Here is a 49413-nt window from a genome sequence, read left to right as displayed (position 1 = left end):
GGCGGCGGCCGCGCGGCGGGTGGCGGGATGTCCGGCGAGGCGGGTGGCGCCCGCCCGCGCCCGGGCGAACCCCGTGCGCGCGGCCGGCCCGATCCGGGCCCCGATTCCGGCGGCGGCGCGGGAGAACCCCGCGAACCGACCCATGGCGGGAGCTCCCTGGGTGGTGGCTCCCTCGGGAGCTCCCCCGGTGGATTCCCGGGACGCGCCCTCGGGGGCGCCCGACGGGTCGGCCGCCGGCCGGGCCGGGCCGCCGAGATCGAGCCAGTCGCGGGGGCGTCCCTTGGGACCGGGTTCGGGCGGCCGCTCGCTCAAGGCTCAGCGTCCGTCGCGGCGGGGTTCGATCCAGCGCATCGGGCGGGCGGCCGGGCGGCTGAAATGCAGCCGGCCGACATGCCGGCGCGAGACGTGCCGATGGCGGCGGTAATGGGCCCGGGCGTAATGGCGGCGATGGTGCCAGTGGCGCCGGTGATGCCAGTGACGGCGGTAGTGGCGGCGGTGATGCCAATGGCGGCGATGCCAGTGCCGACGGTGCCAGTGCCGGTGGCGCCGCCAGCGCACGGTCTCGACCGTGGAGGGCTGGTCGAGGGCGGTGGTCACGGCGGCGCTCGGCATCAGCGGCGAGGCGCCGGCGAGACCGCCGAAACCGGCGAGCAGGACGAGGGCCAGCAACAGGGAACGTAGGCGCATCGGGGCTCCGGGGCGGGAGGGCCAGGGGGCGGGCGGCTCGACAGGCGGGACGGCAGCGTACGGGCCGCTGCCACATCAGGACCGGAACTCAACGCCAAGCTCTGCCGTTCCGTTCCGCGGCAGGGTCCATTCCGGGGGTACGGTCCTCCCCGGGGCAGGGCCTGCCCGGTTCCCGGCGTCCGGCGGGCTCCTGCCCGGCAAGCCTGGCCGGAGCCGGGCGGCGCGTTAGGTGTTGTTCAGGTGGTGTCCCGTCGCGCGGGCGGTGCGCGGGACGGGTTCGAGGAGAGGTCAGCCATGCGGCCGGGCGTGAAGCGGCTCTATCTGTGGTCGGCGGCGGCGGCGTTGCTCGCCGGCGGCATCAGCGCGGCGGAGGCCGGCTGCCTCCGGCGCGTCGTCAACCGTTCGCCCTACTTCGCGGTGGCGAGCCGCAACGGCGGCCCGAGCGTCGGCATCCCGCCGCACTCCTCGCGGGCGATCCGCATGCTCGCCCCGGGCCGGGTCGACATCGCGGCCCATTGCGCCGCACGCGGCCCGCGCGGGCGCCTCGTCCCGGTCGGCCCCCCGGTGGCGCAGGACAGCTACACGTTCACGGCCGTCCTCGACCGCTGCTACTACGATCTCGGCCTGATGGGCTTCGGCCAGGGCGGCACCGAGCCGTTCGTGCTCAATACCCCCCAGCAGGGCGACCTGACGGTCGGTCCGTTCGCCTCGGCCTGCCCGCCGCGCTGACGCGCGAGATCGGGGTTGCGCGGCCCGAGTGAACTGGCTAAGAAGCCCCCGTCGGCGCCGAACGCGAGCGCCGGCCGGCATTCCCCGATAGCTCAGTTGGTAGAGCAGGCGACTGTTAATCGCCTTGTCGTAGGTTCGAGTCCTACTCGGGGAGCCACCTTTTCTTCCCAAAAATTCGGCGGTTTCCTGCGGTGACGCTTCTGCGCCCCCGATGCCGTCACGTATCCGCGCCCCGGCTCTCCCGCCGGAACGCCGCCGGGCTCACGCCCGCCCGCGCCGCGAAGAACCGCGAGAAATACGCCGGATCGTTGAAGCCGAGGTCGAAGGCGATCTTCGAGACCGGCAGCGTCGTGTAGATCAGGCTGCGCTTGGCCTCGAGCATCAGCCGGTCGTGCAGGATGCCCTGCGGTGCGCGGCGCACCGCCTCGGTGCAGGCGGCGTGGAGCCGGTCGGGGCTCACCCCGAGCGCGGCGGCGAACCGGGCGATCGGCCAGTTCTCGCGCAGGTGCGCCTCGACGAGGCGCCGGAAGCGGCGGTGCAGGTCGGCCCGCGCCAGCGCCGCCGGTTCGGTGATCGCCCGGGTGGCGCGGGTGCGCAGGACCCCGACGACGAGGAGCTTGACCAGGGCCGCCACCGCGCTCGCCGCCCCCGGCAGGGCGCCGGCGGCCTCGCGGGCGAGCGTCTGCACGAGGCCCGCGAGGTCGAGGTCGATCTCTTCCGGCGAGCCGGGCCGGCCGCTGAACGTCGCCTCGGCCGTGGCGCGCAGGCGGGCCGCGTCCGGATCGGGATCGAGCACGGCGGCGAGGAAGTCGTCGGCGAGCGACAGCACCACCCCGTCGGTGCCGGGCCGGAACGAGAAGGCGTGGACGACGCCGGACGGCACCCAGACCAGCCAGGGCGCGCAGAAGTCCTCGCGGCTCGCATCCAACGACACCGCGCCGTGGCCCTTCGTGATCACCAGTCCCTGCGCCAGGGCGCCGTGGCGGTGGGGCGCGATCTCCCAATCGTGCAGGGCCGCGCTGGTACCGATCCGCTCGGCATGGACGAAGCCCGGCACCGTGGCCCCGGCAACCTCGCCGTAGAGTCGAAAGACCGGGATCGGCCGTTCCAGCCGCCTCTGCATCGCCGTCTCCTCCCACCCATGGCAGAGCCGCATCGGAAAAGGAAAGTCACGGGCATCTCCTCTCCCCGCGGGGCGGGGAGAAGGCTGTGTCCTCCTTCAGGGGACGCAGCGAGGCGATAGCCGAGGGTGAGGGGGTGGTGCCGGCGGAGTCTCATCCGGAGATACCCCCTCACCCTCGCTCCGGCCGCGCCTCCGCTTGCCGTGTCTCCCGAACGTCGACACGCCCCTCTCCCCGCCCGCGGGGAGAGGGGAAAGCCCGCGTCCGTTCTTCGCCCGAAAGCCCTCTGACGCTATGGGCTCGCGCCAGATCCGTCCAAGAAATTCCGGCGCCCGTCCATGGCCGAGCCCCGCCCGGGCGGCTAGCGTCCGAGCATCGAACCGGATCAGTTCCAAGTTGCTGATCTAACACGCGAAACTTGTGTGCGGTGCAGCATCGGCCGGTTCGCTGGCGCGAGACGGGAACGACTCCGCCCGGCGACCCGATACGGCCAAGCCGGCCGCCGCACGACCAGACCTTCAGCGCGGCGACAGACCCGCGGGGCCGGCACGACGAGGGAGAGAGCGATGACGGATCCCAAGGGCTTCCCCCTGAACGCCTGGTACGCCGCGGCCTGGGACCACGAGATCGGCCGGGCGCTCACGCCGCGTCGGATCTGCGACAAGGACGTGGTGCTCTACCGCCGCACCGACGGCGGCGTGGCGGCGCTCGAGGATGCGTGCTGGCACCGGCTGATGCCGCTGTCGCTCGGCCACCTCAAGGGCGACCAGGTGATGTGCGGCTATCACGGCCTCGTCTTCGATGCCGCCGGCCGCTGCACCCACATGCCGGCGCAGGAGACCATCAACCCGTCCGCGTGCGTGCGCGCCTTCCCGGCGGTGGAGCGCTACCGCTTGGTCTGGCTCTGGATGGGCGATCCGGCGCTCGCCGATCCCGACCTCGTGCCGGATTTCCACTGGAACAGCGACGCGCCCTGGGTCGGCGAGGGCGGCACCTTCTACGGGCTGAAGTGCAATTACCGGCTGGTCATCGACAACCTGATGGACCTGACCCACGAGACCTACGTCCATGCCGGCAGCATCGGCGACGACGCGATCACCCGCAGCCCGTTCGAGGTGACGCATACCGAGACCTGCGTCACCGTGGAGCGCTGGATGGAGGGCATCGAGCCGCCGCCGTTCTGGGCGCGCAACCTCGGGCGGCCCGGCCATGTCGACCGCTGGCAGATCATCCGCTTCGAGGCGCCGAGCGTGGTCGCGGGCGATGTCGGCGTGGCCCTCGCCGGCACCGGCGCGCGCCGGGGCGACCGGTCCCAGGGCGTCAACGGCTTCTTCCTCGCGGCGATCACGCCGGAGACCGCGACGAGCTGCCACTATTTCTGGAACTTCGTGCGCAGCTTCCGCACCGACGACGAGGAGCTGACGAAGCGCCTCACGCTCGCCCACGTCAACGACGGCAAGGGCGTCTACGACCAGGACCACGACGTGCTGGAGGCCCAGCAGCGGGCGATCGACCGCCAGCCGCGCCAGCCGTTCTACAACCTCAACATCGACGCCGGTTCCCTGTGGGCGCACCGCCTGATCGACGGGATGATGGCCGCCGAGGGCAGGGGGCCGGTCAAGGATCCTGGCAGGGACACGGCCTCGGTCGGCATGGCGGCGGAGTAGGCCGACATGTCGACGAAGGCCGCTCCGACCGCGGCCGCTCCGACCGACTGGCGCCCCGCGCGCCTGCGCGCCACCCGGGCGCTGACGCCCGACATCCGGCTCCTCGAGATCGAGCCCGCGGGCGCCATCGTGCCGGCCGCGCCCGGCAGCCATCTCGGGGTGGCGGTGATGATCGGCGAGCGGCCGGACACCCGCTCCTACTCGCTGCTCGATTCCGGGGCGGACGGGGTCTACCGCATCGCCGTGAAGCGGCTGCCCGACAGCCGCGGCGGCTCGGCCTACATGCACGGGCTCGCACCCGGCGCCCGGCTCGGCATCTCGGGGCCCCGCAACCACTTCGCCCTCACCCACGGCCGGCCCGGCTACCTGCTCGTCGCCGGGGGCATCGGCATCACGCCGCTCCACGCCATGGCGCTGGCGCTGCACCGGACCGGCGCGCCCTTCCGCCTGCTCTACGCGGCCCGGACCCGGCAGGACCTGGCGCTCGCCGACGACTTGCGCGCCCGGATCGGCGACCGGCTGGAGACCGCCGTCGACGCCGAGGGCGGGCGGATCGACCTCCCCGCCGCCATCGCCGCCCTGGCGCCGGGCGGCGAGGCCTATCTCTGCGGCCCGCTCGGGATGATGGAGGCGGCGCGCGCGGCCTGGACGGTGTCGGGGCGGCCGGCGCAATCCCTGCGCTTCGAGACCTTCGGCACCGGCGGGCGCCACGCCGCCGAGCCGTTCACGGTGCGCATCCCGCGCCTGTCGAAGGAGATCGTGGTCGCCCGCGGCCAGACGATGCTCGAGGCGCTGGAGGCGGCCGGCGTCGGCATGATCTCCGATTGCCGGCGCGGCGAGTGCGGCCTGTGCACGGTGAAAATCCTGGAGGCCGACGGCACGGTGGACCACCGCGACGTCTTCTTCAGCGATGCCCAGAAGGCGACCGACGCCCAGCTCTGCACCTGCGTCTCCCGCGTGGTCGGGGGCGGGATCACCATCGACACGGCGGACCGGGCGGGGTGAGCCGGCCGATCCGCCCGGATCACCGGCTCACAGCACCGGCATCGCCCCCGCCACCGTCACCAGCGCCCCGGAGGTGTAGCTGCTCTCGTCGGAGGCCAGCATGACGTAGGCGGAGGCGAGTTCCGCCGGCTGGCCCGGGCGGCCGAACGGGACCTGGCTGCCGAACGACTTGACGGAATCCTGCTCCATCCCGGACGGGATGAACGGGGTCCAGATCGGGCCCGGCAGCACGCCGTTCACCCGCACGCCCTTCTCGGCCAGGAGCTGGGACAGGCTCAGCACCAGGTTGCTGAGCGCGCCCTTGGTGGCGCTGTAGGCCAGCAGCGAGGGCATCGGGTGCTTGGAGTTCACCGACGAGGTGAAGATCACCGAGGCGCCGGGCTTCAGGTGCGCCATCGCCGCCTTGGTGACCGAGAAGGCCCCGAAGACGTTGGTGCGGAAATGCTCCTCGAACACGTCCTCGTCGATCGAGGCGAGGTCCTGGTTCGGCTGCTGGAAGGCGCCGTTGTTCACCACCACGTCGAGGCGGCCGAAGGTCTCGGCGGTGCGGGCCACGATCTCGCGGGCGTAGGCGCGGTCCTTGAGGTCGCCCGGCAGCAGCAGGGCGCGGCGCCCCGCCTTCTCGACCCACTGCGCCACGGCCTCGGCATCGCCCTGCTCGGAGGGCAGGTAGGAGATCGCCACGTCGGCGCCCTCGCGGGCATACGCGATGGCGACCGCCCGGCCGATGCCGGAATCGCCCCCGGTGATCAGCGCCGCCTTGTCGGTGAGCTTGCCGGCGCCCCGGTAGCTCGTCTCGCCGTGGTCGGGTTCCGGCTTCATCCGCCCGGTCAGGCCGGGAAAGCCCTGCGGCTGGGCCTCGAAGGGGGGGCGGGGATGCTTGGTGAGCGGGTTCGGGAAATCGGAGGACATGGGCGGGAGGGCCTCGCGGGAGGGGGTGACAGGCCGCCGTCAACCGGGGAGGCCCCCGGCCGTTCCCTGCTCTCCCGCAGTATCCCCTCCGCGATATCCCTCACTCCTCGTGCGAGCCGTCGTCCCGGCCGAGGGCGTCGTCCTCGCGGCCCGGGATCGCGTAGTGGCCGCCGAGCCAGCGCTGCAGGTCGACGTCGGCGCAGCGCTTCGAGCAGAACGGCTTGTGGGTCGGCACGACCGGCTTGCCGCAGATCGGGCAGGCCGGTTTCGGCGCGTCGTCGTCGGGCGTCGTCATCGTTGCGCCTCCTGTCCTGCCGCTCGTGCCGGATCTCAGCCCACGTCCCGCCAGGCGCCGCGGACCGGGTAGCCCTCGCCCTCGAGCAGGCCGACCGTCTCGTAGAGCGGGAGGCCGACCACGGCGCTGTAGGAGCCGACGAGCTTGACCACGAAGGAGCCGGCCAGCCCCTGGATCGCGTAGCCGCCGGCCTTGCCGCGCCACTCGCCGCTGGCGAGATAGGCGTCGACCTCGCGGGAGGACAGGCGCTTGAACCGCACCCGGGTCTCGACCAGGCGCTCCCGCGGCCGGTCCTTCGGGCCGACGACGCAGACCGCGGTATAGACCCTGTGGGCGCGGCCCGACAGCATCCGCAGGCACTCCGCGGCCTCGTCGGTCACCTCGGTCTTCGGCAGGATGCGCCGGCCCACCGCCACCACCGTGTCGGCCGCCACCACGTAGCTCTCGCCGAGCTCCCCCGTGGCGCGCGCCGCGGCCGCGGCCACGTCGAGCTTGGACCGGGCGAGCCGCCGCACCAGGTCGCGGGGCTTCTCGCCCTTGAGCGGTGCCTCGTCGAGATCGGCCGGCAGCAGGGCGTCGGGCTCGAGCCCGGCCTGCTGCAGGAGCGCGAGGCGCCGGGGCGAGGCCGAGGCGAGGACGAGCTTGGCGCGCGCGGCCTGCGGGAGCGGGGTGGTCTCGGTCATGGGGCGCCGTGTCACGAAAGGGGGGTTGCTGCGCCCGATGCCCTATCTGGCCGGCGAAATCCAGCGTCGCGGGCCCGCGCGCCGCTGGGCCTCTCCCCCGCCGGATCCCGCCCGGCCGCTGCCGACGGATATGCTGTATGGTGGAGGCAGGTTTAGCCGCAGCCGGAAACCGGCCTAACCCGATGTAGCGCGTTCGGCATGGTATGACGCCATTGTCTACCTGCCGGGCAGATCGGCAATTAACTCGTCTTTATCGCCTTTGATGCATGCCGGGCGGAGATTGCCGTCCAGCGGCCGGGCGCCAGCGCGGCCGGATCCACCCTGCGGGGCCCGATGCGTATCGTCCTCGTCGAACCCGGCCTGACCCTCCGCAAAATCGTCGCCCGACTCGTCGCGGATGCCGGGCACGCGGTCGATCCGTTCTCCGATTCCGCCCAGGCGCTCGCCCATGTCGCGGCCCAGGAGGACGTGGCCTGCGTGATCACCAGCCTCGAGGTCGCGCCCCTCTGCGGGCTCGAACTGTGCTGGTCGCTGCGCGCCCTCGCCGGCACCACGCGTCCGCTCGCGGTGATCGCGATGTCGGCGGACCGGGCCGGACGGCGCCTCGGAGAGGTTCTCGACAGCGGCGCCGACGACTTCATCGCCAAGCCCCCGGAGGCGGCGGAGCTGCACGCGCGCCTGCGGGTGGTCGAGCGCAGCCTGACCCTGCAGCGCCGGCTGATCCGCGACGCCGACATCGATTCGCTGACCCAGCTCCTCGGCCGCGGCGGCTTCATGCGCCGGGCCAAGGCCTGCCTCGCGGTGGGCGGGCCGACCGAGCCCCTCACCGCCCTGATGATCGACATCGACCGCTTCAAGGCGATCAACGACCGGCACGGGCACGACGGCGGCGACCGGGTGATCCGCGCCGTCGCCGACGTGCTCAAGGAGACCGGGGCGCTCGCCGGCCGGATCGGCGGCGAGGAATTCGCCGTCCTGATGCCCGGCCACGGTCTCGGCGGCGCCGGGGTGGTGGCCGAGCGGATCCGGGCGGCCTGCGCCCGCCTGCGGGTGCCGGGGCGGCGCGGCCCGATCCCGGTCACCTGCAGCCTCGGCCTCGCCGCCTGGAACGAGGGCGACACCCTCGAGAGCCTGCTCGCCCGCGCCGACGGGGCGCTCTACGCGGCCAAGGCGGGCGGTCGCAACCAGGTCGTGTCCGCGACCGGGGAGGGGCTCGACCGGGTGAGCTGATGCGACGTCCGGCAGATTGCTTCCGGACTTCGCATCGTCGGCCGGCGCGGCGCTTGAGCGAAGCCGAGATCCGCATTGCGGCGCAATCGGCCGGATTTCGGACGAGGCCGCGCCTCGCCGCTGCAGGGGCGAACGCCCTTTTCTCGGCCAAGCCCGGCAGACCCTCGGGGATGCCGGCTGCCCTTCGTCGCCATCCCTGCAACGCCGCGTCGCCCGTGCCAGGCTGCGCGATGCCGACGAGGCAGGGCTCGCCCTTCGGCGCCAACCCGGAAACGGGACGAGCGGCAGCCCGGTCGCCGGGGGCCGTCTTGCCGGGGCCGTCTTGCCGGCCTCACCACCCGCCCCGCCGCGGCCGCAGGTGGTCCCGCGTGATCGCCTCGAGCGTCGGCGTCCCGAGCAGGGTCATCGCGTTGTCGAGCTCGCCCCGGACGATCTCGATCGCCCGGGAGACGCCCGCGGTGCCGCCGGCCGAGAGGCCCCAGAGGAACGGACGGCCCAGGCTGCACGCGGTGGCGCCGAGCGCCAGCGCCTTGATCACGTCGGTGCCCCGGCGCACGCCGCCGTCGAGGATCACCTCGGCCCGGCCCGCCACCGCCTCGGCGACGCCCGGCAGGGCGTGGATCGCCGCCGGCACGTCGTCGAGCTGGCGGCCGCCGTGGTTGGAGACGATCACCGCCTCGATCCCGAGCGCCACCGCCCGCGCGGCGTCGGCCGGATGCAGCAGGCCCTTGAGCGCCATCGGGCCGCGCCACGCGTCGCGGATGCGCGCGATGTCGTCCCAGCTGGCGGAGGGGTCGAACAGCGAGGCGACGTGCTGGGCGACGCTGGTGAAGCCGTGGCCCGCCGCGGCGCCGCCGGCCTGGAAGCCCCCGGCCTGGAAATTGCCGAAGCCGAGCCGCGAGCGGGCGGCCCCGGCGAGCCAGCCCGGTCTCCGGGCGAGGTCGAGGGCGGTGGAGAGGCGCGGTTTCAGCGGCATGGTGAAGGCGTTGCGCAGGTCGCGCTCGCGCCGGCCCTGCACCGCGAGGTCGACGGTGAGGCACAGCACCCGGTAGCGCGCGGCGGCCGCGCGGCGCAGGAGCGCCTGCATCCACTCCCGGTCGCGCAGGAAGTAGAGCTGGAACCAGCGCTCGCCCTCCGGGGCGCCCTCCGCGACGTGCTCGATCGAGCCGACGGAGTTGGTCGAGAGGCAGTAGGGGATGCCGGCCCGCGCGGCGGCTTGCGCGCCCGCGACCTCGCCGTCGGGCCAGAAGAAGCCGGCGAGCCCCGTCGGCGCCATCATGATCGGCAGGGACGCGCGGTATCCGAGGATCGAGCGCGACAGGTCGCGGGTGGCGACGTCGATCCCGACCCGCGGCATCAGCATCCAGTCGTCGAAGGCCTCGACGTTGTCGCGCAGGGTCCGCTCGTCCTCGGCGCCGCCGTCGATGAAGTCGAACACCGCCTTCGGCAGCCGCCGGGCGGCCTGCCGGCGCAGATCCGCGATCGCGTGGGCCCGTTGCAGGCGCGCGCCTAGCCGGGTCGGGGTGGGGGCAGCCGCGGGTGCCGGCCGGGACGGCTGCACGGTCGGCTCGGTGGAGGGCCGGTGCGCGACGGCCCGCCCCGTCCGGCGCTCGTCTGCCTCCATGTCGGCCTCCCGCTGATCCCGTTTCGACGATCGGTAGCACCCGCGCCGCGCGGCTCGCAACCGACGGGTCGGCCGGTCGCGGAACGCGGGACGAGGTTGTGCGTCGATCCGGCTCCAGCCCTTGTCGGGCAAGGCGGCCCCTCGCGGGCGGGGGGCGACGGCATGACCGGGCGGGACAGTGCGGAGCGAGACTCGCCGGTTCGGGATTCTCCGGATCTTGCCGCGGCCGAGCACGCCGAGATCGAGGAGCGGTCGGCGCCCCGCGCCACGATCGTCCACGAGGTGGTGCGCAAGCAGGGGCAGGAGGAGCTGGCGCGTCCCGCCGGCTCGCTGTTCTGGTCGAGCGTCGCGGCGGGCATCGCCATCACGGCCTCGGTGATCGCGCAAGGGGCGCTGTACCACAAGCTGCCGGCCGGGATGGGGGGCCGCACCCTGGTGGCGCAGCTCGGCTATCCCCTCGGCTTCCTGATCGTGATCCTCGGCCGGATGCAGCTCTTCACCGAACAAACCATCGTGACGGTGCTGCCCCTCGTCACCCGGCCGAGCGGACGGGCGCTCGCCGGCACGGCGCGGCTCTGGGGAATCGTGCTCCTCGGCAACCTCGTCGGCGCCGGCGCGGCGGCGGCGATCGAGACCTGGGGCGGCGTGGTGAGCCCGGACCTGCTCGCCGCCATGCAGGCGGTGTCGCGCGAGAGCCTGCTGCACAAGGCGCCGTCGGATCTCCTGCTCCGGGGCATCCCGGCCGGTTTCCTGATCGCGGCCGTGGCCTGGCTGCGGGCGGCGTCGAGCGGCGGCGAGGCCTGGATCGTCTTCCTCCTCACCTTCGCGATCGTGCTCGGCGACTTCACCCACGTGGTGGCGGGGGCGGCGGAGGCCTTCCTGCTGCTCTGCGCCGGCGAGGCCGGCCCCGGCGAGGTCTTCGGCGGCATGATCCTGCCGGCGCTCGTCGGCAACGTGATCGGCGGCACCGGCCTGTTCGCGCTCCTCGCCCACGCCCAGGTGCGCCAGGAGCTGTGACGCGACGCCGGCGAGGTGTGGCGGCCTGCCGATTTTCTCCCTCCCTCGCGCTTGGTAAGGAGACCGCGTTCCATGCGCGGAAAAGGGAGACCCATGAGCTTCGTCCAGGCGGCCTTCGGCCGGTTCAAGCAGACGGTGACGGCCTATGCGGGCGACGAGCCGCTGATGAAGGCGGCGGTGTCGGCCTGCGCCAACGTGATCGTGGCCGACGGCGAGGTCGCGGGGGCCGAGTTCGAGACGGCGCTCAAGGGCATGCTGGCCGATCCCGTCCTCGAGAAGGGCTACGACAGCCTGATGCTGGAGGAAGAGCTGTACGACGCGATCGGGCGGGCCCGCACCCGGGCCGGCCGGATGCAGAACATGCACTTCATCGAGGCCCTGGCCGAGCGCCCGGCCGAGCAGCGCCAGAGCGTCTTCCTCATCGCCGCCGACGTCGCGGATTTCGAGGGCATCAGCCCCTCCGAGCACCGGGCCCTGACCGAGGTGGCGGCGGCCCTCGGGCTCGACCGGGACGCGCTGCTCGCCTGATCGGTCATACGAAACCCGATCGATTGCTTCGCGATGCGGATTTCGGCTTCGCTCAAGCGCCGCGCCGGCTGGTGATATGGGATCCGGAAGCAATCTTCCGGACCCCATATCACCCGTCCCGGATCGCGCTCGGCGGGCCGTCGTTGACCCGGCTCCAGGCGCGGCGGAGCTGGCGCGGCGAGGCGAAGCCCGCCCGCTCGGCGACGCGCTCCATGTCGAGGCGGGTCCGGGCCAGGAGATCGCGGGCGAGCGCGACCCGCAATCCGTTGACGTAGGCCGGCAGGCTCATCCCGGCATGGCGGTTGAACAGCCGCGAGAGGTGGCGCGGGCTGGTGGCGGCGAGGTCGGCGAGCGTCTCCAGGCTCCAGGCCCGGGCCGGGTCGGCGCTCACCGCATCCTGAACCCGGTGGATCGCCGGGTGGAGGTGGTTGCGGCCCTCGAGCCAGGGCGAGGCCTGCGGGTCGTGCCCGGCGCGGCGCAGGTAGACCACGAGGTAGCGCGCCACCGCCGCGGCGCAGGCCGGATCGACGAGGCGCGCCACGAGGTGGAGCATCAGGTCGATGCCGGCGGTGATGCCGGCACTCGTCAGCCGCTCGCGGTCCTCGACGAACAGCCGGTCCTCCAGCACCCTGGCGGCGGGGGCGAGCGCGGCCAGCTCCGCGCAGGCGGCGTGGTGGGTGGTGCAGTCATGCCCGTCGAGGAGCCCGGCCCGGGCTGCCAGCAGCGCGCCGGAGCAGATCGAGACCAGGCGGTGGCCGGGCCTCACCTCGGCCCGCAGCCAGGCGACGATCGCGTCTTCCGCCGCCCGCTCGTCCTCGCCCGGGGGGTCGGAATCCCCCAGCACCAGCTCCGCCGTGCCGGCGAGCACCACGGTCGCGCCCTCCGGCAGCGGCGCGGGCAGGGGCTCGAGCCCCGAGAGCCCAAGCCCGATCGAGCTCGTGACTGCGGAGCACGGCCCGACATGATCGACCCGGAAGCGGACCCGGTCCTGGATCAGGTTGGCCTTGCGCAGGACCTCGACGGGCCCTGCCACGTCGAGTAGCAGGGTACGCGGCGGGCAGACCACCACGACCGCGATCTCGGCCGGCCCGCTCACGCGGCGAGGCGGGGCGCCGGTCCGGAGAGCGCCTCCTCGACCGTGGCGATGCGGGCGAAGCGCCCGGCCAGCACCAGTTCCGTGCGGGCCCGGATCTCGTCGGCGCTCCAGCGCCGCCCGGCGGCGTCCGTCATCGCGAAGGTGAGCGTCGCCTCCCCGACGTAATCGACGCCGTAGCCGAGGTCGGAGGCGTGGCGGGTCGTCGTCTCGCAGCATTGCTCGGTGCGGATGCCGCTGACGATCAGCCGGCGGATCCCGGTCCGGGTCAGCCAGACGTCGAGCCCGCTGCCGACGAGCGCAGAGTGGCGGCGCTTGTGGAACACCGCGTCGGGGGCGATCCGCAAGGGTTCGAGGGCGCGGACATGGCCGGAGGCGAGGGAGAACGGTCCCTCGTCCTCGACATGGAAGATCTGCACCACGGGGACGTTTCGCGCCACGGCGCCGTCGATCAGGGCCTGCTGGCGGTCGAGGAAGCGGGCGAGGTCCGCCTCGTCCCAGTAGGGACGGTGGCGGAAGGATTCCTGGACGTCGATGACGAGGAGCGCGGTGTCCGGCATGGGGCTCATCCTTATCGGGTGGGACGGCGCCAGGATAGGCGCCGCCGCGGGTCCCGAAAGGCCGCGCCCGGACCGGAAGCGGACGAAAAAGGACAGGGCGTCAGCGCACCGCGACCACCGCCACGCCGGCCCCGACCATCACGCCGCCGGCGGCCCGGTTGGCCCGCCGGACCGCGGCGCGGGTGCGGAGCAGGCGCCGCAGCCGGCCGGCGAGGAGGACGTGGGCGCCGATCACCAGCGCCTCGACCGCGACGATCACCGCCGCCAGGAGCCCGACCTGGGGCGGCGTGAGCACGGTGCCGACGACATTCGGCAGCAGGGCGAGGTAGAACAGCGGCATCTTCGGGCTGCCGAGATTGAGGGCGAGGCCTGTCAGGACGCTCGCCGCGAGGCCGGGCCGCCGTCCGTCCGTGCGCTCCGTCGGCAGCACCGGCTCGGCCGTCCAGAGCCGGATCCCGGTCCAGACCAGATAGGCGGCGCCGGCATAGCGCAGGACCGTCATCGCCGTTCCCATCTCGCGGGCCACGACCGCCAGCCCGGCGGCGGCGAGCACCAGCAAAGCGAGAATGCCCGCCACCATGCCGAGCCCGTAGGCGATGCCGGCGGCGGGCCCATGCGACAGGGTGCGGGCGACGATGGTCATGTTGTCGGGCCCGGGGCTGGCGGCGAAGACCAGGAAGGCGGCAGCAAAAGCCAGAAGGGTCGTCGGGTCCATCGGTGTGCCCCCTGTCCGAGGTCGTGTCCGACGATCAATCAAGATTCGGGCCGGTTTTCGCCAGGTCATATCCGTGGCGAGATGCAGGGAGCGTGCGCCGCGCCGCAGGGCCGGCGCAGGGCGAGGGCGGTTCGGGCCACGGCGTCGCCTCCCAGCGACACCGCCGGGAAGCCGCGCCCCCGCATCGATCACCGCGCGGGCCGTCGCGGGTCTGGCTCGACGCTTCACCCCACGCGTGCGCGCCGCCGGGACGGGCAAGACCGTCGCCGATGATCAGGACGCCGCCAGCCGACCTCGCCGCCTGGATCATTCAGGCTCGAAGCGGCAACGCTCCTGCCATCGCGACGTTTGCCTCGGGATTGGACGCGGACCTCGCGGCTGTCCGGGCAGCACTGACGGAGCCGCGGCCAGATCGGTCGGCTCAAGCGCATCGAATGCCGATGTTGCGCATGGGTCGGCCTCGATCCCTGGAGCGTCGCATGGTGCTGGCCGCCCGATCCACGCAAAACGACCGAGACCATCGATCCGGTGCATTCCCACTGACGGGCGACACGTTCATCGCGGCCGACGCCTATCTCTCCTACCTCGTGCAACAGGGGCAGGCGGAGTCGCTCGAGCCGACCTACCGCACCGACCTCCACTCTGACAGCCTCGCTCATCGCGGGACCTGGTATCGACGGGTGAGAGCGCGGCCGGCGGTTCACCGAGCCCGTGCGGCGGAGGGGCTGGAGTAAGCCGATGCGGGGCGAGACCGGAACCTTCGCCCGGTGCCTCGTGAGTGCAGACAGCGATGGAAGGACCATCGGACACGGTCGCCGTCGCCGATCGCTCGGCCATCGGCATTCTTGAATGTGCTTTTCGCGGTGGGCGGCCCGACGATCACCTCGCCGGGCCGCCCCCGTCCACTTACGCCGACACCAGCGGCGTCCCCGCCTCCGCCGCGCTGTCGCCCTCGGGCGTCAGCACCTCCTGGCCCTGCGCCTCGACCACCGCGGCGGCCGTGATGTTGACGATGCCGCGCGCCGTCACCGAGGGGGTGAGGATGTGGGCGGGCCTGGCCGGGCCGAGGAGCAGCGGGCCCACCGGCAGGGCGTCGGCCAGGGTCTTGGAAAACTGGAAGGCGATGTTCGCCGCATCCAGGTTCGGCATGATCAGCACGTTGGCCTCGCCCTTGAGGCGCGAGCCCGGCAGCACCTTGTCGCGGATCGCCTGCGACAGGGCGGTGTCGGCCGCCATCTCGCCGTCGACCTCGAGGTCGGGGGCGCGCTCGCGCAGGAGCGCCAGGGCCTGGCGCATCTTGCGCGACGAGGCGGTGTCGAACGAGCCGAAATCGGCGTGGCTGACCAGCGCGATCTTCGGCGACAGGCCGAAGCGGCGGGCGGTGTCGCCGCAGGCGATGGCGACGTCGGCAATCTCCTCGGCGCTCGGATCGGGCCGCACGTGGGTGTCGGCCAGGAAATAGGCGCCCTTCGAGGTGACGATGAGGCTGAGCGCCGCGAAGTCCCGGGCACCCGGCGCGAGCCCGATGATGTCGCGGATCACCCGCAGCTTGCTCTCGAAGCGGCCCTCCAAGCCGCAGATCAGCGCGTCGGCCTCGCCGCGGCGGACGGCCAGCGCGCCGATCACCGCGTTGTTGGTGCGCACCAGCGTGCGGGCGCCGTCCGGCGTGATGCCGCGGCGTCCGGCCAGATCGATGTAGGTCTGGACGTAGGTGCGGTAGCGCGGATCGTCGTCGGGGTTGATCAGCTCGAAGTCGCGGCCGGGCTGGATCGCGAGGCCGAAGCGCTTGAGCCGGGTCTCGATCACGTTCGGGCGGCCGATCAGGATGGGCTTGGCCAGCCCCTCCTCGACGATCGCCTGCACGGCGCGCAGCACCCGCTCGTCCTCGCCCTCGGCGTAGACAACCCGGCGGGGATCCTGCTTGGCCGCGGTGAAGACCGGCTTCATGATGAAGCCGGAGCGGTGCACGAACCGGTCGAGGGACTCGGCATAGGCCTGCACGTCCGGCAGCGGCCGCTTGGCGACGCCGGAATCCATCGCCGCCTGCGCGACGGCCGGGGCGATGCGCAGGATCAGGCGCGGGTCGAACGGGCTCGGGATCAGCGAGTGGGGGCCGAAGGGCCGCGCCTCGCCGCCATAGGCGCGGGCGACGACGTCGGACGGGGTCTCGCGGGCGAGCCCGGCGATCGCCTTGACGGCCGCCGCCTTCATCTCCTCGTTGATCGTGGTCGCCCCGACGTCGAGCGCGCCCCGGAAGATGTAGGGGAAGCACAGGACGTTGTTGACCTGGTTCGGGAAGTCGGAGCGCCCGGTGCAGATCATCGCGTCCGGCCGCTTCTCCTCGGCGAGGTTCGGCATGATCTCCGGATAGGGGTTGGCGAGCGCCATGATCAGCGGCTTCTCGGCCATCCGCTCCAGCATCTCGGGCTTGAGCACGCCGCCGGCCGAGAGGCCGAGGAAGACGTCGGCGCCCGGGATCACCTCGGCGAGCGTGCGGGCCTGCGTCTCCTGGGCGTAAACCGACTTCCAGCGGTCCATGAGTTTCTCACGGCCCCGGTAGACCACGCCCTCAATGTCGGTGACGAAGATGTTCTCGCGGCGCGCGCCGAGCGAGACGAGCTGGTTGAGGCAGGCCAGCGCCGCCGCACCCGCGCCCGAGGTGACGATCTTGACGTCCGAGATCGTCTTGCCGGCGAATTCGAGGCCGTTGAGGACGGCCGCCGCCACGATGATCGCGGTGCCGTGCTGGTCATCGTGGAAGACCGGGATGTTCATCCGGGCCCGGCAGCGCTCCTCGACCTCGAAGCACTCCGGCGCCTTGATGTCCTCGAGGTTGATGCCGCCGAAGGTGGGTTCGAGCGCCGCCACCACGTCGACGAGCTTGTCGACGTTCTTCTCGTTGAGCTCGATGTCGAAGACGTCGATGCCGGCGAACTTCTTGAACAGGACCGCCTTGCCCTCCATCACGGGCTTGGAGGCGAGCGGGCCGATATCGCCGAGGCCCAGCACCGCGGTGCCGTTCGAGACCACCGCGACGAGGTTCTGGCGCGCGGTCAGGTTCGCGGCCTCCTCCGGGTCGGCGGCGATCGCCTCGCAGGCGGCGGCGACGCCGGGGGAGTAGGCCAGCGCCAGGTCGCGCTGGTTGCCGAGCGGCTTCGTCGGCTGGATCTCCAGCTTCCCGGGCCGCGGATGACGGTGGTAGAACAGCGCGCCGCTCTTCAGATCGTCCGAAATGTTGCTGCTCACCGCGCTCTCTCCCCGGATCGCCCGAAAAGTCGGGCTTGCCATCCCGCCCGCGACTCGCAAGCGAGCACGCGGGTGAGGGGTTTCCTGCACCGCCTGCGGCAGGGGCGCAACCCTCACAACGAGACGCGATTGCATCTGGCCAAGCTCGCGGCCCGGCACGGCTTCCGGGTGGCGCCGTACTCCTACGGCAGGCCGAAGGTTCGCTTCCCGGAATCCGGCGCGCGACTGACGATCGGCCCCTACTGCTCCATCGCCGACAAGGTCGAGATCCTGTTAGGGGGCAACCACCGCACCGATTGGGTCTCGACCTATCCGTTCGCCGCGATGAAGGGCCTGTGGCCGGACCTCGACGCGCCGGAGGACTACCACGCCTCCCGGGGCGACGTGACGATCGGGGCCGACGTCTGGCTCGGCTCAGGCTGCCTGATCCTGTCGGGGGTCGCGATCGGCCCCGGCGCCGTGGTGGCGGCCCACGCGGTCGTGACCCGGGACGTGCCGCCCTTCGCCGTCGTCGCCGGCAACCCCGCCCGGGTGATCCGCCACCGCTTCCCGCCCGACATCGTGGCGGCGCTCGTCGAGACCGCCTGGTGGGACCTGCCGCCGGAGCGGGTCCGGGCCCTGGTGCCACTGCTCCAGAGCGGCGAGGCCGAGGCCCTGCTGCGGGCCCTGCGGGACGGGCACGGCCGGACGCACGGGGAGGGGCCTTAGCCCCCGATTCCGGCGTAACTGGACGGAGCGGCGCCGCGCCGGTGATCGCCACGGCCGCCGTGCCGGGCCTGCCCGGCGGTCCGACGATCGACGCGTTTGCCGGTGCGTCCGCCGGTATCGGGGGCGCGGCCCCTCCCGAGGCCCCGTCCCCGCCGCCGTCAGGCCCGCCGCTGTCCGGTTTCCTTCGCCGTGAACCCCTCGAGGATCTTGTCGAGCGTCAGCGGGTAGTCCCGGATCCGGATCCCGGTCGCGTTGTAGACCGCGTTCGCCACCGCCGCCCCGGCGCCGCAGATGCCGAGCTCGCCCAGCCCCTTGCTCTTCAGCGGGTTCGTCTTGTCGTCGAGCTCGGGGAGGAAGACCGCGTCGATCTCCGGCAGGTCGGCGTGGACCGGGACGTGGTATTCGGCGAGGTCGTGGTTGACGAAGGTGCCGAAGCGCGGATCGACCTCGACCGCCTCCATCAGGGCCGTGCCGACGCCGAACACCATGCCGCCGATCGCCTGCGAGCGCGCGGTCTTGGGGTTGAGGATGCGCCCGCCGGTGAACACGCCGAGCATCCGCCGCAGCCGGATCTCGCCGGTATCGGCATCGACGCCGACCTCGGCGAAATGCGCGCCGTAGGAGTATTGCGAGAATTTCTTCTCGTTCTCGCCCGGCTTGATCTCGCCCTCGGCCTCGAGCCCCGACCCGATCACGTCGCGCAGGGCCGCCGAGCGGTTGCCCGAGGTGATCCGCCCGCCCGTGAAGACCGCGTTCTGCGGGTTCAGGTCGGTCTTGGCGAGGAGCTGCCCGCGCAGCGCCTCGCAGGCCATGTACAGCGCCGAGCCCGACGAGGCGGCGCCGAACGATCCGCCGGAGCCCGACGACATCGGGTCGGCGGTGTCGCCCAGCACCATCCGCACCTGCGCGACCTCCAGGCCCAGCATCTCGGCGGCGATCTGGCTCAGGATCGTGTAGGTGCCGGTGCCGATGTCGGTCATCGCCATCCGGGCGGTGAGCGTGCCGTCGGGATCGAGGCGCACCCGCGCCTTGGCGGGCTGGAGCGGGTTGAGCCGGGCCGCCGAGGCGACGCCGTGGCCGACCATCCACTGGCCGTCCCGCACCGAGCCGGGCTTCGGGTTGCGCTTGTCCCAGCCGAACAGGCGCGCGCCCTCGCGCAGGCACGGCACGAGCTGGCGGGTCGAGAACGGGACCTTCTTCTCCGGGTCCTCGGCCGGCTCGTTGCGGATGCGCAACTCGATCGGGTCGAGGTTCAGCGCCTCGGCGAGCTCGTCCATGGCGCCTTCGAGCGCCAGCATGCCGACCGCCTCGCCGGGCGCCCGCATCGAGGAGGCGGGCAGCAGGTTCAGCGAGGCGAGCCGGTGCGCCGTCAGGCGGTTGGGCGCGGCGTAGAGCGAGCGGGTGACGTTGGCCGAGGTCTCGAAGAAGCTGTCGCCGGGCGTCGTGTCGGACCAGGATTCGTGCCCGATCGCCGTGAGCTTGCCGTCCCGGTCGGCGCCCAGGCGCACCCGCTGCACGGTGTCCGAGCGGCGCGTCGTCGAGGTGAAGACCTGCTGGCGGGTGAGCGCGACCTTCACCGGCCGGCCGTTCAGGTTCTTCGAGGCGAGCGCCGCCAGGATCGCGTCGGCCTGCGGCTGGAGCTTGCCGCCGAACCCGCCGCCGACGAAGCGGCTGATCAGGCGCACGTTGTCCTTCGGTAGCTTGAAGACCGATGCCAGCGCGTCCTGGCCGCGATTCGGCATCTGGTTGGCGGTGATCAGCGTGACCCGGTCGCCCTCCCAGGCCGCGATGGTCGCATGCGGCTCCATCATGGCGTGGCTCTGCACCGGCGTGGTGTAGCGCGCGTCGATGGTGACGGCCGCCGCCGCGAAGCCGGCCTCGAAGTCGCCGAGACTCGAATCCGGCGGCGTGCGCGCCTTCTCGGGCTTCTTGGCCTCGGCCAGCGCGTCGGCCAGCACGTAGGCGCCCTTGTCCTGGTCGTAGGTGACCCGGATCGCGGCGGCGGCGGCGCGTGCCTCCTCGAAGCTCTCGGCCACCACCAGGGCGACCGGCTGGCCGGCGTGCCGGATCTCGGTACCGGTCAGGAGCGGGCCGACCTGCTCCTTCTTCTCGCCCTGGGGCGGCACGTTGCGGTGGGTGAGCACGTGCACGACGCCCGGCATCCGCTCGGCGGACGCGGTGTCGATGTCGCGGATGCGGCCCTTGGCGACCGTCGCCGTGACGACGAAGCCGTAGCCGGGATTCTTCATCTCCCGGCTCTCGTAGGCGTAGGTGGCGCGGCCCGTGACCTTGAGGGGACCGTCGACCCGGTCGATCGGCCGGCCCACCGGGCCGCCGGTCTGCGTGTCGAGGGGCGTGACGCCGATCGGCTGGCTCATGTCCATGGCTGTTCTCCGATGTCGGCGATCAGGCGCGCAGGGCGTCGGCGACGGTGGCCGCGAGGGTGCGCTTGGCGAGCGGGATCTTGAAGTCGTTGGCGCCGTAGCCGCGGGCGCCCTTGAGCGCCGCCTCGCCGGCAGCCGCGACGCCCTCGCGCACGAGCGCGGCTTCCGCCTCGGCCACCCGCCAGGGCTTGGGGGCGAGCCCGCCGAAGGCAAGGCGGGCCGAGCGGATCGTGTCGCCCTCCGCCTCGATCACCGCCGCCACCGACACGAGGGCGAAGGCGTAGGAGGCCCGGTCGCGCACCTTGCGGTAGACGTGCCGGCCCTTCACCGGCGTGGGCAGCGTCACGGCGGTGACGATCTCGCCGGGCGCGAGCGCGGTCTCGACCTGCGGCGTGTTGCCCGGCAGGCGGTGGAAGTCGGCGATCGGGATCTGCCGCTCGGCCCCGTCGGGCGCCACCGTCTCGACCGTGGCGTCGAGCGCCCGCATGGCGACCGCCATGTCGGAGGGGTGGGTGGCGATGCACTGGTCCGACGTGCCGACCACCGCCAGGATGCGGGTGAACCCCTGAATCGCCGAGCAGCCGGAGCCGGGCTGGCGTTTGTTGCAGGGCATCGCGGTGTCGTAGAAATACGGGCAGCGGGTGCGCTGGAGCAGGTTGCCGGCGGTGGTCGCCTTGTTGCGCAGCTGGCCCGAGGCGCCGGCGAGCAGCGCGCGCGAGAGCACGCCGTAATCGCGCCGCACCCGCTCGTCGGCGGCGAGATCGGAGTTGCGCACCATTGCGCCGATGCGCAGGCCGCCGTCGGACGTCGCCTCGATCCGGTCGAGCGGCAGGCGGTTGACGTCGACGAGGTGGGTCGGCGTCTCGATCTGCAGCTTCATCAGGTCGAGGAGGTTGGTGCCCCCGGCGATGAAGCGGGCATTGGGCTGTCCGGCGACAGCCCTGGCGGCGTCGGCCACGGTGGCGGGCCGCTCGTAGGTGAAAGCTTTCATCGGTCGCTCCCCTCAGAGCCGGGTCGCAGGGCCGCCGGCATCCCGGATCGCCGCGACGATGTTGGGATAGGCGGCGCAGCGGCAGATGTTGCCGCTCATCCGCTCGCGGATCTCCGCGTCGGTGAGCGCGACCGTCTCGGTCAGGTCCTTGGTCACGGTGCTGGGCCAGCCGGCCTTGGCCTCGTCGAGCATGCCGGCGGCCGAGCAGATCTGGCCGGGCGTGCAGTAGCCGCACTGGAACCCGTCATGCTTCACGAACGCGGCCTGGAGCGGGTGCAGGTGGTCGCCGTCGGCCAGCCCCTCGATCGTCTTGATCTCGTCGCCCTCGTGCATCACCGCGAGCGTCAGGCAGGCATTGATCCGACGTCCGTTGACCAGCACCGTGCAGGCCCCGCACTGGCCGTGGTCGCAGCCCTTCTTCGAGCCGGTGAGGCCGATGCGCTCGCGCAGGGCATCGAGGAGCGTGGTGCGCGGGTCGATCTCGAGGGGCCGGGCCTGGCCGTTGACCCGGAGGGTCACCGGCATCCGGGGCGTCGCCGGCTCGGCGGCGAGGGCCGGCGGCGTCGCGGCGGGCGGGGTCGCCGCCTGGGCGCGCCCGGCAAAGCCCAGCACGGCCGCCGCGGCGACGCCGCTCTCCAGAACGCTCCGGCGCGTGAGCCGCGGCGCAGAATCCGAGTTGTCCATGGTACCTCCCGGCCTGGGGCGAGGTGACGGCGCACGGGCGCCGATGCCGCCTCGGCCGTTGGGCCGCGACGTGATTGCTCACCAAACGTTCCGGGGGCTGGACGGGTCCCGACCTGGCCTCGGGTGCGGCATCGCGTGCGGGAGGGGATCGATCACCGATCGCTCGCGATCGGCCCTCCCGCGCAGAGGCAGGGCTGTCCGGGAAAAGAATGGCGCAGGAAATCCCCTCTCCCCGCGGGCGGGGAGAGGCTTTCGCCCCCCTTGCCGGGGGCGAAAGGAGCGCAGGCGCAGCCGGAGCGAGGGTGAGGGGGTGATGCCGGATTTGTCTTCTCCGGAAACACCCCCTCACCCTCGCCCGGTGGGCTCCCCGATGACCCGACAAGGGGTCATCGGGCCTCTCCCCGCCCGCGGGGAGAGGGGAAGTCCGCGCCTTCTCCGCTCACCTGGCAGTCATGCCGCAGGGTGGGGAATAATTGTCACAAACGATCGACAGACATTGAATGTCGACGAATGCATCTAATAAATTATTTGTTATATATTGTTCATGTAGTTTAACAGTGTTATGACCGAAAGATCCGCGTGTACTGCGTCTCGTGCCGGAACGAGCCGAGGTCGAGCCGTAGCGTCGCGGTGCCGGCCTCGTCGAGGGGCAGATCCTCCACGGCGCGCGCGAGGGCCGCCGCCCGCGGCATCAGGGCGGCGACCACCCGCGTGCCGGCGGTCTGGCCGACCGGGGCAAGGCGCAGCGAGGCTGAGACGAGGTTCTGCAGGAAGGCCGCGAGATAGGCCGCCAGCACCGTGCCGCGATCGAGCCCGTGGGCGCCGGCAGCCGCGCCGACCGCGACCGGATAGGCCACTGGTCCGTCGAGCCGGCCTGCGAGGTTGGCGAGGCCCGGCACGTCCCAGGCGGCCCGGGTGGCATCGAGGAACGAGCGGCCCTGCTGGCTGGTCTCGAGGTGCAACTCGCGCGAGGGGCTGAGCGCGAGGGCGAGGTCGTTCACCGCCACCAGCGCATCGGCGTCGCCAACTGCGGCGGCCCGGTGGGCGTGGGCGGCCAGAATCGCGTCGCTGCGGCCGGCGCCGTGGTCCAGCACGTCGGCGAGCCAGTCGCGCAAGGACGCCTCGTCGCGCACGTCGCCGGCCTCCACCGCCCATTCGAGGCCGTGCGAGTAGGCGTAGGCCCCCACCGGATAGCCCGGCGAGAGCCAGGCGAGCAGCAAGAGGGCGTCCGGAACGCGCTCAGCCATGGGAATGGTCGTGCGAATGGCCGTGGTGGTGGTGACCGTGGTCGTGGTCGTGCCCGTGACCTTGGGCATGCCCACCTGCATAGGCCCCTCCTTCGGGCCGGAACGGCCGCTCGACCGGGGTCGCGGTGCCCCCCAAGCCCTCCACCATCGCGGCGAGCACGTGGTCGTGGGCGATCCAGAGCGCGTCGGTGCCGATCTCGGCCGGGATGTGCCGGTTGCCGATGTGCCAGATCAGGCGCTTGAGGGCGTGGTCGGTAGCGGCGCGGATCTCCAGCAGTCTTTCCGGCGCCGCCTCGACCCAGACCAGGCGTCCGTCATCGAGACGGAGCGCGTCGCCGTCGTCGAGGACGATCGGCTCGGGGAGGTCGAGCAGGAAGGCGAGGCCGCCGACGCCCCGCATCGCCATGCGGCGGCGGTGGCGGTCGCCGGAATCGAGCACGATGCGGTCGACGATCTCGCCGGAGCCGAGGGCGTCGCGGCGGATGACGCGGGTGGCGCGGATCATGGGGAGGGCCGGGTTCCGTTCAGTGAGCGTCAGACGACGTCCGGCTCGTCCGGACCCGGATAGAACCGTTCGTCGAGGATCTGCGACAGCGTGTAGGGGCAATCCGGCGGAAAGCTCCGCTCCGGCAGGCTGGTCTCGTCCGCCGCCCGCACCCGGGCGAGGCGATAGGCCTTGGCCAGAACCTCCGCCGGCCAGGCCCGCAGGCTCGGGCTCATCGTCACCACGTCGTCCAGGCTCACGCGCTGCTCGACGATGGTGGCGCGCCAGCCATACTTCCGCTGCTGCGGCTGGAATTCCCATTTCAGCAGGTGATGCAGCAGGACGGTCAGGCGGGAGCGGATCTCGGATTTCTGCGACCCGCCCAAATCGGCAATCTCCTCGGCCAGAGCCTCGCGATCGAGCGCGGCCCAGCGGCCGGCCCGGATCAGCGCGGCCTGTCCTTGCGTCCAGAGAAAATAGTCGGTCTCGGGCGAGACGCCGGCCTCCGGCGCCTGCCGCTCGGCGAGCTTGGGCATGGCGGATCCCTCCTGCCCGGTCATTCTACCTCAGAACAGGAAGTAGCGCTGCGCCATCGGCAGCACCTCGGCGGGCTCGCAGACCAGCAATTCGCCGTCGGCGCGCACGTCGTAGGTCTCGGGGTCGACCTCGATCACCGGGGTGGCGTCGTTGTGGATCATGCTCTTCTTCGAGATCCCGCCGCGCACGTTCTCGACCGCGACGAGCTGCTTCGACACGCCGAGTTTTTCGCGAAGCCCCGCCTCGATCGCGGCCTTCGACACGAAGGTGAGCGCCGTCGAGGCCGGCACCCGGCCGAACGCGCCGAACATCGGGCGGTAATGCACCGGCTGCGGCGTCGGGATCGAGGCGTTGGGGTCGCCCATCGGGGCGGCCGCGATGGCCCCGCCCTTGACGATCAGGTCCGGCTTCACCCCGAAGAAGGCCGGCGACCACAGCACCAGATCGGCGAGCTTGCCGACCTCGACCGAGCCGACGTGCCGCGAGATGCCGTGGGCGATGGCCGGGTTGATCGTGTACTTGGCGACGTAGCGCTTGGCCCGGGCGTTGTCGTTGCCGGACGCATCGCCCGGCAGCGCACCGCGCTGGCGCTTCATCTTGTCGGCGGTCTGCCAGGTGCGGATGATGACCTCGCCGACCCGGCCCATCGCCTGACTGTCCGACGACATCATCGAGAGCGCGCCGATGTCGTGCAGGATGTCCTCGGCGGCGATCGTCTCCTTGCGGATCCGGCTCTCGGCGAAGGCGAGGTCCTCGGGAATCGACGGGTCGAGGTGGTGGCACACCATCAGCATGTCGAGATGCTCGTCGATGGTGTTGCGGGTGAACGGCCGCGTCGGGTTGGTGGAGGAGGGCAGCACGTTCGCCAGCCCCGCCACCTTGATGATGTCCGGCGCGTGGCCGCCGCCCGCTCCTTCCGTGTGGAAGGCGTGGATGGTGCGGCCCTTGAACGCCGCGATCGTGTCCTCGACGAAGCCCGATTCGTTGAGCGTGTCGGTGTGGATCATCACCTGGATGTCGTGGGCGTCGGCCACCGACAGGCAGCAATCGATCGCCGCGGGGGTGGTGCCCCAATCCTCGTGCAGCTTGAGCGCGCAGGCGCCGGCCCGGATCATTTCCTCCAGGCTGTCGGGCTTCGAGGCGTTGCCCTTGCCGGCAAACGCCAGGTTCATCGGGAAGGCGTCCGCCGCCTCGATCATCCGGGCGATGTGCCAGGGGCCGGGGGTGCAGGTGGTGGCGAAGGTGCCGTGGGCCGGCCCCGTGCCGCCGCCGAGCATCGTGGTGATGCCGGAATTCAGCGCCTCGTCGATCTGCTGCGGGCAGATGAAGTGGATATGGCTGTCGAACCCGCCGGCGGTGAGGATCTTGCCCTCGCCCGCGATCACCTCGGTGCCCGGCCCGACCACGATGGTGACGCCGTCCTGGATGTCCGGGTTGCCGGCCTTGCCCAAAGCCGCGATCCGCCCGCCCTTGAGCCCGACATCGCATTTCACGATGCCCCAATGGTCCAGCACCACCGCGTTGGTGATGACCGTGTCGACGGCGCCGCCGGCATTGCTCGCCTGGCTCTGCCCCATCCCGTCGCGGATCACCTTGCCGCCGCCGAACTTCACCTCCTCGCCGTAGCGGGTGTGGTCCTGCTCGACCTCGATGACGAGCGAGGTGTCGGCGAGGCGGATGCGGTCGCCCTTGGTCGGCCCGAACATCGCCGCGTAGGCGGCGCGGGGGAGGCTGGCGGGCTTGGGGGTGTTGGACATGGGCGGCGGGTCCGGTCAGGCGGGCGTCGAGGAGTCGGATTTCGTGCGCGCGTCCTCGGCCAGGAGATAATCCCCGATCGGGTCGGCGCTGGGTGCCGGCGGGCCAGTCCTGGCGCGGGCGCGGCGGGCGATGTCTCGAAGGGAGAAAAGCGTGTCGGGCCTCGTCGAATGCGCGCGTCCCTCGTCTCCCGAAATGGGGGAGCCTTGGTCACCCGGCGCACGATCGGGCATCTGATGGGCGTCGGCTGGCAGAGTCACCGGTCCTCCATACCTCGATCTCCCATCCTCGACCTCATCCTGAGGTGTCAGTCCATCTCGATGGACTGACCTCGAAGGAGGGCTCGATGGATCGCTGTGACTTCTGGAGCCCTCCTTCGAGGTCAGTCGATTTGCAATCGACCGACACCTCAGGATGAGGTGGAAGGTTGGGAAAAGCAGGTTCGCGTCGCCTACAGCGCCCCCATCACGTCACCCCGGAACCCGTACACCGTCCGCCCACCCCCCATCGGGATCAGCACCACCTCCCGGGTCGAACCGGGCTCGAAGCGCACGGCCGTGCCCGGGGCGATGTCGAGGCGCTGGCCCCGGGCCTTGTCGCGGTCGAAGCGGAGCGCCGGGTTGACCTCGAAGAAATGGTAGTGCGAACCGACCTGGATCGGCCGGTCGCCGGTATTGGCGACCTCGATCACCGTGCGGGGCGCGCCTTCGTTGAACACGATCTCGCCGTCCGGGGTCGTGACCTCGCCCGGCACGTCGGTCGCGGGGGTGCCGCGGATCGGGTGGTGGACGGTGACGAGCTTGGTGCCGTCCGGGAAGGTCGCCTCGACCTGGATGTCGTGGATCATCTCGGGCACGCCCTCCATCACCTGGTCGGCGGTGAGGACCTGGGCGCCGAGCCGCATCAGCTCGGCCACGGTGCGGCCGTCGCGGGCGCCCTCGACCACGAAGTCGGTGATCAGCGCCACCGCCTCCGGGTGGTTGAGCTTCACGCCCCGGGCCAGGCGGTTGCGGGCCACCATCGCCGCCATGGCGACGAGGAGCTTGTCCTTCTCGCGGGGGGTCAGCAGCACGGGGGCGTCTCTCCGGTCGGTGGGGCCCCATCCTTCGCCGAGGCGGGGGCGCGAGGCAAGATTTCCGGGTACGGGCGGCCCCGGCGACGAGGCCGGGCAAGCAAGAATCGAGCCGTCAGGTCTGCCAGACCCGCGGCAGCGGCCGCCCGCGAAACCCTTCGAGGATCCGGGCGGCGGCGGCCCGCAGGGGGCCGATCTCGGGCCCGAGCAGCCGCAGCACCAGCATGCCGTTCCAGGCGCTCGCCCCGGCCTCGACGGACAGCGCCTCGCAACCGGCCGCCTGGATCAGGTCGCGGACCTGGTCGAGCCGGCTCTCGGCGTCGGGAGCGAGATGGAGGAGCGTCGCCGTCGCCCGGGCGCCGCCGGCCACCGCCCGCCGGGCGAGGGTGGCGGCGATGTCGCCATCGAGCCGGAATGTGTCGGCGTAGACGAGCCGCCCGGCCCGGCGGATGCGCCAGGAATCGGTCAGCGCGCCGTCCCGCACCACCTCGCCCTTGGCGGCGCGGCCGAAGACCAGAGCCTCGAACAGGGTGAGCCGCGCCGTCGCGTCGATCGCGGCGGAGAAGCTCCGGGCGAGCCGGGCACCGTCGAACAGGATCGTCTCCTGCGGCAGCCAGGCCAGGGCGGCCTCCGGTTCGAGCGCGAGGTCGACGTCGAGCCGGGTCACCGGCCCGTCCGAGCGGTAGATCTTCTCCGCCGCCGTGGTGGTCAGCACGAGGTCGGCCCCCGGGCCGAGCCGCGCCTCGACGGTGAAGCGGTCGCCGCAGGCGATGCCGCCAGCGCTGTTGAGGAGCACCGCCTCCATCGGGCCGATCCCGCCGGGCCCGCGCTCCGGCCGCGGCAGGCGCAGCCGCAAGGGGCCGGCTTCGCCGAGGTCGGTGGTCCGCGTGGCGCCGCCCGGCATCCGGGCGACGGCGAGCGCGACGTGGCCGATCGAGCGCTGGCGGCGAAGAGGATCGGAAACGGCGTCGGGACGGGGAGCGGTGGTGGATGGCGGCATCGGGAGCCCGGCGGGCCGGACGGCCCTCATCGAGCCACGCTTAGACCGCGCCGGCGGCCCCGCAGGCAAGCCCCGAACGCGCGATGATGCCGGCAGGCCGCCCGGCGCGCGGCAGAATCTGCCGTCGGCCCCGGGCTCTCCGGCGTCCGCGCGCCGGCACTCCTGCTAGGCTGCCCGGGTCATCGGGAGCCCACGGATGCCAGCACCTCTCCTCCGGATCGAGACGACCCCGGACCTGCCGGCCGTCGCCGACGTCGTGGTGATCGGCGGCGGGGTCGTGGGCACGTTCACGGCCTACTACCTCGCGCGCCGGGGTCTCAGCGTCGCCCTCGTCGAGAAGGGCCGCGTCGGGGCCGAGCAGTCGAGCCGCAACTGGGGCTGGTGCCGCCAGCAGAACCGCGACGCCCGCGAGCTGCCGATGGCGACGAAGAGCCTCGATTTGTGGGACCGGCTCGCGGCCGAGATCGGCGAGGATCCGGGCTTCCGGCGCTGCGGCCTCCTCTACCTCAGCAACGACGAGGCCGAGATCGCCCGCTGGGCCAAGTGGCGCGACTTCGCGGTGACCGAAGGCGTCACCACCCACATGCTGAGCGAGAGCGAGGCGAAGGCGCGGGCGAGCGCCACCGGGCGGAGCTGGAAGGGCGGGGTGTTCTCGCCCTCCGACGGCGTCGCCGACCCGTCCCGCGCCGTGCCGGTCGTCGCCCGCGGGGTGATGAAGGCGGGGGGCAGCGTGCACCAGGCCTGCGCCGCCCGCGGCCTCGAGCTCGAGGCCGGCCGCGTCAGCGCCGTCGTGACCGAGAAGGGCACGATCCGCACGAAGACCGTGGTGATGGCCGGCGGCGCCTGGGCGTCGTCGTTCGTGCGCCAGCTCGGCATCCGCTTCCCGCAATCGGCGGTGCGCTCCTCGATCCTGGCGGTCGGCCCCAGCGTCGCCGGCCTGCCGGACGCGCTCCACACCGCCGAGATCTCGGTGACCCGTCGCGGCGAGACCGGCGGCCACACGCTCGCGATCAGCGGGCGGGCCAGCGTCGATCCCACGCCCCAGCAGATCCTGTTCGCCCGCGAGTTCGTGCCGATGTTCGCCCGGCGCTGGCGCGCCCTGCGGCCGGGCGGCCTCGGCGGCTGGCGCAGCGGGCACGAGACCGCCGCGCGCTGGCGCCTCGACGAGGAGACGCCGATGGAGCGGATGCGGGTCCTCGATCCGAAGCCCGACGCGCGCCTCGTCGCCGAGACGCATCGGCGCGCCCTCGACCTGCTGCCGGCCCTGCGCGGCACGACGATCACCGCCTCCTGGGCCGGCTATATCGATTCGACCCCCGACGGCGTGCCGGCGATCGGTGAGGTGACCGGCGTGCCGGGCCTGATCCTGGCGGCGGGCTTCTCCGGCCACGGCTTCGGCATCGGCCCGGGCGCCGGTCACCTCGTCGCCGATCTCGTCACCGGTGCCGACCCGATCGTCGACCCGCGCCCCTACCACCCGGACCGGTTCGAGGCCTCGGCCTGGGGCAAGGTGGCGGAGTTCTGAGGAGCGGATCTCCGTTCGGGTCCGCGACGATCCCGCGCGCCGGCCAGGGCGAAACGCCGTAAGCTCGCCTCCGCTCGAACGGAGGACGCACCATGGAGTCTTCGTCACCCGAAACGACCTGCCGGGTCGTGCGACCCGGCCCCGCCATCGTCGGCAAGCAGGCGCTGACCTATGCGCCCGCGGTCTCCGCCGAGACGGTCGGATCGACGGGACTGCACATGCAGCTCGTCACCCTGCCGCCGGGGGCCCGCGCCAGGGCCCACCTGCACGAGGCGCACGAGACGGCGCTCCACGTGCTCTCGGGCGTCGCCGGCACCTGGTACGGCGAGCGCCTGGAGCACCACCTGTGGAGCCGGGCGGGCGATTTCGTCTACATCCCGGCCGGGGTGCCGCACCTGCCCTACAACGCCAGCCGCACCGAGACCTGCACGGCGGTGATCGCCCGCACCGATCCGAACGAGCAGGAGAGCGTGGTGCTGCTGCCGGAGCTCGACGCGTTGCGCCCGCCGGAGGGGGACGTGATGGCGTAGGGCCGGCGCCGCGAGCGCCGGCCCCCTCGGCCTCACATCGCGGTGGGACGTCCCGCGGCGACCACCAGCAGCTTGCCGTCGCCGAGGGTCCGGGCAGCGGCACGGCGGATGTCGGCCTGCGTCACCGCGCCGATCAGGCCGTTGCGGCGTGCGATGTAGTCGATGCCGAGGCCCTCGAAGGCGATCTGCACCAGCTGGTGGGCGATCTTGGTCGAGGTGTCGAAGCCGAGCGCGTAGGAGCCGGTGAGGTAGTCCTTGGCCTTCTGCAACTCGTCGTCGTCGGGCCCGTCGCTGGTCAGGCGGGCGATCTCGTCGGAGATCACCGCCAGGCATTCGGCGACGCGCTCGTTCTTGGTCGCGGTGTAGCCCCAGGTCATCGAGGCGGCGCGGTGGCTCACCAGCGAGGTGCCGACCGAGTAGGCGAGCCCGCGCTTCTCGCGCACCTCCTGAAACAGCCGAGACGTGAAGGCGCCGCCGCCCAGGATGTGGTTGAGCACGTAGGCCGGGATGAAGTCGGGGTCGCGCCACGGCACGCCGTCGGTGCCGAAGCGCAGGACCGATTGCGGCACGTCGAGGTCGACGACGATGCGGCGGCCGAGGCCGGTGATCGTGGTCGCCGGCACCGCCGTCAGGGCGCCGCCCTCCGGCAGGTCGCCGAAGGCGGCGTCGAGGGCGCGCAGCAGCGCCTCCTCGTCGATGGCACCCACCGCCGCGACCTTGACCCGGCCGCGGGCGAGGAGCCGGCGGTGCATCGCCACGAGGTCGTCGCGGGTGATCGCCGACACGCTCTCGATCGTGCCCGAGGAGGGCCGGCCGTAGGGGTGGCCGGGATAGGCCTCGGCGAAGAAGCGGCGCGAGGCCATCACGCCGGGATCGTTCTGCTGGTAGCGCAGCCCGGCGAGCATCTGGGCCCGCACCCGCTCGATCGCCGGCGGGTCGAAGCGCGGCTGGGCCAGCGCCAGGGCGAGCAGCGCGATCGCCTCGTCGGCGTGCTTGACCAGCATCTTGAGCGAGCCGCCGATGGCGTCCGGCCCGGCATGGAAGCTCAGCTCGATGGCGCGGGCGGCGAGCCGCTCCTGGAAGGCGTCGGAATCGTGCGGGCCGGCCCCCTCGTCGAGGAGGCGTGCCAGCATCTGGGCGGTGCCGGACTTGCCCTCGGGGTCCTGGGCGGCCCCGCCCTCGAAGGTGAAGGCGAGCGCGATCAGCGGGACGATCGGCGATTCGACGTGCCAGGCCTCGATGCCGCGGGCCGAGAGGACGGGACGCGCCTGGGTCGGCGACGAGGAGGACGCCGGGGCGGCGGTGCTGCGGGAGACGGCGTCGGCCGGGGTCATGAGGACCTCTTGTTGTCGTGACGTGCGAAGACGGATCCGCCCGGCGGCGCGCACGCCCCGGGCGGTGTCAGGATGCGGGATTCAGGCCGCCGCGGCCGAAGACGCCTTCGAGGCACCCTCGCCCTTGACCAGGTAGCCGGTGACCGAGCGGGCCGGCACCAGGTAGCGCTCGGCCACCGCGGCGAGGCGCGAGGCCTGGACCGCCTCGATCTCGGAGGGCCAGCGCCGCACCTCCTCGATGCTCTCGCCGATGGCGAGCGCCGAGCCGAAGATGCGGGCGAGCGAGGACTGGCTGTCGGAGGAATAGACGGTCTCGGCGACGAGCCGGGTCTTGGCCCGCTCGATCGCGGTGGCGGTCAGGGCCTCGGAGGGGGCGCGGGCGAGCGCCCGGTCGAGGGCCTCCTCCAGCTTCTCCAGGCTCACGCCCTCGGCCGGCACCGCGTAGACCGAGAAGCGGGTGTCGTCGATCGCCGAGCCCATGTACCAGGCGCCGGCATTCACCGCGACGCCCTGGTCGAGCACCAGGCTGCGGTAGAGGTAGGAGGTCGGCCCGCCGCCCAGAACCTCGGCGAACAGTTCGAGCGCGTGGCTCTCGCCGTCGCGGGCGGTCATGCAGGAGGGGGTGAGATAGAGCCGCTGCAGGGTCGGCTGCTCGACCTTCGGATCGGCGACGCTCAGGCGGCGCGCGGCGCGAGGCTCCGGCTCCCGCGGCCGCACCCGCTGCGGCCGGGCCCCGCGCGGCGTCACCACGCCGTAGGTGTCGTCGGCCAGCCGCCGGACCTCGTGGGCGGTGACGTCGCCGGCGACCACCAAGATGGCGTTCTCCGGGGTGTAGAAGCGGCGGTAATAGTCGAGGGCGTGGGTGCGGTTCAGATCCTCGATCTCGTGCATCCAGCCGATGATCGGGATGCCGTAGGGGTGATGGACGAAGAGCGAGGCCGCCATCGCCTCGGAGAGCTGGGCCGACGGGTCGGTCTCGACCCGCATCCGGCGCTCCTCCAGCACCACGTCGCGCTCGGGCGCCACCACGGCGTCGTCGAGGATCAGGCCGGTCATCCGGTCCGCCTCGAAGCTCATCATGGTCTTCAGGTTCTCGCGGGCGACCCGCTGGAAGTAGGCCGTGTAGTCGAAGGAGGTGAAGGCGTTCTCCTGGCCGCCCAAGCTCGACACCGCCTTCGAGAAGGCGCCGACCGGATGGGTCTCGGTGCCCTTGAACATCAGGTGCTCGAGGAAGTGGGCGATGCCGGACTGGCCGAGCGGATCATCCGCCGAGCCGTTGCGGTACCAGACCATGTGGGTGACGACGGGGGCGCGGTGGTCGGGGACCACCACCACGTCGAGGCCGTTGTCGAGCACGAAGGACGCCACCTCGGGACCGCCCGCCTCCGCTCGGCCGAAGGGCGCCGCGTCGGTGCGCAGGGTCGCGCTGACGGGGCTGGCGAGGCCGGGGGCGGGGCGCATCCTGACTGGGGACATCCTGATCTACCTTAGCCGGGCGACCGGAAGGGCCCCCCGTGTTGGATCGTGAACCGGCTCACTTAAGCGAGGCTTGCGGCTCTTCGCGAGTCGGAGGCCGGGAGAGGCGGAGCCGGGGGCGAGCCGGTCCCCGGGGTCGCCGGCCGTTAGAGACCCTGTTCTAGAGCATTTTGTGGCAGGGGGGACCCGAAGACTGCGGAGAAATGCATCCCGTGCAGGTCGCACCCGACCTCGTCCAGTCGAAGCGTGGCCGGAGTTTTGGGTGAAGCTTTGGGTGCATTCCGCAGGATCGCCCCCGAAGGCGGGGAGACGTGCAGCCCTGCGCCGGAGGCAGGGCTTTCACGCACGAAAAACCCCGGGCCGCTGCTGCGGCCCGGGGTGGGAGACCCGATCGGATCTCGGAAACGTTACTGGCGCGAGCGCAGATAGGCGCCGGGATCGGCTTCCTCGCGGTCCGACTTCATGCCGTTCGGCCCGCGCTCGGTCCGGGCGAGCTTGCCGTTCGGCGGCTTGCGGTAGCCGGTCGGCGGCTCGGTCAGGGTGTCGCGGGAGGGCTCGACGTCGGGCAGGTTGGCGTCGTCGTCCTTCTTGCCGGCGAAGAGCTGCATCGGGTTGAGCCAGAACGACTCCTTGACGTTGTCGCCGGGCTTGTAGGTCGGCTCGGTCTGCACGCCCGCCCCCTCGCGGCGGCCGGCCTGCATCTCGCGGATCGGCAGGGTCGCGTTGTTGTCGCTCATCCGGCCGCCGTAGCCGCGGGTGATCGGCTTGCGGTCCTCGGCGGCGCGGCGGTCGCGGGCGGCGGTCTCGGGATCGGTCGGCCATTGCGGGTTGGCCTCGCGCAGGGCGCGGCGGTCGACCGGCGGCGGCAGGGCGGCCTTGTCCATCTTCGGCGGCAGCACCAGGGGCGCGCGCTCGCGGTAGGTGATGGTCGGCCGCTCGGGCTCGATCAGGCCGATCGACGACAGGGCGTTCTTCATCGCGACGCCTTCCTGGGCGTGCGCGCCCGGGGAAGCCGTCAGGCCGGCGGCCAGGACCGCGGCCGTCGCCGCGGCGAGTATCGTGCGCTTGTCGAGCATGCGGGCCCCTTGCCTGTTCCGCCCCCTGAGTTGGTTCCCGAGGTGGTGGCGGTTTCGGGCGAAGGTATGGCGTGGCCGTGGGCGGGCGCAACGGCGATCCTCGTCGTTGCGCCCGCGACACACACGCGTTTTCAGGTCGGACCGCCCGTTGCCGCCGCGCGGCGGCGCTCCAGCACCAGCCCGTCGTAGAGGAGGCCGACCACCCCGAAGACGATGCCGGCATCCGCCACGTTGAACACGTACCAGGACCAGGCGCCGGCATGCAGGTGGACGAAGTCGAACACCGCCCCGTAGGCCGCCCGGTCGATGGCGTTGCCGATCGCTCCGCCGACGATCATGCCGAGCGAGCCTGCGAGCCATCGGCTGCCGGCCCGCGCCATCCAGACCGAGAGCGCGACCGAGGCCGCCAGCGACACGCCCACCAGGAGCCAGCGCCCGAGCGCCGAATCCTGCTGGAACATCCCGTAGGAGACGCCGCGGTTCCACACCACGATCAGCTGCGCGAAGGGGGCGAGCACCACCGGCTCGCGCACCGGCAGGTCGGCGACGAACAGGAGGCCGAGCTTCGTCGCCTGGTCGAGGACCAGGGTGACGAGCGCGACGAGCAGGCCGAAGGGGAGGGGACGCATGACTTTTCCTCGCCCTGTCCCTGCCCGCTACTCGGCGGCCTCGGCGTGGAGGGCGTCCCACTCGCGCAGGGCCTGCGCGTCGCGGGGCGTCACGTCCGGGTAGTCCGGGTCGCTGCCGACGCTGTCCAGCACCTTCCACGAGCGGGCGCATTTGCGCCCCTCGGCGAGGGCCGGCACCACCGCGACCCCCTTGACCTCGTCGAGCCGGAAGGCCTCGGCCGGGCCCTCGCCGGCCGCGACCTGGATGCCGGAGGTGATGCAGACCTCCGCGAAGTCGATGCCGTCGAGGCTCGCCAGCAGGTCGGCATCGGCGACGAAGACCGTCGGGGCCGCCTCCAGGCTCGCGCCGATGCGCTTGCCCGCCCGCTCGATCTCGAGCGCGCCCGTCACCACCCGGCGCACCCGGCGGATCTTGGCCCAGCGCTTCGCCAGCGCCTCGTCGCGCCAGGACGTGGGGGTCTCCGGCAGGGTCTCGGTATGGACCGACGCCGTCTCGGAGGGGTAGCGCGCGAGCCAGGCCTCTTCCGCCGTGAAGGCCAGCACCGGAGCGAGCCAGACCGTGACGCGCTTGAAGACCTCGTCGACGACGGTGAGCGCGGCGCGCCGGGTCTGCGACGAGATCGGATCGCAGTAGAGCGCGTCCTTGCGCACGTCGAAGTAGAACGACGACAGGTCGCCGGTCATGAAGCCGTTGAGCAGCGCCACGACCCGCTTGGTGTCGAAGGTGCGGAAGGCGTCGCGGATCTCGGTATCGAGCTCGGCCAGCCGATGCAGGATGAACCGCTCCAGCTCGGGCATGTCTTGCGGGGCGACCCGGTCCTCGGGCCGGTGATGGGCGAGCGTGCCCAGCATCCAGCGCAGCGAGTTGCGCAGCTTGCGGTAGGTCTCCGAGAAGGTCTTGATGATCTCCGGGCCGATGCGCAGGTCGTCGGTATAGTCCGAGGCCGCCACCCACAGGCGCAGGATGTCGGCGCCCGAGCCCTTGATCACGTCCTGGGGCGCGACGACGTTGCCCTTCGACTTCGACATCTTCTCGCCCTTGGGGTCGAGGACGAAGCCGTGGGTCAGCACCACGTCGTAGGGCGCGCGGTCGCGGGTGCCGCAGGATTCGAGCAGCGACGAGTGGAACCAGCCGCGATGCTGGTCCGAGCCCTCGAGGTACATCACCGTGTCGCCGCCGCCGTCGCGCCGCCGCCGGATGCCGGACAAACCCGGAAACTCCTGCGGGTCGCCGAGCGTGAAGGCGTGGGTCGAGCCGGAATCGAACCACACGTCGAGGACGTCGGTCACCTTCTCGTAGGCGGCCGGGTCGTGCTCGGGGGCGAGGAAGCGGGCGCCGTCGGCATCGGTGAACCAGGCATCCGCCCCCTCCGCCGCGAAGGCGGCGTGGATGCGGGCGTTCACCGTCTCGTCGCGCAGGATCTCGCCGGTCTCGCGGTGGACGAAGACCGTGATCGGCACGCCCCAGGCCCGCTGGCGCGACACCACCCAGTCCGGGCGGTTGGCGATCATGCCGGTGATGCGGTTCTGGCCTTGCGGCGGCACCCATTGGGTGACGGCGATCTCGCGGAGCGCCACGTCGCGCAACGTCGCGTCGTTCAGGCTCGCCACCGGCTTGTCGAGGGCGATGAACCATTGCGGCGTGTTGCGGAAGATGACCGGCTTCTTCGAGCGCCAGGAATGCGGGTAGCTGTGCTTGAGCGTGCCGCGGCCGACGAGCGTGCCGGCGGCGGTGAGCGCGGCGATCACCGCCTTGTTGGCGTTGCCCTTCTGGCCCTTCTCGTCCAGCACGCGGGTGCCGGTGAGGCCCGGTGCCGACTCGGTCAGCACGCCGTCGGCATCGACCGTGTAGGGGATCGCGGTCTCGATGCCGCGCTCGCGGAGCTGACGGCCGTTCGCCATCCAGACCTCGAAATCCTCGCGGCCGTGGCTGGGTGCGGTGTGGACGAAGCCGGTGCCGGCGTCGTCGGTGACGTGCTCGCCGTCCAGCATCGGCACCGCGTAGGCGTAGCCGTCGTTCCAGGACACCAGCGGATGCGCCAGCGTCACGCCGGCCAGCTCTTCGGCCGAGACGTCGCTCAGTCGCTCGAAGGATTCGACGCGCGCTGCCTTGAAGACGTCGCCCGCCAGTTTGTCAGCAACAACGTAACGAACACCAGGTTGAGACCAGTTCTCTTGAGGCGCAGCAACGACACGATACAATCCGTAGGAGACTTTTTTGGAATAGGCGACGGCCCGGTTGGCCGGGATCGTCCACGGGGTGGTGGTCCAGATGACGACGCGGGCGCCCTGCAAGTCCGGGGCCGTCTTCGAGGAGACGACCGGGAAGGCGGCCCAGATGGTGTCGCTGACGTGGTCCTCGTACTCGACCTCGGCCTCGGCGAGCGCGGTCTTCTCGACCACCGACCACATCACCGGCTTCGAGCCGCGATAGAGCTGGCCGGTGGTGGCGAAGGTCATCAGCTCGCGGGCGATCGCGGCCTCGGCCGGATAGGCCATGGTCAGGTAGGGATGGTCCCAGTCGCCGGTGACGCCGAGGCGCTTGAACTCCTCGCGCTGCACCGACAGCCAGTGCTCGGCGAAGGACCGGCACTCGCGCCGGAACTCGACCACCGGCACGTCGTCCTTGTTGCGGCCGGCGGCGCGGTACTGCTCCTCGATCTTCCACTCGATCGGCAGGCCGTGGCAGTCCCAGCCCGGGACGTAGTTGGCGTCGTGCCCGAGCGACCCCTGCGTCCGGACGACGATGTCCTTCAGGATCTTGTTGAGCGCGGTGCCGATGTGGATGTGGCCGTTGGCGTAGGGCGGGCCGTCGTGCAGCACGAATTTCGGCCGTCCGGCCGCCGCCTCGCGGATGCGGGCGTAGAGGTTGGTCCTCGCCCAGCGCTCCAGGATCTCCGGCTCGCGCTGCGGCAGCCCGGCCCGCATCGGAAAATCGGTGACCGGCAGGAAGAGGGTCTCGGAATAGTCGCGCCCGGTGGCGGTTTTCGGCTCGGTCATGGTGGTCAAGGCTCGTCTGGGGCGCGGACGCGCAGCCCTTGAGAGGGAATCGCCCGTGAGGGAATCGCAAGCGGCGAAACGGCGGCAACCCGGCCTTCCGCGCGGCCGCGCGATGGCGGCCCTCAGGCGGAAGCCGGGCTCGTAATTCGCCGGATGGCGGCGCGGCGCGGGTGCGATTCGGTCATCCGGTGCTTCTAGCAGCGGCGGGCGGGCGGGGGAAGCGGGGTGATGGTGTGGAGTGGCGGCCACGCTCAACACCCGGCGGCGGCCATGCTATCGTTGCGTCACCGTCGCCATCTTGCCCGCGATCCTCCCGTCATGCCGATCCCCGCGCGCGATCACGACCGAGAGGCTTGTTCTTCGGCCCGTGCGGATCACCGATGCGGCGCGCGCCGTCGACATCCTTTCGGCGTGGGGTGTGTCGCGCAACTTGAGCCGGGCCGCGTTCCCGCCCGATCCGTGCGAGATCGAGCGATGGTTCGCCGATCATGCCCGCGAATGGGAGATGGGGGCGGCCTACCGTTTCGCGATCACGTGCAACGGCATGATGATCGGCGTTGTCGATATCGACGGGGTTGCGCGCGCCGAGGCCCGACTCGGGTACTGGCTCGATCGGGCCGCCTGGGGGCGCGGCTCCGCATCGGAGGCCGGGGCTGCTCTGGTCCGGTTCGCCTTCTCGGTCGCTCGCCTGACGGTGCCGCGTGCTGGGCATGGGGGCGACAACCCGGCCTCGGGACGGGTGCTCACGAAGCTCGGCTTCACCCGATCAAGCGCTGCGCCCGTTTTCTCGCGGCCGCGCGGTGAGACGATCATGCAGGGGCGATACGTGCTGCGACACGGATCAGCCGTCACGGCAGCACACGATCTCGACGGACAGGACCAAGCCCGGCCGCTGTCATTCGGCCGGTTGCTCATGTCCGCGCCCCTGACCGACGAGGACCTACCTCCGCGAGCCTACAAGGCGCGAGATGTCGAATCTTGAAGGAGAGGCCGCGGCTCCTCCCGGTCCGGCGGTTGCAGTGCTCGCTGCACTCGACCCTGCTGCCGGACCGATCCTCGCAGAGGCCGAGCGACAGGGAATCACCTTCGTGCGGCGCCTGTTCGAGGAGTGGCATTCGGGGTCCAATCGCTTCGAACGTCCCGGCGAGATCATCCTGGGAGCCTGGCAGGGCGACCGCCTCGTCGGTCTCGGAGGTCTGAATCGCGATCCATATACGGCGGAGGAGGGAGTCGGCCGCTTACGGCACCTCTACGTGCTCGGATCGCATCGGCATCTCGGTGTCGGCACCCTGCTGGTGGGGCATCTCCTACGGAAGGCCGAGAGCCATTTCCGGACCGTGCGCCTGCGCGCGGCCTCTCCGGACGCGGCAGCGTTCTACCGGCGCCTCGGCTTTGCGGAGTGCGACGACCCGGCCGCCACGCACCTCATCCGCGTGCCGCCCATCGCGTGAACGACGACATCGTTCCGGCCTCGACCAGCACCATCACGCCGATCCCGATCAGCACGAACGGCGTCGCCACCCGGCCGATCCGGCGGATCGGGGCGCCGAGGGCCGGATGGTGGACGAGCCGGTGCGCGAGGGCGAGCCAGAGCCCGGTCATGAGCGCGAAGACCGCGACGAACAGGAGGAGCCGCGGGCCCGGGCTGGTGGCGAAGACCGGCGTGTAGATGCCGAGGTTGTCGCCGCCATTGGCGATCGTCACCCCGGCCACCGCCAGCGCGTGGCCGACCGGGGCTTTCCCGCCCGCCGCCTCGGCTTCCTCGTCCCTCGCGGGCAGGAGGCGGCGCAGCCCGAGCGCGATTGGGACGAGACCCATGAGCCCGAGCCAGGCCGGCGCCACGACGAGGGAGAGGAGCGCGCCGGCGAGCGAGGCGAGGACCAGGGCGGCGATGCCGAGGAACTGGCCGGCCACGATCTGGCGCGGGCGGTAGCGCGGATCGGAGAAGAACCCGATCAGCACGAGCACGTCGTCGACGTTGGTCGAGGCGAAGAGCGCGACCGCGACGCCGGTATCCCTCGGAGCGTCGATCATCGGTCCGGGACCGGGCGGGCCAAGGCCTTACCCCCGCCTCACCCCAGCATCGAGGGCGTGCGATCGGCGGCGAGCAGGCGGCGCGCCCGCGCGGAATCGTCGTGCATCTGCACGACCAGGGCCTCGGCGCTGTCGAAGCGCTCTTCCCCGCGGATGAAGCCGACGAGCTCGACCGCGATCGCCTGGCCGTAGAGGTCGCCGGAGAAATCGAACAGGTAGGTCTCAAGGAGCGGCGCGCCGTCGTCGAAGGTCGGGCGGCGGCCGTAGCTCGCCACGCCGTCGCGCAGGCTGCCGTCGGCGAGCCGGACGCGCACCGCGTAGATGCCGTGGGCGAGCGCGCAGGCGTCGAGCGCCACGTTGGCGGTCGGGAAGCCGAGGGTGCGGCCGCGCTTGTCGCCGTGGCGCACCGCGCCCTCGACGAACCAGCGGTAGCCGAGGAGGTGGTTGGCGGTTCCGACGTCGCCGGCCTCCAGCGCCGCCCGGATCGCGCTCGAGGAGACCGGCGCCTCGCCGCCGCCCGCCGCCACCGCCGGCACGATCCGGCAGGCGAGCCCGTTCTCGGCGCAGAGCGCCTCCAGCATCGCCGGCGTGCCCTCGCGGCCGCGGCCGAAATGGAAATCGTGCCCGATCACCACGCCCGACAGGCCGAGCTCGCCCTTCAGGGTCTCGGCCACGAAGGCCGACGCCCCGGTGCCGGCGAGCCTCGCGTCGAAACGGCGCACGAAGGCGCCGTCGATGCCCAGGCGCTGCAGCACCGCGAGCTTGCCCGCCTCGCCGGTCAGGCGGAACATCGCCGTGCCGGGGGAGAAGAACGCGCGCGGATGCGGCTCGAAGGTGACGACCGCGCTCGGCCGGCCGAGGGCGGCGGCCATCTCCTGCACCGCCGCGATCAGGGCGCGGTGGCCCTGGTGGATGCCGTCGAAGTTGCCGAGCGCCGCGACCGCGCCCCGCAGGCCCTCCGGCACCGGTTCGCCGTCGCGGTGGACGGGGAAGGACGGGGCGACGGGGCGCGGGGCAGTCTCGTCGCGCGGCATACGGGTCCTTGGCTTGCCGGGGGAAGGGTCTTCGGAAGGCGGCCGGACCCTGTCGAAATCCACCGGTTGGGTCAAGACGCCGGGGTGCATGCCGGGGCGGACCGGTCTGCCCGCGGGTTAACCGCTTCTCAAGGGCCCGGAACTACAAGCTGAGAACAGAGGAGCCGACCGGCGCCTCGACTCATCATCCAAGCGGGAACCGGCGCGCGGGGATGCGTCGCGCCCGCGAACGGAGCCGTAAGCCATGGCCCTTGACCTCGGCATGCCGATCCTCGTGGTGGACGATTACCAGACGATGGTCCGCATCATTCGCAACCTGCTCAAGCAGCTCGGCTTCGAGGATGTCGACGACGCCTCGGACGGCACCGGCGCGCTGGCGAAGCTGAAGCAGAAGAAGTACGGCCTCGTGATCTCCGACTGGAACATGGAGCCGATGACCGGTTACGAGCTGCTGCGCCACGTCCGGGCCGACGACGCCCTGCGCACCACGCCGTTCATCATGGTCACCGCCGAGTCGAAGACCGAGAACGTCATCGCCGCCAAGAAGGCCGGCGTGAACAACTACATCGTGAAGCCCTTCAACGCCCAGACGCTGAAGACCAAGATCGAGGCCGTCTGCGGCGCCTGACGCCGCCGACGCGACGAGGCGGTGCCTCTCGGGCGCGGGAGCGTGCGGCTGGGCCGAGAGGCCGGCCGCACCCGCGCCGGATCCCCGAGCCCGCAACGGGCCGGGAAGCAACCTAGCCGCGGGGATCGATCACGTGCTCAGGCAGATGACGGAAGGGCCGCGGTCCGCCCTCAACCGGCTGCTGGGAGGCAAGACGCCCATGGCCGGCACGACGGCGGCCCAGGCCGCGACCCCGGCGATCCCGGTCACGGAACTCCTGGAGATCGCCGACTACATCACCAAGCTGAAGGGCGGCATCGCGGCGCTGCGGGCCCAGGAACTGACCCGCGACCGCATCCCGATGGCGCATGACGAGCTCGGGAGCGTCGTCGCCGCCACCGCCAGCGCCACCAACCGGATCATGGAATCGGCCGAGTCGATTCTCGCGCTCGAGGCCAAGTCCCTCGACGATTACCGCCGGAAGGTCGAGGCCCATATCGGCGACATCTTCGAGGCCTGCACCTTCCAGGACATCACCGGCCAGCGCATCTCCAAGGTGGTGGAGGCCCTGGGCCAGCTCGAGAAGCGCCTGTCGCAGTTCTCGACCGTGGTGAACGTGCGCGACGGCGAGGCCGAGCTTGATCCCGAGGAGGCCCGCCGCAAGGCCCGGGCCGAGAAGCTGCTGCTCAACGGTCCGCAGCCGAAGGGCCCGGCGACGCCGCAGGACGCGATCGACGCCCTGTTCTCCTGACCGGATTTTGTCGAGTCTCCAACCGGGGCGCGCCGGCCGCACCCCGGTCTCGCCGCGTTCCTACCAGCGCAGCAAGTCGATCACCGCGTCCGGGTGGACGGTCTGGGCCTCGAGCCAGTGGGCGATGTCGCCGATCGGCGCCCCCGCCGCGACGCCGAGCTCCTCGGCGTGGATGCCGCGCGCCACCAGCAGGGACGCGATCCCGAAGGCCCGCGCGCCGGCGACGTCGGTGCGGATCGCGTCTCCGATGGCGAGCACCCGGTCGCGGGGGAGGGGGGCGCCGCCGTCGAGCGCCTCCGCGGCGGCGAGCGCCGCCTCGTAGACCGGGACATGCGGCTTGCCGGCGTAGACGACGGCGCCACCCAGTTCCTCGTAGAGCGCCGCGAGGGCGCCGGCGCAGGGGATCAGCCGCTCGCCGCGCTCGACCACGAGGTCGGGATTGGCGCAGATCATCGTCACGCCGCGGGCAGCCCAGGGGGCGAGCCGGTCGCGGTAATCCTCCGCCGTCTCGACCTCGTCGTCGAGGAGGCCCGTCACCACGACATGGGCGGCATCGTCCGGCCCGCCGCGGGCGAGATCGAGGCCGTCGAAGATCGGCAGGTCGCGATCGGGGCCGAGATGGTAGACCGGCGCCGCCGCCCGCTCGGCCAGCAGCCGGCAGGTGAGGTCGCCCGAGGTGACGATGGTGTCGTAGGCGCTGCGCGGCACGCCGAACCCGTCGAGCTGCGACAGGACGCCCGCGCCCGGGCGCGGGGCGTTCGAGACCAGCACCACCCGGCGCGGCCGCTCGCCCGGCAGGGCGCGGAACCGCGTCAGCGCGTCCGAGGCGCCGCGATGGGCGTGCACGCCGTCGTGCAGCACGCCCCAGACGTCGCACAGGATCAGGTCGAAGCCGCCCGCGACGTCGGCGATCCCGTCAAGGATCGCGACTTCGCCCGGATGCGCCGCGCGAACCATCTCGGCCATGCCGTCCCTCCTGGCGCTGCATCGCAGCAGAACGCCTGACGGACTTAAAGAGGGTCCGGCTCGAACGCAACGCCTGTTGAAATCGTTTACAGTCTTTCGGTGCGAAAACCCGGCCGGCGTCAGAGGAACGCCATCCGGTCGACGTCGACGAGACCGCGATCGGTGATCTTGAGGTGCGGGATCACCGGCAGCGGCAGGAAGGCGACCTGGAGGAACGGCTCCGGCAGGGTGCAGCCGAGGCCCCGGGCGGCCTCGCGCAGGGGCGGCAGGGCGTCGCGCACCGCCTCGAACGGCCGGTCGCTCATCAGCCCGGCGATCGGCAGCGCCAGCTCGGCCAGGATCCCGGTCTCGTCCGCCACCACGAACCCGCCCTGCAAGTCGATCAGCCGGTTGACCGCGCGGGCCATGGCCTCCGTGTCGGCCCCGACGACGCAGAGGTTGTGGCTGTCGTGACCGACCGAGGAGGCGATGGCGCCCCGCTTCAGCCCGAAGCCCCGCACCAGGCCGCGCCCGATGCTGCGGGTGCCGTGGCGCGCCACCACGGCCACCATCGCGATATCCTGGGCAAGGTCCGGCACGGCCGCCGGGGTCAGGCGCAGGTGCTCGGTGATGATGCGCCCCGGCACCACGCCGATGACCGGGGTCTCGCCCGCGGGCGCCGGCACGGCGAGGTCGGCGGCGCCGACCGGCTCGGCCCGCACGCTGCGACGGCCCGGCGCGGGCGTCGCGGTCCGCGTCGCTGCCAGCGCCTCGTCCGCCGGGCGGCCCGCCGCGAAGACGGCCGAGACAGAACAAGTTTCCAGGTCGTCGAGCAGCACGATGTCGGCGCGCTTGCCCGGGGCGATCATGCCGCGGTCGGTGAGCGCGAAGGCGGTGGCGGCGGTGAGCGAGGCGGCCCGGTAGGCGGCGAGCGGCGGTACGCCGAGCCCGATCGCGGTGCGGATCAGGTGGTCGAGATGGCCTTCCTCCGCGATGTCGAGGGGGTTGCGGTCGTCGGTGCAGAAGGCGAGGAACGGCGCTGTCCGCTCGGTGAGGAGGGGGGCGAGCGCGTGCAGGTCCTTCGAGACCGAGCCCTCGCGGATCAGCACCGTCATGCCCTTGCGGATCTTCTCCAGCGCCTCCGCGGCGCTCGTCGCCTCGTGGTCGGTGCGGATGCCGGCGGCCGCGTAGGCGTTGAGGGGGAGACCCGACAGGAGCGGGGCGTGGCCGTCGACGTGGCGCCCGGCGAAGGCCGCGAGCTTGGACAGGCAGGCCGGATCGGCCGCGACGACGCCCGGGAAGTTCATGAACTCGGCGAGCCCCAGGGCCCGGGGATGGTCGCGGTAGCGCGACAGGTCGTCGGCCTCGATCCGGGCGCCGGCGCTCTCGAGGTCGGTCGCCGGCACGCAGGAGGAGAGCTGGACGCGAATGTCCATCACGGTCTCGCTCGCCGCCGCCAGCGCGTAGTCGAAGGCGGCGGTGCCGAGCACGTTGGCGAGCTCGTGCGGGTCCCAGATCGCCGTGGTGACGCCGTGGGGCAGGACGCAGCGGTCGAACTCGTGCGGGGTGATGAGGGAGGATTCGATGTGCAGGTGGGTGTCGATGAAGCCCGGGACGGCGATCCGCCCCCGCGCCTCGATCACCCGGGCGCCCTCGTAGGTGCCGTAGGTCCCCACCACCGTGTCGCCGCACACCGCGATGTCGGTCTCCACCAGGTCGCCGGTGACGAGGTCGAGGAGGCGGGCGCCGCGGATCACCAGGTCGGCGGGCGCGCGCCCGGCCCCTTGCGCGATCCGGCGGGCGATGGGGTCCGACATCGGGGATCCTTCTGGCTGCGAGGTCCCCGGATTCTAAGCAGGCCTGCATCGGCAGGCCACCGCGTCGTGCGCCGGGACCCTTGCTTCGTCGCCGTTTCTTTCTGCGATGCCGGCGGCCGCCTTCGCGACATCGGCTCGGCACATCTTGCGCCGAGGGCGACGAAGCTTCCTCGGCGGCCGGCCCGCGGCCGCGGGTCGGCCGATCCTCACACCGCGCGGCGCAACACGTCCCGGAAGGCGCGGCGCACCGGCGGGGGCTCGTCGGCCGGCGGCGGGGGCGGCGGCTCGGGTGCCGGCTCGGGAGCGGGAGGCGAGAGAACCTCGGGCCGCACCACCCGCGGGGGCGAGAACACCGTGCCCTGCGCCAGCGGCAGGTCGAGGTCGATCAGGTCGGGCACGTCGGCCTCCTGCTCGACGCCCTCGGCGACCAGCCGGATCCCGGCCCGGGCCAGGGTGGTGGCGATCGCCGCGCCGTGCTCGCTCAGGAGCAGGTCGACCCCGATCTTGGCGTAGCTCGCGCCGCGGGCGGCCAGCGCCGGGGCGTCGAGGCGCGGCTCGGCGACCCGGTCGACCGCGAGCCCGATCCGCTCGCGCAGGGCCGCCAGCGCCCCCGCCTGCTCGGCATCGAGGCTGCGCCAGCTCTGCTGCGGCAGGGCCAGGATCAGCCGCCCGGCGAGTTCGGGGTGCAGGTCGATCAGGCGGCTGACCGCCCGCAGGAAGCCGGGCTCGAACAGCGATCCCGGTGACAGGGCGTAGGCCACCGGGGTCTCGCTGCCGCGGCCGGCGAGGTGCTGGCCGATCGCCGTCACCCGGGCGAGCATCAGCCGGTCGAGTTCGGTGGTGCGGCCGTGCCGTTCCAGCACCCGCAGGAACTCCGCCGGCGCCAGGAGCGCGTCGCCGACGCGCAGGCGCGCCAGGGCCTCGTAGAACGCCACCTTGCGCTGCGGCAGGCTGACGATCGGCTGGAGGTGGACCTCGAGCCCCTCGCCGAGGGCGGCCAGGATCTCGGATTCGGGCCGCGGCGCCGCGGCGGGCTCCGGCACGAAGGGCCGGCGCGGTGCGGGGGCGGCGTCGCGCGGCAGGATCGGGTCGGCCTGCGGGGCCGGCGCGGCGGCAGTCTCGGGCTGGGCCGCCGCGGCGGGGTCGGCCATGGCGGCCAAGGGCCAGGCCTGAGCCGCCTGCGCGGAGGCGCCCGGATAGGGAACCGACGACGCCGGCGCGAAGGACTGCGGCGCGGCCTGCGCCATGGCCGGGGCGGCCGCCGGCACGGGTGCCGACGCCATCGGGGCCTGCGCCACGGGCGCTTGCACCAAGGGGGGCTGCGCCAAGGGGTGCTGCACCATGGGGGCCGTCGTCGCGTGAGCCGCGGCCATCAGGGGCGGCGCCGTCACGGGGGCGGGCATCGCCGTCGGCATCGGGGCCGGCTGGGCGGGGGGCGCCGCATAAGCCTGGGTCGGGGCCGGGACGGCGGGCGCGGTCCCGGCCTTGAGGTGGATCAGGTCCTCGTCCTGGGCCGCCACCGCCACCGCCAACTCGCGCACGATGCCGCCGAGGAGGCCGATCTCGGCCGTGACCTCGGACAGGCCGTTCTCGAGCGCGGCGACCGGCGCGGCGGGGGCGCTCCGCTGCTCGACCGCGAGAAGGCGGCGCGACAGCAGATCGATCTCGCCCGACATCCGCTCGACCTGCCTGGCCAGGCGCACGGCCCGCCGGTAGGCGAGCGCCGTGGCGACGCCCGCGAGGGCGGCGACCACCAGGGCGGTCCCGGCCACGGCACCGAGGAGGGGCGCCGACAGGAAAGCGACCGCCAGGCAGGCCGCGCCCGCCAGGAGGCAGGAGAGGCTGAGGGCGATCCGACCCGCCGACGACCGATCGGCGCGCCGGCCGATCATGAGGGCCATGGCGATTCCTCTTAACGTATCGAGGACGTGCCGGGCCTCGCGGGATCCCGGCGCGTCGACGGTTGTCGCCGAGGCGCCCGATGCCTGCAAGACACGGCTGCGGGCTTCCCACGCTTTTCGCCCGACCTTGTCCGAGTTGCCGCAGTACCCGACATGGCTTGTGCGGCCCTGGCGTGCCGCGGGACGGTGCCGCCGCTGCCGGCGGGCCGTCGTGACTGATGGCGGCACTGACGGGCCGCGGCAAGGGAGAGTTGTGGCGATGACGATCGACCGGGCCGATGGCCGGATGGACCTGACGATGAAGGTCGAGGGCATGACCTGCCAGGGATGCGTCGCGGCGGTGACGAAGGTGATCCACCGCCTCGACCCGGCGGCCGAGGTGTCGGTGGACCTCGAGCGCGGCTGGGTCGCGGTCGTCACCGCCGCCCAGGCGCTCGAGCTGGCCCAGGCCCTCGGCCGCGCCGGCTACGACGCCGAGGCCATCACCGGCTGAGGGCATGACCGGCCGGTCCCGGGGCGGGCCGGTCCGAGGGGGGAAAACGCCGGCGGGAGGGCGGCCCGTGCGGTGATCCGTGGACAGGTTTTCCCCCCGCCCCGCGCTCTAACGTTCGTTTAAGCCGCCTCTGCGAGGGTTTCCGGGAGTTCGCAGAGTAGGGGCGCCGGGGCCGCAGGGTTCCTCGCGCTGGCGTGGCGGTGTGCATATCAACGGTGCCTTTGCGTCCCTGATCGATGCCCGTCTGACGGGTCTCGTCCACGAATCCACCGCCGGCGACCCGGCCGAGAGGGCCCGCCACGAGCGGTTCCTGATCTCCCGGCTCGCCACGGGCGCCGTGCTGATGGCGATGCTGCCGCCCTACCTGCTGTGGCGCGGCGTGCCGACCCTCGTCGAGGCGGCGGCGGCGGCCTGCCTGATCCTGCCGGTCTTCGCGGCCCTGCTGCTGGCGCGCACCGGCAACCTGACCCTCGCGCACGGGGTGTCCTCGGCGGCGCTGACCGGCCTCGTCGTGTGCCTGGCGAGCCTGACCGGCGGGCCGACCTCGGCGGTCACGATCTGGCTCGTGATGATCCCGGTCGAGGCGCTGCTCGCCGGCTCGCACCGCGCCGCCCTGGTGGCGGCCGTGCTGGCGATGCTGGGGGCGGTGGCGGTCGCGCTCGTCGAGCCGGCGACCGGCTTCGGCTTCTTCGCCTGGCCCTCGGCGCTGGCGATGCCGGTCTTCGCCATCACGGCGATCTGCCACGTCCTGGCGCTGTCCCTGGAGCATCGCCGCCGGGAGGGGCGCTGGAGCGCGCGGCTCACCGCCGCCTCGATGCGCGACGCCCTGCTGCTCGATGCCATCGACGACCTCGTGACCTGGCACGACCGCAACGGCAGCGTGCTGCAGGCCAGCCCCGCCGCCCGCTCGCTCGCCGGAACGACGCCCGACGCGCTGGAGGGCCGCGGCCTGTTCAACCGCGTCCACGTCTCGGACCGGCCGGCCTTCCTGACCGCGCTCAGCGACGCGGCCGCCCAGTCGCAGCCGGTGACGGTGCAGTTCCGCCTTCACGCCGCGGGCGAGGCCGGCGAGACCGGCCGGGTGATCTGGGCCGAGATGCGCGCCCACCGGGTGCCGGGCGCGATGGGGCCGGCGGCGGCCGGCGAGGCCGCCGTGGTGGCGGTGACCCGCGACGTGTCGGAGCACCGGCGGCGGTCCGAGGAGATCGAGGAGGCCCGGGCCGCGGCCGAGCGCGCCGACGAGGTCAAGAGCCGCTTCCTCGCCACCGTCAGCCACGAGCTGCGCACGCCGCTCAACGCCATCATCGGCTTCTCGGAGATGCTGGAGGCCGAATCGACCCTGGCGCTCGGGCCCGAGCGGCGGCGCGAATATGCCGGCATCATCCATTCCTCGGGCCGGCACCTCCTCGAGGTGGTCAACACCCTCCTCGACATGTCGCGGATCCAGAGCGGCAACTTCGATTACGCGCCCGAGCCGTTCGACCTTGCCGGCCTCGCCCGCGGCGTCTGCGACCTGATGCAGATCCGGGCCGACCAGGGCGGCGTGCGCCTGCGGCGCGAGGTCGCCGCCGACCTGCCGGAGGTCACCGCCGACCCGCGCGCCTGCCGGCAGATGCTGATCAACCTCCTGTCGAATGCCGTGAAGTTCACGCCCCGCGGCGGCGACGTGGTGGTCTCGGTGCGCCGGGTGTTCGACCGGGTCGAGATGGCGGTGACGGATACCGGCATCGGCATCGCCGAGGCCGACCTGCCGCGCCTCGGCGACCCGTTCTTCCAGGCCGGCCTCGGCACCGGCTCGAACTACGGCCGCCCGCACGAGGGCACCGGCCTCGGGCTCTCGGTGGTGCGCGGCCTCGTCGGCCTGCATCACGGCGAGCTGACCGTCGAGAGCGGCCCGTCCCGCGGCACCCGGGTGGTGGTCACCCTGCCGCTCGACTGCCGCGTCGGCCGCGGCGATCCGGGCTGCCCGGTGCCGATCCGCACCGCCGCCCTCGTCGCGCAGGCCGGGGGACCCGTCCCGGCCGGGGCGCTTCCTCCCCCGGCCGCGCCCGCCCCGGGCGAGCGTCCCGCCGCGATGCGGCTCACCGGGTGAGGGCGCCGGCCGGCCCGCGCCGGCTCCCCTGACCCCCGTTAAGCCGCCGATCGAATCCGGAAAGGAGATGCGATGTCCGAGGCGCCAGCCCGGAGACGCGACGGGGCCCTCGACCGTCGCCGCGACGCGGCACCGCCCCGTCGCCCCGCCGACGCGCCGGCCCGCCGGCCCGACCCCGACGTCGCTCCGGCCGGC

At 72.5% G+C, this 49413-nt stretch carries 45 protein-coding genes, 1 tRNA gene and 1 pseudogene; 17 read left to right on the top strand and 30 right to left on the bottom strand.

Annotation, left to right across the window (positions count from 1 at the left end):
- A pseudogene (locus tag HPY23_RS32670) lies at nt 1-312 on the bottom strand (hypothetical protein); the annotation flags it as partial.
- A gap of 3 nt (nt 313-315) precedes the next feature.
- The gene (locus HPY23_RS07505) at nt 316-687 is read right to left on the bottom strand and encodes a hypothetical protein (RefSeq protein ID WP_091883587.1); all 372 of its coding nucleotides are present in this window, start codon (nt 685-687) and stop codon (nt 316-318) included.
- A 294-nt stretch (nt 688-981) separates the two neighbouring features.
- Here HPY23_RS07505 and HPY23_RS07500 point away from each other — a divergent pair, with 294 nt between their 5' ends.
- Together HPY23_RS07500 and HPY23_RS07495 are read left to right on the top strand one after the other, a co-directional pair.
- Complete coding sequence (locus tag HPY23_RS07500) at nt 982-1416, top strand: hypothetical protein (RefSeq protein WP_060846754.1); 435 nt, start codon at nt 982-984, stop codon at nt 1414-1416.
- 81 nt (nt 1417-1497) lie between these two features.
- A tRNA-Asn gene (locus HPY23_RS07495) sits at nt 1498-1573 on the top strand.
- A gap of 60 nt (nt 1574-1633) precedes the next feature.
- On the opposite strand, the gene HPY23_RS07490 is transcribed toward HPY23_RS07495, so the two are convergent.
- Entirely contained in the window at nt 1634-2539 is a 906-nt protein-coding gene (locus HPY23_RS07490) for a helix-turn-helix domain-containing protein (protein WP_091883586.1), read from the bottom strand.
- A 564-nt stretch (nt 2540-3103) separates the two neighbouring features.
- Here HPY23_RS07490 and HPY23_RS07485 point away from each other — a divergent pair.
- A complete protein-coding gene (locus tag HPY23_RS07485; RefSeq protein WP_091883584.1) occupies nt 3104-4204 on the top strand; it encodes an aromatic ring-hydroxylating dioxygenase subunit alpha in 1101 nt (366 codons plus the stop codon).
- A gap of 6 nt (nt 4205-4210) precedes the next feature.
- Nucleotides 4211-5209 (top strand): PDR/VanB family oxidoreductase, encoded by a 999-nt coding sequence (locus HPY23_RS07480; RefSeq protein WP_091883583.1) that lies wholly within the window; start codon nt 4211-4213, stop codon nt 5207-5209.
- A gap of 27 nt (nt 5210-5236) precedes the next feature.
- Here HPY23_RS07480 and HPY23_RS07475 read toward each other — a convergent pair whose 3' ends face one another.
- The 3 genes from HPY23_RS07475 to HPY23_RS07465 all read right to left on the bottom strand — a co-directional run bounded on the left by HPY23_RS07475 (nt 5237) and on the right by HPY23_RS07465 (nt 7099).
- Entirely contained in the window at nt 5237-6121 is an 885-nt protein-coding gene (locus HPY23_RS07475) for an SDR family oxidoreductase (protein WP_091883582.1), read from the bottom strand.
- Between the two features lie 100 nt (nt 6122-6221).
- Nucleotides 6222-6416, bottom strand: coding sequence for a DNA gyrase inhibitor YacG (locus tag HPY23_RS07470; RefSeq protein WP_091883580.1), 195 nt, complete (start codon nt 6414-6416; stop codon nt 6222-6224).
- Nucleotides 6417-6451: 35 nt separating this feature from the next.
- Nucleotides 6452-7099 carry a Maf-like protein gene (locus tag HPY23_RS07465; RefSeq protein WP_091883579.1) on the bottom strand — a complete coding sequence of 216 codons (648 nt, stop codon included), beginning with the start codon at nt 7097-7099 and terminating at the stop codon, nt 6452-6454.
- 333 nt (nt 7100-7432) lie between these two features.
- Here HPY23_RS07465 and HPY23_RS07460 point away from each other — a divergent pair, with 333 nt between their 5' ends.
- Nucleotides 7433-8329, top strand: coding sequence for a GGDEF domain-containing protein (locus HPY23_RS07460; RefSeq protein WP_091883577.1), 897 nt, complete (start codon nt 7433-7435; stop codon nt 8327-8329).
- A gap of 331 nt (nt 8330-8660) precedes the next feature.
- On the opposite strand, the gene HPY23_RS07455 is transcribed toward HPY23_RS07460, so the two are convergent.
- Nucleotides 8661-9953 (bottom strand): alpha-hydroxy acid oxidase, encoded by a 1293-nt coding sequence (locus HPY23_RS07455; protein ID WP_091883576.1) that lies wholly within the window; start codon nt 9951-9953, stop codon nt 8661-8663.
- 162 nt (nt 9954-10115) lie between these two features.
- Here HPY23_RS07455 and HPY23_RS07450 point away from each other — a divergent pair, with 162 nt between their 5' ends.
- Both HPY23_RS07450 and HPY23_RS07445 read left to right on the top strand, forming a co-directional pair.
- A complete protein-coding gene (locus HPY23_RS07450) occupies nt 10116-10970 on the top strand; it encodes a formate/nitrite transporter family protein (protein WP_091883574.1) in 855 nt (284 codons plus the stop codon).
- A 93-nt stretch (nt 10971-11063) separates the two neighbouring features.
- Nucleotides 11064-11498 (top strand): tellurite resistance TerB family protein, encoded by a 435-nt coding sequence (locus HPY23_RS07445; protein WP_060846745.1) that lies wholly within the window; start codon nt 11064-11066, stop codon nt 11496-11498.
- 109 nt (nt 11499-11607) lie between these two features.
- Here HPY23_RS07445 and HPY23_RS07440 read toward each other — a convergent pair whose 3' ends face one another.
- The 3 genes from HPY23_RS07440 to HPY23_RS07430 form a co-directional block, all read right to left on the bottom strand.
- The gene (locus HPY23_RS07440; protein WP_091883573.1) at nt 11608-12594 is read right to left on the bottom strand and encodes a GlxA family transcriptional regulator; all 987 of its coding nucleotides are present in this window, start codon (nt 12592-12594) and stop codon (nt 11608-11610) included.
- The gene (locus tag HPY23_RS07435) at nt 12591-13151 is read right to left on the bottom strand and encodes an isochorismatase family protein (protein ID WP_091883570.1); all 561 of its coding nucleotides are present in this window, start codon (nt 13149-13151) and stop codon (nt 12591-12593) included. Before HPY23_RS07435 ends, HPY23_RS07440 begins: the two co-directional genes overlap by 4 nt.
- A gap of 100 nt (nt 13152-13251) precedes the next feature.
- Nucleotides 13252-13866: a LysE family translocator gene (locus HPY23_RS07430; protein WP_091883568.1), complete on the bottom strand. Its 615-nt coding sequence runs from the start codon at nt 13864-13866 to the stop codon at nt 13252-13254.
- 479 nt (nt 13867-14345) lie between these two features.
- Here HPY23_RS07430 and HPY23_RS07425 point away from each other — a divergent pair, with 479 nt between their 5' ends.
- Nucleotides 14346-14600 carry a glutathione S-transferase family protein gene (locus HPY23_RS07425; protein WP_091883564.1) on the top strand — a complete coding sequence of 85 codons (255 nt, stop codon included), beginning with the start codon at nt 14346-14348 and terminating at the stop codon, nt 14598-14600.
- A 172-nt stretch (nt 14601-14772) separates the two neighbouring features.
- Here HPY23_RS07425 and HPY23_RS07420 read toward each other — a convergent pair whose 3' ends face one another.
- Nucleotides 14773-17112: an NADP-dependent malic enzyme gene (locus HPY23_RS07420; RefSeq protein WP_091883561.1), complete on the bottom strand. Its 2340-nt coding sequence runs from the start codon at nt 17110-17112 to the stop codon at nt 14773-14775.
- Between the two features lie 84 nt (nt 17113-17196).
- Here HPY23_RS07420 and HPY23_RS07415 point away from each other — a divergent pair, with 84 nt between their 5' ends.
- Nucleotides 17197-17820, top strand: a complete 624-nt coding sequence (locus HPY23_RS07415; protein ID WP_091883708.1) for a CatB-related O-acetyltransferase — start codon at nt 17197-17199, stop codon at nt 17818-17820.
- Nucleotides 17821-17978: 158 nt separating this feature from the next.
- On the opposite strand, the gene HPY23_RS07410 is transcribed toward HPY23_RS07415, so the two are convergent.
- The 9 genes from HPY23_RS07410 to HPY23_RS07370 all read right to left on the bottom strand — a co-directional run bounded on the left by HPY23_RS07410 (nt 17979) and on the right by HPY23_RS07370 (nt 27974).
- Nucleotides 17979-20204: a xanthine dehydrogenase family protein molybdopterin-binding subunit gene (locus tag HPY23_RS07410; protein ID WP_091883559.1), complete on the bottom strand. Its 2226-nt coding sequence runs from the start codon at nt 20202-20204 to the stop codon at nt 17979-17981.
- Between the two features lie 22 nt (nt 20205-20226).
- The gene (locus HPY23_RS07405; RefSeq protein ID WP_091883556.1) at nt 20227-21195 is read right to left on the bottom strand and encodes an FAD binding domain-containing protein; all 969 of its coding nucleotides are present in this window, start codon (nt 21193-21195) and stop codon (nt 20227-20229) included.
- A 12-nt stretch (nt 21196-21207) separates the two neighbouring features.
- Entirely contained in the window at nt 21208-21879 is a 672-nt protein-coding gene (paoA, locus tag HPY23_RS07400; RefSeq protein WP_060846740.1) for an aldehyde dehydrogenase iron-sulfur subunit PaoA, read from the bottom strand.
- Between the two features lie 560 nt (nt 21880-22439).
- Entirely contained in the window at nt 22440-23207 is a 768-nt protein-coding gene (locus HPY23_RS07395; protein ID WP_459564375.1) for an urease accessory protein UreF, read from the bottom strand.
- Entirely contained in the window at nt 23119-23631 is a 513-nt protein-coding gene (locus HPY23_RS07390) for an urease accessory protein UreE (RefSeq protein WP_091883553.1), read from the bottom strand. Before HPY23_RS07390 ends, HPY23_RS07395 begins: the two co-directional genes overlap by 89 nt.
- A 29-nt stretch (nt 23632-23660) precedes the next feature.
- Nucleotides 23661-24146, bottom strand: a complete 486-nt coding sequence (locus tag HPY23_RS07385) for a DUF29 domain-containing protein (RefSeq protein WP_091883550.1) — start codon at nt 24144-24146, stop codon at nt 23661-23663.
- A 30-nt stretch (nt 24147-24176) separates the two neighbouring features.
- The gene (gene ureC, locus HPY23_RS07380; RefSeq protein ID WP_091883548.1) at nt 24177-25904 is read right to left on the bottom strand and encodes an urease subunit alpha; all 1728 of its coding nucleotides are present in this window, start codon (nt 25902-25904) and stop codon (nt 24177-24179) included.
- Nucleotides 25905-26353: 449 nt separating this feature from the next.
- Nucleotides 26354-26974, bottom strand: a complete 621-nt coding sequence (locus HPY23_RS07375; protein ID WP_060846735.1) for an urease subunit gamma — start codon at nt 26972-26974, stop codon at nt 26354-26356.
- 115 nt (nt 26975-27089) lie between these two features.
- Nucleotides 27090-27974, bottom strand: a complete 885-nt coding sequence (locus HPY23_RS07370; protein WP_060846734.1) for an urease accessory protein UreD — start codon at nt 27972-27974, stop codon at nt 27090-27092.
- Between the two features lie 196 nt (nt 27975-28170).
- Between HPY23_RS07370 and HPY23_RS07365 the strand changes: the two genes are divergently transcribed.
- Both HPY23_RS07365 and HPY23_RS07360 read left to right on the top strand, forming a co-directional pair.
- On the top strand, nt 28171-29499 hold the full coding sequence (locus HPY23_RS07365) for an NAD(P)/FAD-dependent oxidoreductase (RefSeq protein WP_091883545.1): 1329 nt from the start codon (nt 28171-28173) through the stop codon (nt 29497-29499).
- Between the two features lie 92 nt (nt 29500-29591).
- The gene (locus tag HPY23_RS07360) at nt 29592-30029 is read left to right on the top strand and encodes a cupin domain-containing protein (RefSeq protein WP_060846732.1); all 438 of its coding nucleotides are present in this window, start codon (nt 29592-29594) and stop codon (nt 30027-30029) included.
- Between the two features lie 32 nt (nt 30030-30061).
- On the opposite strand, the gene HPY23_RS07355 is transcribed toward HPY23_RS07360, so the two are convergent.
- From HPY23_RS07355 to ileS, 5 genes are all read right to left on the bottom strand, one after another.
- Nucleotides 30062-31363, bottom strand: coding sequence for a M16 family metallopeptidase (locus tag HPY23_RS07355; protein ID WP_091883543.1), 1302 nt, complete (start codon nt 31361-31363; stop codon nt 30062-30064).
- Between the two features lie 81 nt (nt 31364-31444).
- Nucleotides 31445-32824 carry a M16 family metallopeptidase gene (locus HPY23_RS07350; RefSeq protein WP_236012793.1) on the bottom strand — a complete coding sequence of 460 codons (1380 nt, stop codon included), beginning with the start codon at nt 32822-32824 and terminating at the stop codon, nt 31445-31447.
- A 422-nt stretch (nt 32825-33246) separates the two neighbouring features.
- Nucleotides 33247-33915: a hypothetical protein gene (locus tag HPY23_RS07345; RefSeq protein ID WP_060846729.1), complete on the bottom strand. Its 669-nt coding sequence runs from the start codon at nt 33913-33915 to the stop codon at nt 33247-33249.
- 131 nt (nt 33916-34046) lie between these two features.
- Nucleotides 34047-34544, bottom strand: coding sequence for a signal peptidase II (gene lspA / locus HPY23_RS07340; RefSeq protein ID WP_060846728.1), 498 nt, complete (start codon nt 34542-34544; stop codon nt 34047-34049).
- Between the two features lie 27 nt (nt 34545-34571).
- Nucleotides 34572-37544 carry an isoleucine--tRNA ligase gene (gene ileS / locus HPY23_RS07335; RefSeq protein WP_091883538.1) on the bottom strand — a complete coding sequence of 991 codons (2973 nt, stop codon included), beginning with the start codon at nt 37542-37544 and terminating at the stop codon, nt 34572-34574.
- 238 nt (nt 37545-37782) lie between these two features.
- Between ileS and HPY23_RS07330 the strand changes: the two genes are divergently transcribed.
- Both HPY23_RS07330 and HPY23_RS07325 read left to right on the top strand, forming a co-directional pair.
- Nucleotides 37783-38526, top strand: coding sequence for a GNAT family N-acetyltransferase (locus tag HPY23_RS07330; protein WP_244537508.1), 744 nt, complete (start codon nt 37783-37785; stop codon nt 38524-38526).
- On the top strand, nt 38513-38995 hold the full coding sequence (locus HPY23_RS07325) for a GNAT family N-acetyltransferase (RefSeq protein ID WP_091883535.1): 483 nt from the start codon (nt 38513-38515) through the stop codon (nt 38993-38995). Before HPY23_RS07330 ends, HPY23_RS07325 begins: the two co-directional genes overlap by 14 nt.
- Here the strand turns inward: HPY23_RS07325 and HPY23_RS07320 are convergent.
- Both HPY23_RS07320 and HPY23_RS07315 read right to left on the bottom strand, forming a co-directional pair.
- On the bottom strand, nt 38970-39578 hold the full coding sequence (locus HPY23_RS07320) for a cadmium resistance transporter (protein ID WP_091883532.1): 609 nt from the start codon (nt 39576-39578) through the stop codon (nt 38970-38972). The genes HPY23_RS07325 and HPY23_RS07320 overlap by 26 nt on opposite strands.
- 38 nt (nt 39579-39616) lie before the next feature.
- Nucleotides 39617-40612 carry a bifunctional riboflavin kinase/FAD synthetase gene (locus tag HPY23_RS07315; protein ID WP_091883530.1) on the bottom strand — a complete coding sequence of 332 codons (996 nt, stop codon included), beginning with the start codon at nt 40610-40612 and terminating at the stop codon, nt 39617-39619.
- A gap of 244 nt (nt 40613-40856) precedes the next feature.
- Between HPY23_RS07315 and HPY23_RS07310 the strand changes: the two genes are divergently transcribed.
- A complete protein-coding gene (locus tag HPY23_RS07310) occupies nt 40857-41240 on the top strand; it encodes a response regulator (RefSeq protein WP_048427618.1) in 384 nt (127 codons plus the stop codon).
- A gap of 199 nt (nt 41241-41439) precedes the next feature.
- Nucleotides 41440-41970, top strand: coding sequence for a protein phosphatase CheZ (locus tag HPY23_RS07305; protein WP_060849314.1), 531 nt, complete (start codon nt 41440-41442; stop codon nt 41968-41970).
- Between the two features lie 60 nt (nt 41971-42030).
- Here HPY23_RS07305 and HPY23_RS07300 read toward each other — a convergent pair whose 3' ends face one another.
- The 3 genes from HPY23_RS07300 to HPY23_RS32885 all read right to left on the bottom strand — a co-directional run bounded on the left by HPY23_RS07300 (nt 42031) and on the right by HPY23_RS32885 (nt 46633).
- A complete protein-coding gene (locus HPY23_RS07300; protein ID WP_091883526.1) occupies nt 42031-42936 on the bottom strand; it encodes a TIGR01459 family HAD-type hydrolase in 906 nt (301 codons plus the stop codon).
- A 119-nt stretch (nt 42937-43055) separates the two neighbouring features.
- Nucleotides 43056-44732, bottom strand: a complete 1677-nt coding sequence (gene ade, locus HPY23_RS07295; RefSeq protein WP_091883522.1) for an adenine deaminase — start codon at nt 44730-44732, stop codon at nt 43056-43058.
- A gap of 206 nt (nt 44733-44938) precedes the next feature.
- Nucleotides 44939-46633 (bottom strand): EAL domain-containing protein, encoded by a 1695-nt coding sequence (locus HPY23_RS32885; protein WP_236017645.1) that lies wholly within the window; start codon nt 46631-46633, stop codon nt 44939-44941.
- Nucleotides 46634-46892: 259 nt separating this feature from the next.
- On the opposite strand from HPY23_RS32885, the gene HPY23_RS07285 reads away from it, so the two are divergent.
- Together HPY23_RS07285 and HPY23_RS07280 are read left to right on the top strand one after the other, a co-directional pair.
- Nucleotides 46893-47126: a heavy-metal-associated domain-containing protein gene (locus HPY23_RS07285; protein WP_236017644.1), complete on the top strand. Its 234-nt coding sequence runs from the start codon at nt 46893-46895 to the stop codon at nt 47124-47126.
- Nucleotides 47127-47328: 202 nt separating this feature from the next.
- Nucleotides 47329-49218 carry a sensor histidine kinase gene (locus tag HPY23_RS07280; RefSeq protein ID WP_060846719.1) on the top strand — a complete coding sequence of 630 codons (1890 nt, stop codon included), beginning with the start codon at nt 47329-47331 and terminating at the stop codon, nt 49216-49218.
- Nucleotides 49219-49413: the final 195 nt, after the last annotated feature.

Source organism: Methylobacterium ajmalii (genome assembly GCF_016613415.1).
In the GTDB taxonomy this organism is placed as follows: Bacteria; Pseudomonadota; Alphaproteobacteria; order Rhizobiales; family Beijerinckiaceae; genus Methylobacterium; species Methylobacterium ajmalii.
Note: the sequence above shows the minus strand (reverse complement) of the source record. Positions and strands in the feature narration are given on the sequence as shown.

Bases quoted from the DNA above. Each gene is read 5' to 3' on its own strand.
- HPY23_RS32885 (WP_236017645.1), bottom strand. From the start codon at position 46,633: ATGGCCCTCATGATCGGCCGGCGCGCCGATCGGTCGTCGGCGGGTCGG.
- HPY23_RS07485 (WP_091883584.1), top strand. From the start codon at position 3,104: ATGACGGATCCCAAGGGCTTCCCCCTGAACGCCTGGTACGCCGCGGCC.
- HPY23_RS07490 (WP_091883586.1), bottom strand. From the start codon at position 2,539: ATGCAGAGGCGGCTGGAACGGCCGATCCCGGTCTTTCGACTCTACGGC.
- HPY23_RS07475 (WP_091883582.1), bottom strand. From the start codon at position 6,121: ATGTCCTCCGATTTCCCGAACCCGCTCACCAAGCATCCCCGCCCCCCC.
- HPY23_RS07425 (WP_091883564.1), top strand. From the start codon at position 14,346: ATGGTGCTGGCCGCCCGATCCACGCAAAACGACCGAGACCATCGATCC.
- HPY23_RS07310 (WP_048427618.1), top strand. From the start codon at position 40,857: ATGGCCCTTGACCTCGGCATGCCGATCCTCGTGGTGGACGATTACCAG.
- HPY23_RS07480 (WP_091883583.1), top strand. From the start codon at position 4,211: ATGTCGACGAAGGCCGCTCCGACCGCGGCCGCTCCGACCGACTGGCGC.
- HPY23_RS07430 (WP_091883568.1), bottom strand. From the start codon at position 13,866: ATGGACCCGACGACCCTTCTGGCTTTTGCTGCCGCCTTCCTGGTCTTC.
- ileS (WP_091883538.1), bottom strand. From the start codon at position 37,544: ATGACCGAGCCGAAAACCGCCACCGGGCGCGACTATTCCGAGACCCTC.
- paoA (WP_060846740.1), bottom strand. From the start codon at position 21,879: ATGGACAACTCGGATTCTGCGCCGCGGCTCACGCGCCGGAGCGTTCTG.
- HPY23_RS07315 (WP_091883530.1), bottom strand. From the start codon at position 40,612: ATGCCGCGCGACGAGACTGCCCCGCGCCCCGTCGCCCCGTCCTTCCCC.
- HPY23_RS07460 (WP_091883577.1), top strand. From the start codon at position 7,433: ATGCGTATCGTCCTCGTCGAACCCGGCCTGACCCTCCGCAAAATCGTC.
- HPY23_RS07395 (WP_459564375.1), bottom strand. From the start codon at position 23,207: ATGCAGGTGGGCATGCCCAAGGTCACGGGCACGACCACGACCACGGTC.
- HPY23_RS07435 (WP_091883570.1), bottom strand. From the start codon at position 13,151: ATGCCGGACACCGCGCTCCTCGTCATCGACGTCCAGGAATCCTTCCGC.
- HPY23_RS07455 (WP_091883576.1), bottom strand. From the start codon at position 9,953: ATGGAGGCAGACGAGCGCCGGACGGGGCGGGCCGTCGCGCACCGGCCC.
- HPY23_RS07360 (WP_060846732.1), top strand. From the start codon at position 29,592: ATGGAGTCTTCGTCACCCGAAACGACCTGCCGGGTCGTGCGACCCGGC.
- HPY23_RS07390 (WP_091883553.1), bottom strand. From the start codon at position 23,631: ATGATCCGCGCCACCCGCGTCATCCGCCGCGACGCCCTCGGCTCCGGC.
- ade (WP_091883522.1), bottom strand. From the start codon at position 44,732: ATGTCGGACCCCATCGCCCGCCGGATCGCGCAAGGGGCCGGGCGCGCG.
- HPY23_RS07450 (WP_091883574.1), top strand. From the start codon at position 10,116: ATGACCGGGCGGGACAGTGCGGAGCGAGACTCGCCGGTTCGGGATTCT.
- HPY23_RS07505 (WP_091883587.1), bottom strand. From the start codon at position 687: ATGCGCCTACGTTCCCTGTTGCTGGCCCTCGTCCTGCTCGCCGGTTTC.
- HPY23_RS07365 (WP_091883545.1), top strand. From the start codon at position 28,171: ATGCCAGCACCTCTCCTCCGGATCGAGACGACCCCGGACCTGCCGGCC.
- HPY23_RS07350 (WP_236012793.1), bottom strand. From the start codon at position 32,824: ATGCGCCCCGCCCCCGGCCTCGCCAGCCCCGTCAGCGCGACCCTGCGC.
- HPY23_RS07470 (WP_091883580.1), bottom strand. From the start codon at position 6,416: ATGACGACGCCCGACGACGACGCGCCGAAACCGGCCTGCCCGATCTGC.
- lspA (WP_060846728.1), bottom strand. From the start codon at position 34,544: ATGCGTCCCCTCCCCTTCGGCCTGCTCGTCGCGCTCGTCACCCTGGTC.
- HPY23_RS07300 (WP_091883526.1), bottom strand. From the start codon at position 42,936: ATGGCCGAGATGGTTCGCGCGGCGCATCCGGGCGAAGTCGCGATCCTT.
- HPY23_RS07370 (WP_060846734.1), bottom strand. From the start codon at position 27,974: ATGCCGCCATCCACCACCGCTCCCCGTCCCGACGCCGTTTCCGATCCT.
- HPY23_RS07385 (WP_091883550.1), bottom strand. From the start codon at position 24,146: ATGCCCAAGCTCGCCGAGCGGCAGGCGCCGGAGGCCGGCGTCTCGCCC.
- HPY23_RS07465 (WP_091883579.1), bottom strand. From the start codon at position 7,099: ATGACCGAGACCACCCCGCTCCCGCAGGCCGCGCGCGCCAAGCTCGTC.
- HPY23_RS07320 (WP_091883532.1), bottom strand. From the start codon at position 39,578: ATGATCGACGCTCCGAGGGATACCGGCGTCGCGGTCGCGCTCTTCGCC.
- HPY23_RS07410 (WP_091883559.1), bottom strand. From the start codon at position 20,204: ATGGACATGAGCCAGCCGATCGGCGTCACGCCCCTCGACACGCAGACC.
- HPY23_RS07500 (WP_060846754.1), top strand. From the start codon at position 982: ATGCGGCCGGGCGTGAAGCGGCTCTATCTGTGGTCGGCGGCGGCGGCG.
- HPY23_RS07325 (WP_091883535.1), top strand. From the start codon at position 38,513: ATGTCGAATCTTGAAGGAGAGGCCGCGGCTCCTCCCGGTCCGGCGGTT.
- HPY23_RS07445 (WP_060846745.1), top strand. From the start codon at position 11,064: ATGAGCTTCGTCCAGGCGGCCTTCGGCCGGTTCAAGCAGACGGTGACG.
- ureC (WP_091883548.1), bottom strand. From the start codon at position 25,904: ATGTCCAACACCCCCAAGCCCGCCAGCCTCCCCCGCGCCGCCTACGCG.
- HPY23_RS07355 (WP_091883543.1), bottom strand. From the start codon at position 31,363: ATGACCCCGGCCGACGCCGTCTCCCGCAGCACCGCCGCCCCGGCGTCC.
- HPY23_RS07305 (WP_060849314.1), top strand. From the start codon at position 41,440: ATGGCCGGCACGACGGCGGCCCAGGCCGCGACCCCGGCGATCCCGGTC.
- HPY23_RS07345 (WP_060846729.1), bottom strand. From the start codon at position 33,915: ATGCTCGACAAGCGCACGATACTCGCCGCGGCGACGGCCGCGGTCCTG.
- HPY23_RS07285 (WP_236017644.1), top strand. From the start codon at position 46,893: ATGACGATCGACCGGGCCGATGGCCGGATGGACCTGACGATGAAGGTC.
- HPY23_RS07405 (WP_091883556.1), bottom strand. From the start codon at position 21,195: ATGAAAGCTTTCACCTACGAGCGGCCCGCCACCGTGGCCGACGCCGCC.